51 protein-coding genes (1 of these 51 running past the window's edge) are annotated in these 56,864 nt (G+C 57.2%); 33 read left to right on the forward strand and 18 right to left on the reverse strand.

The annotated features are described in order from the left end of the window. Positions 1–214 precede the first annotated feature (214 nt). Together AC07W4_RS12320 and AC07W4_RS12325 are read left to right on the forward strand one after the other, a co-directional pair. On the forward strand, positions 215–1,141 hold the full coding sequence (locus AC07W4_RS12320) for a LysR substrate-binding domain-containing protein (RefSeq protein ID WP_495032590.1): 927 nt from the start codon (positions 215–217) through the stop codon (positions 1,139–1,141). 56 nt (positions 1,142–1,197) lie between these two features. Beyond that, the gene (locus AC07W4_RS12325; protein WP_495032591.1) at positions 1,198–1,563 is read left to right on the forward strand and encodes a 5-carboxymethyl-2-hydroxymuconate Delta-isomerase; all 366 of its coding nucleotides are present in this window, start codon (positions 1,198–1,200) and stop codon (positions 1,561–1,563) included. 3 nt (positions 1,564–1,566) lie between these two features. On the opposite strand, the gene AC07W4_RS12330 is transcribed toward AC07W4_RS12325, so the two are convergent. From AC07W4_RS12330 to AC07W4_RS12340, 3 genes are all read right to left on the reverse strand, one after another. Continuing rightward, positions 1,567–2,505, reverse strand: a complete 939-nt coding sequence (locus tag AC07W4_RS12330; RefSeq protein ID WP_495032592.1) for a LysR family transcriptional regulator — start codon at positions 2,503–2,505, stop codon at positions 1,567–1,569. Positions 2,506–2,619: 114 nt separating this feature from the next. Beyond that, positions 2,620–3,537 carry a DMT family transporter gene (locus tag AC07W4_RS12335; protein WP_495032593.1) on the reverse strand — a complete coding sequence of 306 codons (918 nt, stop codon included), beginning with the start codon at positions 3,535–3,537 and terminating at the stop codon, positions 2,620–2,622. Positions 3,538–3,550: 13 nt separating this feature from the next. Beyond that, entirely contained in the window at positions 3,551–4,735 is a 1,185-nt protein-coding gene (locus AC07W4_RS12340; protein ID WP_495032594.1) for a cyanate transporter, read from the reverse strand. A gap of 472 nt (positions 4,736–5,207) precedes the next feature. Between AC07W4_RS12340 and AC07W4_RS12345 the strand changes: the two genes are divergently transcribed. The 6 genes from AC07W4_RS12345 (at position 5,208) to AC07W4_RS12370 (ending at position 11,764) form a co-directional block, all read left to right on the forward strand. Next, the gene (locus AC07W4_RS12345; RefSeq protein ID WP_495032595.1) at positions 5,208–6,590 is read left to right on the forward strand and encodes a glutamine synthetase family protein; all 1,383 of its coding nucleotides are present in this window, start codon (positions 5,208–5,210) and stop codon (positions 6,588–6,590) included. A 190-nt stretch (positions 6,591–6,780) separates the two neighbouring features. Further along, positions 6,781–8,430, forward strand: coding sequence for a phosphoethanolamine transferase (locus AC07W4_RS12350; protein WP_495032596.1), 1,650 nt, complete (start codon positions 6,781–6,783; stop codon positions 8,428–8,430). Between the two features lie 72 nt (positions 8,431–8,502). Then, positions 8,503–9,165: a class I SAM-dependent methyltransferase gene (locus tag AC07W4_RS12355; protein ID WP_495032597.1), complete on the forward strand. Its 663-nt coding sequence runs from the start codon at positions 8,503–8,505 to the stop codon at positions 9,163–9,165. Between the two features lie 123 nt (positions 9,166–9,288). Further along, positions 9,289–10,422 carry a ribonuclease D gene (gene rnd / locus AC07W4_RS12360; protein ID WP_008049223.1) on the forward strand — a complete coding sequence of 378 codons (1,134 nt, stop codon included), beginning with the start codon at positions 9,289–9,291 and terminating at the stop codon, positions 10,420–10,422. Next, entirely contained in the window at positions 10,419–10,712 is a 294-nt protein-coding gene (locus AC07W4_RS12365; RefSeq protein WP_032829580.1) for a YcgL domain-containing protein, read from the forward strand. The genes rnd and AC07W4_RS12365 overlap by 4 nt, the downstream gene beginning before the upstream one ends. 119 nt (positions 10,713–10,831) lie before the next feature. Continuing rightward, entirely contained in the window at positions 10,832–11,764 is a 933-nt protein-coding gene (locus tag AC07W4_RS12370) for a D-2-hydroxyacid dehydrogenase (RefSeq protein ID WP_495032598.1), read from the forward strand. A 123-nt stretch (positions 11,765–11,887) separates the two neighbouring features. Here AC07W4_RS12370 and AC07W4_RS12375 read toward each other — a convergent pair whose 3' ends face one another. Continuing rightward, entirely contained in the window at positions 11,888–12,481 is a 594-nt protein-coding gene (locus tag AC07W4_RS12375) for a nitroreductase family protein (RefSeq protein WP_495032599.1), read from the reverse strand. A 164-nt stretch (positions 12,482–12,645) separates the two neighbouring features. Here AC07W4_RS12375 and AC07W4_RS12380 point away from each other — a divergent pair, with 164 nt between their 5' ends. Both AC07W4_RS12380 and AC07W4_RS12385 read left to right on the forward strand, forming a co-directional pair. Next, positions 12,646–13,095 (forward strand): YcgN family cysteine cluster protein, encoded by a 450-nt coding sequence (locus AC07W4_RS12380; RefSeq protein ID WP_008049216.1) that lies wholly within the window; start codon positions 12,646–12,648, stop codon positions 13,093–13,095. A gap of 35 nt (positions 13,096–13,130) precedes the next feature. Next, the gene (locus AC07W4_RS12385) at positions 13,131–14,360 is read left to right on the forward strand and encodes a hypothetical protein (RefSeq protein WP_495032600.1); all 1,230 of its coding nucleotides are present in this window, start codon (positions 13,131–13,133) and stop codon (positions 14,358–14,360) included. Positions 14,361–14,473: 113 nt separating this feature from the next. On the opposite strand, the gene AC07W4_RS12390 is transcribed toward AC07W4_RS12385, so the two are convergent. The 4 genes from AC07W4_RS12390 to AC07W4_RS12405 form a co-directional block, all read right to left on the reverse strand. After that, positions 14,474–14,839, reverse strand: coding sequence for a YgaP family membrane protein (locus AC07W4_RS12390; RefSeq protein WP_495032601.1), 366 nt, complete (start codon positions 14,837–14,839; stop codon positions 14,474–14,476). 80 nt (positions 14,840–14,919) lie between these two features. Next, on the reverse strand, positions 14,920–15,390 hold the full coding sequence (locus tag AC07W4_RS12395) for an RNA methyltransferase (protein ID WP_007993783.1): 471 nt from the start codon (positions 15,388–15,390) through the stop codon (positions 14,920–14,922). 191 nt (positions 15,391–15,581) lie between these two features. Then, positions 15,582–15,953: a YajD family HNH nuclease gene (locus AC07W4_RS12400; protein ID WP_007944009.1), complete on the reverse strand. Its 372-nt coding sequence runs from the start codon at positions 15,951–15,953 to the stop codon at positions 15,582–15,584. A gap of 50 nt (positions 15,954–16,003) precedes the next feature. Then, entirely contained in the window at positions 16,004–16,690 is a 687-nt protein-coding gene (locus AC07W4_RS12405) for a spermidine synthase (RefSeq protein WP_008049204.1), read from the reverse strand. A gap of 95 nt (positions 16,691–16,785) precedes the next feature. Here AC07W4_RS12405 and AC07W4_RS12410 point away from each other — a divergent pair, with 95 nt between their 5' ends. Further along, entirely contained in the window at positions 16,786–17,076 is a 291-nt protein-coding gene (locus AC07W4_RS12410; protein WP_495032602.1) for a hypothetical protein, read from the forward strand. Here AC07W4_RS12410 and AC07W4_RS12415 read toward each other — a convergent pair. Together AC07W4_RS12415 and AC07W4_RS12420 are read right to left on the reverse strand one after the other, a co-directional pair. Next, entirely contained in the window at positions 17,073–17,546 is a 474-nt protein-coding gene (locus tag AC07W4_RS12415; RefSeq protein ID WP_495032603.1) for a cyclic nucleotide-binding domain-containing protein, read from the reverse strand. The genes AC07W4_RS12410 and AC07W4_RS12415 overlap by 4 nt on opposite strands. A 251-nt stretch (positions 17,547–17,797) precedes the next feature. Then, positions 17,798–19,852, reverse strand: a complete 2,055-nt coding sequence (locus AC07W4_RS12420; protein ID WP_495032604.1) for a S9 family peptidase — start codon at positions 19,850–19,852, stop codon at positions 17,798–17,800. Positions 19,853–20,067: 215 nt separating this feature from the next. On the opposite strand from AC07W4_RS12420, the gene AC07W4_RS12425 reads away from it, so the two are divergent. The 3 genes from AC07W4_RS12425 to AC07W4_RS12435 are packed head-to-tail and all read left to right on the forward strand — an operon-like array spanning position 20,068 to position 21,930. Further along, positions 20,068–20,565, forward strand: coding sequence for an MFS transporter (locus AC07W4_RS12425; protein WP_495032605.1), 498 nt, complete (start codon positions 20,068–20,070; stop codon positions 20,563–20,565). Between the two features lie 32 nt (positions 20,566–20,597). Next, positions 20,598–21,374, forward strand: coding sequence for a class II glutamine amidotransferase (locus AC07W4_RS12430; protein WP_157712205.1), 777 nt, complete (start codon positions 20,598–20,600; stop codon positions 21,372–21,374). 13 nt (positions 21,375–21,387) lie between these two features. Next, positions 21,388–21,930 (forward strand): DUF2937 family protein, encoded by a 543-nt coding sequence (locus tag AC07W4_RS12435; protein WP_429487659.1) that lies wholly within the window; start codon positions 21,388–21,390, stop codon positions 21,928–21,930. 44 nt (positions 21,931–21,974) lie between these two features. Here the strand turns inward: AC07W4_RS12435 and AC07W4_RS12440 are convergent, their stop codons facing one another. The 4 genes from AC07W4_RS12440 to AC07W4_RS12455 form a co-directional block, all read right to left on the reverse strand. Continuing rightward, positions 21,975–24,086, reverse strand: coding sequence for a TonB-dependent receptor (locus AC07W4_RS12440; protein WP_495032606.1), 2,112 nt, complete (start codon positions 24,084–24,086; stop codon positions 21,975–21,977). A gap of 15 nt (positions 24,087–24,101) precedes the next feature. Next, the gene (locus tag AC07W4_RS12445; RefSeq protein ID WP_495032607.1) at positions 24,102–25,313 is read right to left on the reverse strand and encodes an MFS transporter; all 1,212 of its coding nucleotides are present in this window, start codon (positions 25,311–25,313) and stop codon (positions 24,102–24,104) included. Next, complete coding sequence (locus AC07W4_RS12450; RefSeq protein WP_495032608.1) at positions 25,303–27,225, reverse strand: IucA/IucC family protein; 1,923 nt, start codon at positions 27,223–27,225, stop codon at positions 25,303–25,305. The genes AC07W4_RS12445 and AC07W4_RS12450 overlap by 11 nt, the downstream gene beginning before the upstream one ends. A gap of 112 nt (positions 27,226–27,337) precedes the next feature. Continuing rightward, the gene (locus AC07W4_RS12455; RefSeq protein ID WP_495032609.1) at positions 27,338–28,267 is read right to left on the reverse strand and encodes a LysR family transcriptional regulator; all 930 of its coding nucleotides are present in this window, start codon (positions 28,265–28,267) and stop codon (positions 27,338–27,340) included. A gap of 146 nt (positions 28,268–28,413) precedes the next feature. On the opposite strand from AC07W4_RS12455, the gene AC07W4_RS12460 reads away from it, so the two are divergent. The 4 genes from AC07W4_RS12460 to AC07W4_RS12475 all read left to right on the forward strand — a co-directional run bounded on the left by AC07W4_RS12460 (position 28,414) and on the right by AC07W4_RS12475 (position 32,150). Then, positions 28,414–29,700: an MFS transporter gene (locus tag AC07W4_RS12460; protein ID WP_495032610.1), complete on the forward strand. Its 1,287-nt coding sequence runs from the start codon at positions 28,414–28,416 to the stop codon at positions 29,698–29,700. 73 nt (positions 29,701–29,773) lie between these two features. Next, on the forward strand, positions 29,774–30,526 hold the full coding sequence (locus tag AC07W4_RS12465) for a 5-oxoprolinase subunit PxpA (protein WP_495032611.1): 753 nt from the start codon (positions 29,774–29,776) through the stop codon (positions 30,524–30,526). Next, on the forward strand, positions 30,523–31,227 hold the full coding sequence (pxpB, locus tag AC07W4_RS12470; protein ID WP_495032612.1) for a 5-oxoprolinase subunit PxpB: 705 nt from the start codon (positions 30,523–30,525) through the stop codon (positions 31,225–31,227). Before AC07W4_RS12465 ends, pxpB begins: the two co-directional genes overlap by 4 nt. After that, on the forward strand, positions 31,224–32,150 hold the full coding sequence (locus AC07W4_RS12475; protein ID WP_495032613.1) for a 5-oxoprolinase subunit C family protein: 927 nt from the start codon (positions 31,224–31,226) through the stop codon (positions 32,148–32,150). The genes pxpB and AC07W4_RS12475 overlap by 4 nt, the downstream gene beginning before the upstream one ends. Positions 32,151–32,243: 93 nt before the next feature. Here AC07W4_RS12475 and AC07W4_RS12480 read toward each other — a convergent pair whose 3' ends face one another. The 3 genes from AC07W4_RS12480 to AC07W4_RS12490 form a co-directional block, all read right to left on the reverse strand. After that, positions 32,244–33,422 (reverse strand): vWA domain-containing protein, encoded by a 1,179-nt coding sequence (locus AC07W4_RS12480; protein WP_495032614.1) that lies wholly within the window; start codon positions 33,420–33,422, stop codon positions 32,244–32,246. Positions 33,423–33,434: 12 nt separating this feature from the next. Continuing rightward, positions 33,435–34,280 carry an AAA family ATPase gene (locus AC07W4_RS12485; protein ID WP_007911294.1) on the reverse strand — a complete coding sequence of 282 codons (846 nt, stop codon included), beginning with the start codon at positions 34,278–34,280 and terminating at the stop codon, positions 33,435–33,437. 146 nt (positions 34,281–34,426) lie between these two features. Then, the gene (locus AC07W4_RS12490; protein ID WP_495032615.1) at positions 34,427–35,503 is read right to left on the reverse strand and encodes a DUF748 domain-containing protein; all 1,077 of its coding nucleotides are present in this window, start codon (positions 35,501–35,503) and stop codon (positions 34,427–34,429) included. A 130-nt stretch (positions 35,504–35,633) separates the two neighbouring features. On the opposite strand from AC07W4_RS12490, the gene cysK reads away from it, so the two are divergent. The 15 genes from cysK (at position 35,634) to AC07W4_RS12565 (ending at position 54,918) form a co-directional block, all read left to right on the forward strand. Continuing rightward, positions 35,634–36,608 (forward strand): cysteine synthase A, encoded by a 975-nt coding sequence (cysK, locus tag AC07W4_RS12495; RefSeq protein WP_495032616.1) that lies wholly within the window; start codon positions 35,634–35,636, stop codon positions 36,606–36,608. Positions 36,609–36,872: 264 nt separating this feature from the next. After that, positions 36,873–37,811 (forward strand): aspartyl/asparaginyl beta-hydroxylase domain-containing protein, encoded by a 939-nt coding sequence (locus AC07W4_RS12500; protein WP_495032617.1) that lies wholly within the window; start codon positions 36,873–36,875, stop codon positions 37,809–37,811. A 484-nt stretch (positions 37,812–38,295) separates the two neighbouring features. After that, positions 38,296–39,279, forward strand: a complete 984-nt coding sequence (locus tag AC07W4_RS12505; RefSeq protein ID WP_495032618.1) for a glycosyltransferase family 2 protein — start codon at positions 38,296–38,298, stop codon at positions 39,277–39,279. Positions 39,280–39,283: 4 nt separating this feature from the next. Next, positions 39,284–40,354 carry a dTDP-glucose 4,6-dehydratase gene (rfbB, locus tag AC07W4_RS12510; protein ID WP_495032619.1) on the forward strand — a complete coding sequence of 357 codons (1,071 nt, stop codon included), beginning with the start codon at positions 39,284–39,286 and terminating at the stop codon, positions 40,352–40,354. Next, entirely contained in the window at positions 40,351–41,247 is an 897-nt protein-coding gene (rfbD, locus tag AC07W4_RS12515; RefSeq protein WP_008049167.1) for a dTDP-4-dehydrorhamnose reductase, read from the forward strand. The genes rfbB and rfbD overlap by 4 nt, the downstream gene beginning before the upstream one ends. A 2-nt stretch (positions 41,248–41,249) precedes the next feature. Further along, the gene (gene rfbA / locus AC07W4_RS12520) at positions 41,250–42,134 is read left to right on the forward strand and encodes a glucose-1-phosphate thymidylyltransferase RfbA (RefSeq protein ID WP_495032620.1); all 885 of its coding nucleotides are present in this window, start codon (positions 41,250–41,252) and stop codon (positions 42,132–42,134) included. Next, on the forward strand, positions 42,134–42,679 hold the full coding sequence (rfbC, locus tag AC07W4_RS12525) for a dTDP-4-dehydrorhamnose 3,5-epimerase (RefSeq protein WP_495032621.1): 546 nt from the start codon (positions 42,134–42,136) through the stop codon (positions 42,677–42,679). The genes rfbA and rfbC overlap by 1 nt, the downstream gene beginning before the upstream one ends. Further along, on the forward strand, positions 42,679–43,500 hold the full coding sequence (locus AC07W4_RS12530) for an ABC transporter permease (protein ID WP_008049161.1): 822 nt from the start codon (positions 42,679–42,681) through the stop codon (positions 43,498–43,500). The genes rfbC and AC07W4_RS12530 overlap by 1 nt, the downstream gene beginning before the upstream one ends. 52 nt (positions 43,501–43,552) lie before the next feature. Beyond that, positions 43,553–44,881, forward strand: a complete 1,329-nt coding sequence (locus AC07W4_RS12535) for an ABC transporter ATP-binding protein (RefSeq protein ID WP_495032657.1) — start codon at positions 43,553–43,555, stop codon at positions 44,879–44,881. Then, entirely contained in the window at positions 44,874–49,049 is a 4,176-nt protein-coding gene (locus AC07W4_RS12540; RefSeq protein ID WP_495032622.1) for a glycosyltransferase, read from the forward strand. Before AC07W4_RS12535 ends, AC07W4_RS12540 begins: the two co-directional genes overlap by 8 nt. Before the next feature lie 313 nt (positions 49,050–49,362). After that, positions 49,363–50,280, forward strand: a complete 918-nt coding sequence (locus tag AC07W4_RS12545; RefSeq protein ID WP_495032623.1) for a GDP-mannose 4,6-dehydratase — start codon at positions 49,363–49,365, stop codon at positions 50,278–50,280. Beyond that, entirely contained in the window at positions 50,273–51,244 is a 972-nt protein-coding gene (gmd, locus tag AC07W4_RS12550; protein ID WP_008049152.1) for a GDP-mannose 4,6-dehydratase, read from the forward strand. The genes AC07W4_RS12545 and gmd overlap by 8 nt, the downstream gene beginning before the upstream one ends. Before the next feature lie 5 nt (positions 51,245–51,249). Then, a complete protein-coding gene (locus tag AC07W4_RS12555) occupies positions 51,250–52,689 on the forward strand; it encodes a mannose-1-phosphate guanylyltransferase/mannose-6-phosphate isomerase (RefSeq protein WP_495032624.1) in 1,440 nt (479 codons plus the stop codon). 164 nt (positions 52,690–52,853) lie between these two features. Beyond that, positions 52,854–53,258, forward strand: coding sequence for a hypothetical protein (locus tag AC07W4_RS12560; protein WP_495032625.1), 405 nt, complete (start codon positions 52,854–52,856; stop codon positions 53,256–53,258). 325 nt (positions 53,259–53,583) lie between these two features. Further along, complete coding sequence (locus AC07W4_RS12565) at positions 53,584–54,918, forward strand: sulfotransferase family protein (RefSeq protein WP_495032626.1); 1,335 nt, start codon at positions 53,584–53,586, stop codon at positions 54,916–54,918. Positions 54,919–55,108: 190 nt separating this feature from the next. Here the strand turns inward: AC07W4_RS12565 and cysN are convergent, their stop codons facing one another. Then, positions 55,109–56,864 carry the 3' portion of a sulfate adenylyltransferase subunit CysN gene (gene cysN, locus AC07W4_RS12570; RefSeq protein WP_495032627.1) on the reverse strand. The gene runs 140 nt beyond the window's last position, so 1,756 of the gene's 1,896 nt are visible here — the last part of the coding sequence; its start codon lies off the right edge, out of view; it ends in the stop codon at positions 55,109–55,111.

Below are 56,864 nucleotides of genomic sequence, written 5' to 3' on the forward strand. Positions count from 1 at the left end.
TCGCCGATGGTAGTGTGGGGTTTCCCCATGTGAGAGTAGGTCATCGTCAAGATTAAATTCCGAAACCCCTATCTGCGCATGCAGGTAGGGGTTTTGTTTTTGTTCGCAGGAAGCTTCGTTTCACCCCGCGTCAGGCTGTTGGACTGAGTCGGATAGACGGCAGTCCCATCCGCTACCTAAACTGTCAGCAGATTTGGGGATCGGGGGGCAGTGGATGAATCGCAATGAACTTCGCAAAGCGGATATCAACCTGATGGTGGTATTCGAAACGCTGATGCTCGAGCGCAATGTCACTCGGGTGGCGGAGAAGCTGTTTCTCGGTCAGCCGACCATCAGTTCGGCGCTCAACCGCTTGCGTGCGATGTTCAATGATCCGCTGTTCATACGGGTTGGCCACCGCATGGAGCCGACAGCGAGGGCCGAGGAGATCATCAGGCATCTCTCACCGGCGCTGGATTCCTTGTCCGTGGCCTTGAGCCTGACCCATGATTTTGACCCGGCCAGCAGTACGATGTCGTTTCGCATCGGGTTGTCCGACGATGTCGAGTTCGGCTTGTTGCCGCCATTGCTGCGAGCGTTGCGCCAGGAAGCGCCCAACGTGGTGTTCGTTGTGCAGCATGTCGATTACTGGCGGATTCCCGACTTGCTGGCGTCCGGCGATATCACGGTGGGTATCAGCCAGACCCGTGGCTTGCCGGCCAATGCCAAGCGCAAATTGCTGCGGCACATCCAGCCCAGCATTTTGCGCGCCGATGCCTCCGAAACACCGCTGACCCTTGATGAATATTGCGCGCGACCGCACGTGCTGGTGTCCCATACGGCCAACGTCAGTGGCTACGCCGACGAGTGGCTGGCGGACATCGGTCGCACACGCCAGGTGGTGCTCTCGGTCCCGCAATACAGTTCTTTGCCGGCCCTGCTTGCCGGGACGGACCTGATTGCCAGCCTGCCGGACTACACCGCCGAAGCGATGGCGGCATCGGGAGTGCTGTTCAAGGAACCCTTTCCCATCCAGACACCTACCCTGGACCTGTCCATGGTCTGGCTCAGTCATGTCGATGCCGATCCTGCCGAGCGCTGGTTGCGCTCGCGCCTGGAAGCGTTCATGAGTGAGCGTGCCGTTTTGCCACTGCCCGAATGAACAGGGCGGTCTGTGCTATATGTACGACCTCTCCACCTACTTACAGGAACTGACTCATGCCTCACCTGCACATGGAATACACCGCTAACCTGACTGATCTGAATGCCGATGTGGCATTGATGCGGTTGAACAATACCTTGGTGGGTTCCGGTCAGTTTTCTGCCGAATTCGATATCAAGAGCCGCGCGGTCAAGGTCGATACGTTCAAGGTCGGTACTGCACTGGCTGAGCGGGCATTCGTGCATGTGAAACTGGCGCTGTTGAGTGGTCGTTCCGCAGAGATCAAGAAGCAGTTGTCTGAAAGCCTGCTGGCGGTGGTGCGGGAGCTGTGTGAATGGCCGAGCGGCATTGAGGTCCAGTTGTGCGTGGAAATTCTCGACATCGATCGCGACTCCTACAGCAAGACCGCCATCAACAACTGAACTTCAGGCTGACTCTTGCTCGATGCAGGCCTGGATCACTTGCGTTCGCAACCAGGTGCTGGCGCTGTCCTGATCGACACCCTGGTTCCACTGCATGTCGAGGGTAAAGCCCGGCAAGCCTTCGGGCGCTTCACAGTGATTGAAGGTGTCTGCGCTGGCCAGCAATCGCTGGATGCGCCGGGGCAGGGTCAGGACATAGTCGGTGCCGGTAATCAGCTTCAGTGCTGCACTGTAGCTGTTGGCGCGTGCGACGATCTGGCGCTTTTGCGCCTGCTGCGCAAGCCAGCCGTCGACCATGTTGGTGGCGGACGTCCAGGGTGTCGGGAACACGTGTCGACGTTCGACATAGGTTTTCAGGCTCAAGCGTGGTTCCGCCGGCGTGGCGCGTTTATCGAAAATACACACCAGATCATCTTCGAGCAGCGTCTGCGATTTGAAATCGACGTGACTGCGATGAAAGTTCGGGCCGAAACACATCACCAGGTCGAGGCTGCCTTCGCGCAATGCTTTGGCAGGGATATCGGCTTCGAGTTTGAACACATTGACCATCACCGGAAGATCGGCGAGGTCGAAGGTTTTCAACAAGCGCGGCAGGATCAGTTGCTCGAAATATTCCGGTGCGCAAATATTGAAGGTCACGGGTTGCAGGCCCGGGTCGAACGTCGGCAGGCCGGCGTGACACAGGTTGATGCTATCCAGGATTTTCAGCACGTGAGGGTACATCGCGCTGGCCTTACCGGTGGGCTGCATGCCGCCGGTACGGGTGTTAACGAAAAGTTCGTCCTCGAAACTGGTGCGCAGTTTTTTCAGGCAGTAACTCACTGTGGACTGGCTGACGCAGAGCGTCTCGGATACGACGCTGACGCTGTTCTGCTCATACACGGCGACGAACACCATGAGGTCCTGCATGTCGAGCTTTCTAAGCGAATTACTGTTGAGCATCCATTCCATCTCGCTACGTCCCTTGTACTGACCATGTGCAAGGGTAGGTGAATCATCCTAGCGGAATGAGCGAGCAGGGAGAATGCCTTGCAGGACGTTTCGCCCAAGACCCTGTCAGCCCTGGACGATCGCCGACACGGCGCGGCGGCTGGACATCAATAGCGCGAACATGCCGAGGCCTACCAGCACCGCGCCGGCCATTTCCAGCGGCAGCGGCATCTGGCGTCCCCAAAGCCAGTGAAACAAGGTGATGAACAGCGTGCTCAGGTAGATGTAGGAAATCACCGAGGACGGTGCGATCACGCCGATGGCCCGGTGCAGCAGCCAGAACGTCGCCAGTGTGGCGAACACGGCCAGATACATCAGCCAATAGAAATCGTTGAGCGTCAGTAATGATGCCGAACGCCAACCGCCACTCAATCCACAGAACACCAGCAGAAACAGCGCACCGAACAGCATGTTCCAGAACGTCATGGGCACCGGCCCGCGTCCATTGAGGCTATCGGCTTTCAGGCGTTGACTGAGGGGGGCGTAGAGCGCCATCGCCAGGCAACCGATGCCGTACACCGTCAATGCATAGGGCGATGGCAACTCGCCGGGGCCGGTGCCTTTCATGATCAGTAACACTGCCCCGGCAGCGGCGAGCAGCATCGGCACAATCCGTTGTTTCAGATGGCCATCAGGTGTTAGCACGGCTTCGAAACCCAGGGTCATCAGCGGCACCAGCGTGAACATCGTCCCGGTGTTGACGGCCGAGGTATAGCGCAATGCTTCGAACAGCGAACCGAAGTACAGCGCCAGCAGCAGGCCGAGCAGCGCGTGGCCGAGCAACGCGCGGGCGGTCATGACGGCATCGCCTTTTAGCAGCAACAGTGGCAGAAACACCAAGGCGCAAAACAGCAGGCGCAGACCGGTCAGCAGGATAGGGTTGATGGCCTGGCTGACTTGCGCCGCTGCGGAAAACGACGCGGCGATCAACAAGGCCCAAAGCAGCATGCTGGCGTGAGCGACGGCGAAACCGGTGGTTTTCATGGCTGGCTCCGGGTCAATGGATGTGGCGGGTGTAGTGCCTTGGGTTGAAGCGCAGAACCATCAGCATCATCAGCGCCATGACCGCCGTCAGCGACCACCAGGCCCATTCAAAGCTGCCGAGGCGGTCGCGGATGATCCCCGCCAGCAGAGGCGACAGGCCTGCGATCAAGTAGCCGATGCCTTGCACAAATGCGGTCAGGCCACCGGCACGTATTGGATTGTCAAGGTGATCCAGCGATACGATCAGGCTCATCGGGAACAGGCCGCCAATGCCCAGCCCCAGCAAGCATGGCCACATCAGGCTCAAATGCCGCGGGCTCAGAATCAGTCCGCAGAAACCGGCGATGATCAGTGTCAGCAGTACCATCAGCACGACGCGGCGATCGCGGCTGCGATTGGCGATGACTGGCGTCAGCAGGCCCGACAGCACTTCCATGGCGGTCAGAAACCCGAGCAGCAATCCAGCCTGCTGTTCGCTCCAGCCCTTTTCCACGTAGTACGGCGCCAGCCAGGCCAGAACACAGGTGTAGGACGCAGTGCCCAGGCCAAAGAAAATCGCGAGTAACCACGCGCGGGAATTGGCGAAGAACGAACCTTTGCCGGATGCTTTCGAATCCAGTGTTGGCATCCCCGCGCTTTGGCTGCGCCAGAAGAGCAATGCCAGTACGGCGAGCACAGCCCAGATCGCCAGGCCCATACGCCAGCTGCCGGTACGCTCCATCACCAGCGGCGCAAAGGAGGCACCCAAGGCGGCACCGCCCATGATCGACGTGACGTAGAGCCCCATGCACAGGGCAACGTGGTCGCTGAAGCGGGATTTGATAAGCGCTGGCATCAGGGCCTGAATCAATGCGATCCCGATACCTGCCAGCACGGCGCTGAGTAGCAACTGCGCGGCTGAATCAAGGAACAACCGCGAAAGCGTGGCCACGCCGATGATCAGCAACGAGAACACCACCGCGCGCTGACCGCCGAGTCGCTGGCTGACGCGCAGGCCGACAAACATCGCCAGCCCCATGGCCATCACCGGCAACATGGTCAGCAGTGAAGCCAGGCTGAAGCTCAGCGGGATGTCGTCGCGAATCGCCGAGAGCAGAGGGCCGACAGCGGCCATTGAAGGGCGCAGGTTCAGGGCAACCAGGACAATACTGAACATCAGCCAGAGGGCTGGGCGGGAAGTGGCTCGAGTGTTTTCCATGATCGGACCTTGAACAGAAGGGTTCCGATTAGGCGCGCGAGACCTGGAGGCGGCAAATCAGAAATTCCGGCGAAGTATTTAGAAATTAAATGCAAGTCGCAGCCAAATGTTTAGCCAGACGACACCCAAGGTTCTTCAAATCCTGATTTAACGACTTAAGCCATCGTGTGAGGCTGCGGGTCATCTGTTTTCTGCGGTTCTCTCTATGGACGGTTGGCCGGTCGCAATCCACCTCAAGGCATCCATCGACGCTCGGGCGTCGAGCCTTGGTTGTCGATTCACGCCCGCCACCGCGCCAAACCTCTCTGCACTTCCTTCTGAACTGGCTTTTTGGGCGCTGTGGCATTGCCGTCATGCGCGCCCGCCGGATCCCTGCTTTTTCCGCTGATTGTTCCTACATATTCCGCTCGATGGCGGGATTAAAGTGCGGGTGCTTTTGCGTACCCGTCTGACACGGAAAAAGAGAGTTCCCATGAGTAGTGCCACGACCTCGTTTGCCACCAGGCAAGAAGCGCTGACCTTTCTGGAGCAGAACCCGGATATTGAAATGTTCGAGCTGTTCATCCTCGACAACAACGGTGTGCCACGGGGCAAGTTGCTGCATCGTGACGAATTGCTGGCGGTGTATGAAAGCGGGCGGCCATTGCCGAGCACCATCCTCGGCCTGACCATCAACGGCGATGACGTGGAAAACTCCGGGCTGGTCTGGGACGTCGGTGATATCGACTGCCGGGCCTACCCGATCAGCGGCAGCCTCACGCGCATGCCGTGGCGTCTGATACCGACCGCAGCCGTGCAGGTCAGCATGCACCCGACGGAGGGAATGCCCGCCACCATTGCCGATCCTCGTCATTTGCTGGCCAACGTCATCGAAGGTTTGCAGGCTGACGGTTATTACCCGGTCATGGCGGCGGAACTGGAGTTCTACCTGCTGGATCAGCAACGCGACAGCAATGGCCGACCGCAGCCGGCACGGGATGTCGATGGCGGGCGTCCCCACGGCACTCAGGTCTATGGTTTGCGCGAGCTTGAACAGATCGAGCCGTTCCTGGCCGATCTCTACAGTGCCTGCAAACTCCAGGGGATTCCGGCGCGCACGGCCATTTCCGAATACGCGCCGGGGCAAGTGGAAATCACCCTCGAGCACCGCTGCGACGCACTACAGGCGATGGATGAAGCGGTGCGCTACAAGCGTCTGGTCAAGGGTGTGGCGCACAAGCACGGCATGACAGCCTGCTTCATGGCCAAGCCTTTCGATGACCTGGCCGGCACCGGGATGCACATGCACGTGAGCCTGGCGGACAAGGACGGCAACAACCTCTTCGCCAGCGAAGCCCCGGATGGAACACCACTGCTCAAGCAGGCCGTCGCCGGCATGCTCAGTACCTTGCTCGATTCGCTGTTGCTGTTCTGCCCCAACGCCAACTCCTACCGTCGATTCCAGGCCAACAGCTATGCGCCCCTGGCGGCCACCTGGGGCGTGGACAACCGCACCGTGAGCCTGCGCGTACCTGGCGGGCCGGCGTATTCCCGGCACATCGAACACCGAATCTGTGGCGCAGATGCCAACCCCTATCTGGCGGCTGCGGCGATACTGGCCGGTATTCATCGCGGTATCCGCGAACAACTCGACCCTGGTGCGCCGGTGGAAGGTAACGGCTACGCCCAGGCTACGAAACTGTTGCCGACAGACTGGCTGACCACCTTGCGATCGCTGGAAGGTTCAAGCTGGGCCAGGGAAGCCTTCGGCGGCGAATTCCTCGGCGTCTACCTGGCGGTGAAACGCGCTGAATATCGTCAATTCATGGGGGAGGTCGGTGAGCAGGACTGGCGCTGGTACTTGCATCAGGCCTGAGTCGGATCTGAATCAGGGCTGAACCATTCTCAAATGGTCTGAAAGTGTCTGGCAGGATAAATAAGCCAACTAATTGTTGGCTTCTTTTTCACAAAAAATTGATGGTTGGCTACCTAAAATTAGAGCTGTCTCGGTAAATGAAATTTTCACATTTGCCGAAGACACCTTTTTTCAGGACCCGCCGAAACTCATGTTGAAGATTAAAGCCGTGCGCCCCGAATGGGTGACATTGATTGCCAGCGCATTTTTGTTAGTTGGCTTCAATTTTGTACTCTGGCAACACCTGTTCGAAATCACCGCGTCCGATGGCAAGGGCATCGTCATGCGCGTGGCCTTTGGGGTGATGATTTTCGCGGCCTTCAACATTGTGCTGACCCTGCTGGCCTTCCGGCCGGTGCTCAAGCCGGTCCTGACCCTGCTGTTCATGACCAGTGCGGGCGTGGCGTATTTCATGAGCCAGTATGGTGTTCTGATCGACACCGGCATGTTGCGTAACTTCGCTGAAACCAATGCCACGGAAGTGCGTGACTTACTGTCGCTCAAGTTGTTTGTTTATATTTTACTGCTCGGCGTTTTACCGTCCTGGCTGTTGTGGAAGACCCCGATTAATTATCGTCGTTGGCACCGTGAACTACTCAGTAAAGTTCTGGTGACTTTTGCCTCGGCAGCGATCATTGGTGGTGTTGCACTGGTTAACTATCAAGGCCTGTCTTCGCTGTTTCGCAATCACCACGAGTTGCGCATGATGGTGGTGCCAAGCAACTACATTGGTGCCACATCCGGTTTTTTGCGCGAGAAAGTAGCGACTGCGCGGCAACCCTTTGTCAGGATCGGTGAAGACGCCCGGCGTAATCCGGCCTGGCAAACTCACGGACGCAAATCCCTGACGGTGCTTGTCGTGGGTGAAAGTGCCCGGGCGGAGAACTTCGGCATCCTTGGCTATAGCCGCGACACCACTCCGAAACTGAGTAAGGAAGATGGCCTGATCGCTTTCACCGATGTGCATTCCTGCGGTACTGAAACCGCCGTATCGGTGCCTTGCATGTTCTCCAACATGGGGCGCAAGGACTACAACGCCAGCATGGCCAAGAACGAAGAAGGCCTGCTGGACGTGCTCAAGCATGCGGGTATGGATGTGATTTGGCGTGATAACCAGTCAGGCTGCAAAGGTACCTGCGATCGCGTCACCGTTGAAGACGTCAGCAATCTGAAGGACCCGGTGCTGTGCGCCAACAGCGAATGCCGTGACGAAATTCTGTTGCAGGGGCTGCAGCATTTCATCGATACCCTGGACAAGGACACGGTACTGGTATTGCACCAGATGGGCAGTCACGGTCCGGAGTATTTCAAGCGTTATCCGAAAGAGTTCGAGCGCTTCACCCCGGTTTGCGAAAGTAACGCCCTGAACAATTGCAGTCGCGAAAGTATCGTCAATGGCTACGACAACACACTGGTCTATACCGACCATGTGCTGTCGACTCTGATCGATCTGCTGCGCAGCAACCAGGACAAAGTGGATACCGCGATGCTGTATCTGTCTGACCACGGCGAGTCTCTGGGTGAATACAACTTGTTCCTCCACGGCACGCCTTACATGCTGGCACCGGAGCAGCAAAAGCATGTAGCCATGTTTGCCTGGTTCTCCGACAGCTTTAAAAAGTCCTTTGCGGTAGATACCCACTGCCTGCAACAGGGCCGTGAAAAGCCCCTGAGCCAGGACAACCTGTTCCATTCGATGCTTGGGCTTCTGGAGGTCAACAGCAAGGTCTACAACCAGGATCTGGACATGTTTGCCGGATGTCGTGGTCCAGTGACCGACGGCGTGTTGGCCAAGGAATGAGTGCTCCGATTCTGTTTCACGTGGCGGCCGCCGACCTGCGGCCTGTAGAACCTTTACCAAGAGCCATTGCACATGTCCGCTCAACCTCCATCCGCCATCGAGCTTGAGATCGCCCGGCGCTACGACCAGGAGCACGCGCGCGTCTGCCTTCAGCCGCAAGCGCCGAGCCTGGCCGGGCGCCTGGCGCTCTGGCGTGAGGAGGGGCTGGTGCGCAATGCGCTCAAGGTCGCTGGCGAACCTGGTCTGATCCTTGATGTGGCCTGTGGTGTGGGACGCTTTTGGCCAGTGCTGGCCGAGCACGCGAATCGGGTGATCCTCGCGACGGATCCGTCCCAGGACATCCTCGATCATGCCCGGATACATCATTCGCAGAGCCTGTTGAAGCGGGTCAAGACCTTTCAAAGCTCTGCGTTCTCGATCGGCTTGTCGGAGAACGCGGTTGACTGCATTTTCTGCATGCAACTGTTCCAGCACCTTCATAACCCGGAACATCGTCTGGCGATGCTGGGCGAGTTTTACCGGGTCAGTCGCGATACGGTGATAGTCGCGGTAAGCCTCGATGGCCTTTTCAAGGGGGCGCATTCAGGTGTGGAGGGCGTTCGGGCCCGGCCGTTGCCGAGCAAGACCGAATTGGAAAGCGAGTTCAGGCAGGCGGGGTTTCGTTTGCTCAGCCATCAGGACTTTTTCCCCGGTTGCGCGCGGATGCGAATCTACGTGCTGGGCAAGACCAGCTAGCCCGACTTTGTCGGACTATTCTGTATGTCACGCAGTAAATTTCGCTAACGCTCTTGTTCAGTGGATGCGCGGAAATCGCCGGGGGCGATATATACTGCGCGCCATTCTTCAAGGGAGAGCCGTGTGGCCATCGATATTCACTGGATTCGCGACAACGATAGCCTCGGACGGTTGTGCGCCGAGTGGCAACAGTTGCCATTCGTTGCCCTCGATACCGAATTCATGCGGGTCGACACCTTCTACCCGATCGCCGGCCTGCTGCAGATCGGTGATGGTGTTCGCGCCTGTCTGATCGACCCGCTGACCATCGACAACTGGCAGCCATTGGCCACGTTGCTGGAAAACCCGGCGGTGCTCAAGGTTGTCCACGCGTGCAGCGAAGACCTCGAAGTCCTGCTGCGCCTGACTGGCAGCCTGCCGGCGCCGCTGTTCGATACGCAACTGGCTGCCGCTTACCTGAACCTTGGTTTTTCCATGGGCTATTCGCGACTGGTGCAGGAAGTACTCGGCATCGACCTGCCCAAGGGGGAAACCCGTTCCGACTGGCTGCAACGTCCGCTTTCCGAAACCCAGATCAGCTATGCGGCCGAAGACGCCGTGCATTTGGCTGAAGTCTTCGTAAAGCTGCGTCCAAAGCTGTCTGACGACAAATACGCCTGGGTCCTGGAAGATGGCGCCGAACTGGTGGCCAACCTGCGCCGCGAGATCGATCCGTACGAGGTCTATCGCGATGCCAAGCTGGCCTGGAAGCTGTCCCGCGCCCAACTTGCCGTTTTGCGTGAGCTCTGCGCCTGGCGCGAAAAGGAAGCCCGGGCCCGTGACTTGCCGCGCAACCGGATTATCCGCGAACATTCGTTGTGGCCGCTGGCGCGTACGCAACCGGATAACCTCGGCGCCCTGGCGAAAATCGAAGACATGCACCCGCGTACCGTGCGTCAGGACGGCGAGTTTCTGCTTGATCTGATCAAGCGCTCTGGCAGTGTGTCGCCTGATCAGTGGCCGCCAGCCGTGCCGGAGCCGTTGCCGGTGGATGCCGCTGCGCTGCTCAAACAAATGAAGGCCATAGGCCAGGCCGAAGCCGAGCGCCTGAACATCGCGCCGGAACTGATGCTGCGCAAGAAAACCCTGGAAGCGCTGCTCAAGAGCGGCTTCCCCAATGGTCCCTACCAATTGCCTGATTCGCTGCGTGGCTGGCGCCGCGAGTTGATGGGCCAGGCGCTGCTCGACAGCCTGGCCACCGCCGGAGAACAGCCTTGAAACGTATTTGTTCCATCTACCGCAGCTCGAAGAGAAACGAAATGTACCTGTATGTGCTCAAGAGCGATGCTCTGGAGCGCGTGCCGGATCCCCTGATGGCAGCCTTCGGCAAGGCCATCCACGCGTTCGATCTGGTGCTGACCCCCGAGCGCAAACTGTCGCGCGAGGACATCGCGGTCGTGCTGGAAAACCTTGAAAAACAGGGCTATCACCTGCAAATGCCACCTGCCGAAGACGAGTACATCGAGCACTTGCCGGAAGAGTTGTTGCGTCGCAACGATCCGGTGTGAGCGGCAGACAGGCTCTGTTCAGAGTGGTTATGAAACATTGATTGATTTTAGCGATGGCGGCATCGACGGAGCACTGCTCCGTCGGCGGCCGTCTGCACCGTTTTTGAAAGGTTTGAAGCATGCGCGTCCTGATTGCTGAACACGACCACCCGGTGTACGCCCAATTGTTGCGCGAGGCGGCACCGGATCTGGAGGTGCTGACCAGCGGTGATTCCGCCGAACTGGCCAGCCAGGCCGCGGATTGCCCGGTGTGGCTCGGCCAGCCTGATTTGCTGGCGACACTGTTACGCCAGGGCCATCAACCGCAATGGCTGCAATCGACCTGGGCCGGTATCACGCCGCTGCTGGCCGATGGCTTGCCGCGGCACTATCGACTGACCCGTGCGGTCGGAATCTTCGGCCAGGTCATGGCCGAGTACGTGCTCACGTACATGCTCGGTCACGAACGTGAAGTGCTGGCGCGACTGGTCAGCCAGGTCGAGCGCAAGTGGGACAGTCGCCATGGCCAGAGCCTGGCGGGGCGCAAGGTGTTGATCGTCGGCACAGGTGATATCGGTCAAAGTGTCGCGCAGTTCCTCCTACCGTTCGGCGTCGAGTTGTATGGCGTGGCCAGCAGCGCGCGGGAGCAGGCACCGTTTATCGAAGTCGGTTCACTGGCGGATCTGCCGCGGCTGGTCGGTGAAGTCGACTACGTGGTCAATCTGCTGCCGAACACCGTGGAAACCCACGATATCTACGACGCGGCGCTGTTCAGGCAATTCAAGCCGACCGGGTTGTTCATCAACGCCGGGCGCGGTGTGGCGGTGGTCGATGCGGATCTGGTGGATGCCTTGAAGGAAGGGCATCTGGCGGGCGCGGTGATCGATGTGTGCCGTCAGGAACCCTTGCCCCAGCGTCATCCGTTCTGGACGGCCTGGGGTCTGCTGCTGACGGGCCACAGCTCGGCACCGACTTCGCCTTCGATGATGGTGAAGCTGTTTGTCGAGAACCTGCGGGCGTATCAGGCGGGAGAGGCGTTACGCGGGGAAGTGGATTTCGATCGCGGGTACTGAAATCACCCTCAAAAACTGTGGGAGCGAGCTTGCTCGCGATGAGGCCGGCATATTCAACATCAATGTTGACTGTCCTGCCGCTATCGCGAGCAAGCTCGCTCCCACAGGGATTTTCAGTATGGCTTAGAGGGTGAAGTCACCCTCAGCCGCCAGCTCGCTCAACGGACGACGCGGGCTTGGTTCTTCACGGGCTTGCAGGTAATCCGCCAGGCTCGCTTTGTCCCCCAGCTTGCCCACGGCAACGGCGGCGTGCAGGTCGTAGCCTTCAGGAATGTTCAGCTCCTTGCGGGTCAGTTCCTGGTCGAAACCGGCCATGCCGTGGGTGTGCCAGCCGCTCAGGCTCGCTTGCAAGGCCAGGTGGCCCCAGGCGGAACCGGTGTCGAAGGTGTGCCACAGGGCCGGGGTTTCTTCGCTGGCGCCAGGCGCGGTGAAGGTGGTTTTCGAAATCACGATCACCAGGGCCGAGGCGTGTTGCGCCCAACTGCGGTTGAATTCGTTCAGCAGGCCCAGGTAACGCTCCCAGTTCGGCGTGTCGCGACGTGCGTAAAGAAAGCGCCAGGGTTGCGAGTTGTAGGCCGAGGGTGCCCAGCGGGCGGCTTCGAAGAAGCTCAACAGGGTTTGCTCTGGAATCGTTTCGCCAGTGAAGGCGCGGGGCGACCAGCGATCGGTGAACTGAGGGTGAATGGCGTAATCGGCAACGCGTGGGTTGGCACTCATCTAGAGATTCCTGGCTACGTTTGAAAGTGGGAGCAATGCAAAACCCTACTTGTCAGCGCAATAACTGACAAGCCCGTTCTACCGACAGTCGCCAATGCTTGGCCCGCGGGGCTACGGGCACTAGACTGGCGGCCTTTTCACCACCTGATGTCGATACTCGAACCATGGCCGCCAAAGTAGAACCGTTCTGGATACGCAAGACCCTCGATCAACTCGATCAGGAGGAATGGGAGTCGCTGTGCGACGGCTGTGGATTGTGCTGCCTGCAAAAGCTTGAAGACGAAGACGACAACAGCGTCTATTACACGCGCATCGCCTGCAAACTGCTGGACCTGAAAACCTGCCAGTGCAAAGACTATCCCAACCGTCGTGACTCCGTACCGGACTGTATCCAGCTCACGCCGGGCAAGGCCGACGAATTCAAATGGCTGCCGCCGACCTGCGGCTATCGCCTGGTCAGCGAAGGCAAGGACCTGCCGTTGTGGCATCACCTGGTGTGCGGTGATCGCGATGCCGTTCATCACGAGGGGATCTCGCAGTCCGGGCGCATGCTCGCCGAAGGCAGCGTGCCGGAAGATGATTGGGAAGATCACCTGATTTTCCGCGCGGGCTGATGGCCTGAGGTTCAACATTTCACGAAGGAGTGTGTATGGCTGTGGGATGGCGGCAGGCATGTGTCGTGGGATTACTGGCCGTGAATGCGCCCTCATGGGCTGCGAACAAGGTAAACCTGGATTATCACGTGCGCCTGTTGCCCCAGAGCGATCAGGCCGAAGTGCGCCTGACGCTCGCCCAGGGCTCGGCGGTACGCAGCCTGGATTTCAACCTCGGCGACGGCAGCCGCTACAGTGATTTCAAGGCTGACGGCCAATGGCAACTGACCCTCGGCAAAGCGGCGCGCGGTGTCTGGCATCCGACCGCCGACAAGGCCAGCCTGACCTACCGCGTGAACATCAGCCACGGGCGCAAGAGCGGCAGCGTCGACACGCGCATGACGCCAAACTGGGCGTTGATGCGCGGCGACGATCTGGTGCCGGCTGCCAGACTCGATCAACAGGACGGCATCGAACTGGTAGCACGCCTCGAATTCGAGCTGCCCGGTGGCTGGAAAAGCGTTGAAACCGCGTGGCCACGAATCGGCCCGAACAAATTCCGTATCGATAACCCTTCCCGACTGTTCGACCGGCCCACGGGCTGGATGCTCGCAGGCCAGCTCGGCAGCCGCCGTACTCGTCTGGGCGAGACCGAAGTCACCGTCGCTTCGCCGCTGGGGCAGGGCATGCGCCGCATGGATGTGCTGACGCTGCTGACCTTCGTCTGGCCGCAAGTGCAGGCTCTGTATCCGCGACACCCGGGCAAACTGCTGATCGTCGGGGCCAATGACCCAATGTGGCGCGGCAGCCAGTCGGCCCACGAGTCGATCTATCTCAACAGCCGTCTGCCGTTGGTCAGCGAAAGTGGCACCAGCGCCCTGGTCCGTGAGTTGGCCCAGGAGTTCGGGCGGATCAACGGCACCCGGCGCAGTGACTGGATCAGCGAAGGCTTTGCCGAGTATTACGCCATCGAGCTGGTGCGCCGGGCTGGCGGCATGAGCGATGAGCGCTTTGAGAACCTGCACGGCAAACTGGTCAAGAGCAGCCAGAAAGTCACCACGCTGCGCGGTGAGCAGGTCAGCCCGGCACAGGTGGCCAGGGCGGTGGTGTTGCTGCAGGAACTGGACCGCGAGATTCGCCTGAAAACACACAACAAGCGTTCGCTGGATGATGTATTGCGCGGGGCGATGCGGCTGGGGGATATCGATACCCAGGCGTTTGTTCAACTCAGCGAGAGCGTGATCGGTGGGTCTTCAAAAGTGCTCAGTACCGAGTTGATTCAGTAATACCGTCATTCGCGAGCAAGCCCGCTCCCACATTGGTTTTGTGTACGCCACAGATCAAATGTGGGAGCGGGCTTGCTCGCGAAGAGGCCATTAGCCTCACCGAAACTGTTGGATCAAGCCCCGGCTTTCGGCGACTTCAACGAATCATTGCCGGTAACGGTCGCCGCTTCGGCATTGGCCTTCAGCGTCTTCAGCTCTTCCCCCGCCCGCTGGATTTTCGCCCGCACGTTGTTCATGTCCTGACGGCTTTTCTCCAGCAGGCTTTTCGCCGAGCTGTGTCCGGTAATGCCACGGGCCAGGGCCACGCCGCCGATGGCCACCTGGATCAGGCCAAAGATCCCGCCACGCCGCAGGCCCTTGCCCACCATCACCACGCCGCCGGCCAGGGAGCCGACGCGTTCCCAGCCCTGCACGTTCTGTTCGGAAGGGCTCTGGAACGGGGTGGATTCGATACGCTCGACGGGTTTGAGTTCGCTCATGGTCTGTCTCCAGGCTTCAGGGGGCGATAGTCAAGCTGACTGCCTGGGCGGGCAGCTCGTTCAATCGGATGTGCGGCAATTCAGCGGAATTTTGGCCCGGAGCGGGTATTGAGCCCTTTGGACATGCGGTCGTAGAGCACGACGTTGACTGTGGCGGCCAGGTTCATGCAGCCGGTGGTCGGAATGTAGACCACGTCTTCGCACCAGTCGCGAATCTCTTTATCCAGCGATCCGTCTTCCGGGCCGAAGATGTAGAGCGCGCGATCCGGGTGGGTGTATTCCGGCAACGGGCGGGCGCCCTCGACCAGTTCCACGGCGACGGGCACACAATTGAGGGGCAGGATTTTCTTCAGGTCGTCGATGCCGATCAGCGGGATGTCGTAGTGCACGCGCTTGGTATCGGTGACGAAGTCGGCGGCGCGCTCATAGCGCTTGCCGGTGTAGAACACCGACGCCACGCCGTAACAGCCAGCGGCGCGCATCACCGAACCGACGTTCTCCGGTGATTTGGGGTTATACAAACCAATGCAGCTGTACCGTTTGTCTGCCACGAGCGGGGTGCCTTTCGGGAAAAAAGCGCGATTATACGGGGATTGGGGGAGGGCGGGCAGATTCAAGACTTGTGGTGTCTGAGCGATTGCTTTCGCGGGCAAGCCCGCTCCCACATTGGTTTTGTGTACGACGCAGATCAAATGTGGGAGCGGGCTTGCCCGCGAAGAGGCCAGTTCAGACGCTGAAGATTCTAATCTTCTTTCTTCATCAACCCAGCCAGCGCCGCAAACGGGTTGTGCGTGGCCTTGGCGATTTTCGGCGTGCTGAGGGAGCCTTCGCCGAAATACTGCTGGTCGGTATAACGCGAGTGCTCGTTATCGTGGCAGTACAGGCACAACAGCTCCCAGTTCGAGCCGTCCTGCGGGTTGTTGTCGTGGTTGTGGTCACGGTGGTGCACGGTCAGTTCGCTCAGGCGCTTGCCGGAGAACTCACGGGCGCAGCGGCCACAGACGTGCGGGTACATCTTCAGGGCCTTGTCGCGGTAGCCCATTTCCTTGTCACGCTGGTTGTCGGCGAGGATGCGATCCAGCTTCGAGGTGTTGGTCGGGGTGGACGAACTCATGGGTTCACCTTTGTAGAAAGACTAATGACGGTTATAGGGTGAAGTTTAGCCTAGCCCTTGAGCTTCTCGGCAATCCAGATGGTGTGGCGGGTGCCCTTGTTGCCGTGGGCGAAGACCTGCACTTCCTCGGCCTTGAAACCCGCTTTCTTCAGTTTGTCGGAAAAATGCCGGTCAGCGCTGGCCGACCAGACGGCCAGCACGCCTTTTGGTCTCAGGGCCTTGGCGCAGGCACTGAGGCCGCCGGCGGAGTACAGCCAGCTGTTGGCTTTCTGGGTCAGGCCTTCGGGGCCATTGTCGACGTCGAGCATGATGGCATCGAAACCCTGGGGCTCGGCCTGCAGGACTTTGGCCACGTCCTCCATGCGAATCACGGTCCGTGGGTCTTGAAGAGGGTTTCCGGCTTTCTCGCCGAGTGGCCCGCGATTCCATTCCACAACGCCAGGCACCAATTCAGCGACCACCACTTCGGCGGTCTTGCCCAGGTGCTTGAGCGCCGAAGCGAGGGTGAAGCCCATGCCCAGGCCGCCGATGAGCACCCGTGAATCCGCTCGACCGGCGACCTTGCGACACGGGATCTCGGCCAGGGCATCTTCGGAGCCGTGCATGCGTGTGTTCATCAGTTGTCCGCCATCGCCGCCCTGGATCTTGATGACAAAATCCTCGCCGTATTCGAACAGGCACAGGGCGCCGCCGTTTTCAGGGATGGGGGTGGTGTCCAGCAGAACGAAACGTTTCATGGGGCTCACTTGAAGAAAATTGGCAGAACTCGGGAGGGCAAACAGACGCAGTTGGGAGTAGCCTGTTTATGACGACAAGGCCAACGGAGCCATTGATGAAGCGCACCATTCTAACGGCCATTGCCCTGGCCGCGCTCTCGATAACTGCAGTGCAGGCTCAACAGCTGCAATCGATTCCCGTCAGCCCCGCGCCGATGCCCGGTTCGCCCGGCACCGCGACGCCCACGCCCTACCCGCAGATCAGCCCGGCACCTTTGCCTAAAGTCGGCCCCGGCAGTAGCGGTCCGCCGTTGGTGCCGATCGAAATGCCGAGCCCGCCAACCAAGGACCAGCCCGTGCCGGGGATTGAGCCCAATCCGCCGAAGGTCAAGTCGCCGGGCGGCTAGACCTGCTGGGAAAGCAGTTGGCCGTCGGCCATGCGCAGGCGTTTGGAAAGGGACACGGCGAGGGCGCGGATGATCTTGGCGGCGATTTTCGGTGCGTCGTTGAGCATCTTTTCCAGCGAGTCCTTGCCCAGGTTGAGCAACTGGCAGTTGCTCGCGGCCACGCAACTGGCCGAGCGCCGTTCGCCATCAAGCACGGCCATTTCGCCGAACGAGCGGCCGCTGCGCAGCGTGGCGATGGTAACTCGGTGCCCGTCAGCGTTGGTTTTCTGCACCGCCACCTGACCGGTGTGGATGATGCACATGAAACTGCCCGCATCGCCCTCGTGGAAGATCTCCTCGCCCTGGGCAATGGTGCTGATACTGAAGTAGCCCGAAGCCGCGGCGAAGTCCGCCGGCAGCAGTTGATTGAACAGGCCGCAATCCATCAGCCAGTCGCGAATTTCGTTGTTCAGAAAGGTTGGTTCAGACATGTCGTCACGGTCTTTTTTGTTGTGTCTGTTACGGGTTCGGGCGTCCACCATTTCTTGTAGCAGCTGGCGAAGCCTGCGCCCGGCTGCGTAGCAGACGTAAAAACATGCACCGCGGTATTGCGGTTAATCCGCGTCGTCCGGATAAACGACTGCTGCGCAGCCGGACGCAGGCTTTGCCAGCTGCTACAAGGGGAGTGTGAAGACAGGACCCGATGTGCTGGTCTTAAGACCAGCACATCGGCCCAGGTTCCTCAGGCAATACCCAGAACCTTGAACAAAAATGCATATTCGAGTGCTACGTCACGCAATCCCTGATATCGACCGCTCATCCCGCCATGCCCGGCACCCAGTTCAGTCTTGAGCAGCAGGGGATTGCTGTCGGTCTTGGTCGCACGCAATTTCGCCACCCACTTGGCCGCTTCCCAGTACTGCACGCGGCTGTCGTTGTAGCCGGCGATCACCAGAGTCGCCGGATAGGCTTGCGCGGTGACGTTTTCGTACGGGGCGTAGGCCTTGATCCGATCATGGACGTCCGGTTCTTCAGGGTTACCCCACTCGTCGTATTCCGTCACGGTCAATGGCAGGTCAGGGTCGAGCATGGTGTTGAGCACGTCGACGAACGGCACTTCGGCGATGGCGGCGCCAAACAGCTGCGGCCGTTGATTGAGCACCGCGCCGATCAGCAAGCCCCCGGCGCTGCCGCCACTGATCGCCAATTGCGGTGCAGTGGTGAAGCCTTGGGCGATCAGGTGTTCGGCGCAGGCTATAAAGTCGCTGAAGGTGTTGTGCTTGTGCTCCTGCTTGCCGGCGCGATACCAGGCTTCCCCCAGTTCGCCGCCGCCACGCACGTGGGCAATGGCAAACGCCATGCCGCGATCCAGCAGGCTCAGGCGCGCATGGGAAAACCACGGGTCGAGGCTTTCGCCGTAGGCACCATAGCCGTAGAGGTACAGCGGCACGGGTTTGCCCAGGTCTGCGCGTTTGATCACCAGGCTGATGGGCACTTGCGTGCCGTCCGGCGCGGTGGCCCACAGGCGTTGGCTGACATAGGCGTCGGCATCGAAGGGGCCGAGCACCGGGGTTTGCTTGAGGACTTTCTGCTCACCGGTCGCCAGTTCAAGTTGGCGGATTTGCGCCGGACGATTCAAGGCTTCGTAGCGCAGGCGAATCCGGTCGCTTTCGAACTCCAGGCTGTTTTGCACGTGCAGGCTGTAGGCCGCATCCGGCAGTTGCACGCGATAAGGCGCCAGGCCTTGTGGGTGAACTTCAATGACCGGCAAGCCGCCAACCCGCAGGCTCAGGGTCATGGCCCCGGTGTTCAGGCTGATGCCGTCGATCATCACCGTATCACTGTGGGGGATCAGGTTCTGCCAGTCGGCTTCGGTGGGAGCGGCGCCGTTATCGACGGCGGTGTACAAGGCGAAATTGATACCGTCACGGTTGCTGCGGATGAACCAGGTCCTTTGACCGTCGAGTACGCCGTGGTCGACGTCGTACTCATGATCCTCGACCCGTGGCGCGATGCAGGTAAAGGCTTGCTGCGGCTGGTTGGCGTCGAGGACCCAGACTTCGCTGGTGGTCTTGCTGCCCACGGACAGCAGCAATTGCTGCTCGGAGCTTGAACGGTAGCAATGCATGAAGAAGCGCCCGTCCGGCTCATGGAACACTTCTTCGGCCGCCGTGCCGTCCAGGCGATAGCGATACAGCTTGTGCGGGCGATGGGTGTCATCCAGTTCGCCAAAGAACAGCGTCAGGCTGTCGTTGGCCCAGGTCATGCTGCCGTCGCAGTCCTGGAATTCCAGTTCGCTGACACGGCCGTCGGACAATTCCTTCACGAACAGCGTGTAAATCTCATCGCCAATGGAGTCGATGCTGTAGGCCAGACGCTGATGGTCCGGGCTGATGCTGAACGCACCCAAGGAAAAGAAGCCACCGCCCGCCAGTTCGTTCGGGTCCAACAGCAACTGTTCGCGGCTTTCGTCGAGGGTCAGGCTGTCATCGGCCGGACGCGGGCAGCGGTAGTGCCGGGCGTACTCATCGCCCGCCGTGGTGCGGGTGTAATACAGATAGGGGCCCCACGGCGAGGGCAGGGACAGATCGGTCTCGAGAATCCGCCCCTTGATTTCCTCGAACAGGGTTTCACGCAGCTCGGCCTGGTCGGCGGTTTGCGCTTGCTGATAGCTGTTTTCAGCCTTCAGGTAGTCAAGCACTGCCTTGGTGTCGCGCTCTTGCAGCCAGGCATACGGGTCGGAGCCATCAGCCATGTGGGCAATCGGAGCGTCTTGAATGTTGGTGGATAGGGGCATGAAGGGCTCTCGAGCAGTGTACGAAATAGGGGCCTGGCAACCTGTGGGAGCGGGCTTGCTCGCGAAGGCGTTGGGTCAGTCAATATCATTGTTGAATGATAAGCCGCATTCGCGAGCAAGCCCGCTCCCACATGGATAGCGCTCAACAGTCAGGCATTGATGCAGCCTGATGGGCGAAAAGCCGTTATCATAAGCGCCTCTTTGCCTGCCTTGCCATGGACACCATGACCGAGAACGACTATCTGATCGCTTGGGGCCTCTACGCCTTCGCCGCTTTGGGCTGCCTGTTGGTGTGGATGCGCTTGACCCGCTGGATGTGGCGTTGGCTACGTGAGCCACTGCGGCTGGCGATGGCGGTGCTGTTGTTCAGCCCGACCATCATCGACCCGGTCAAGGATAAAGTCGCACCGGCTGTCGCCATTACCGCGCTCGACCTGCTGTTCAAGGTCGGCAACAACGCCTGGCGGGCGATTTCCGATCTGTTCATGTACGGCATGATCGCGTTCGGCCTCTATCTGGTGCTGGTGGCGATCCGCTTCCCCATCGAGCGAGCCTCCAACGCCCGCAAGGAACGTGAGGCCGTCACCAAAGCCGCCGTCCGTGCCGACGAGCCCGAGGACGATCAGCCGTTCGGCGGTGCCGGCGATGATCGTTACGGTCGTCCGCCCGTACCGAGCAGCCCTCAGCGGATGCGAGTCGAACCCCGTCTGTAACCTTGCCCCTGCGATTGAGCGAGAGTCCGAGCATGTGTGAGTTATTGGGCATGAGCGCCAATGTCCCGACCGATATCGTGTTCAGCTTCACCGGGCTGATGCAGCGCGGTGGACGCACCGGCCCGCACCGCGATGGCTGGGGCATTGCCTTCTACGAAGGCCGTGGGCTGCGGCTGTTCCAGGATCCGGCGGCAAGCTGCGAGTCGGAAGTCGCGAACCTGGTGCAGCGCTATCCGATCAAGAGCGAAGTGGTGATCGGGCACATCCGCCAGGCCAATGTTGGCAAGGTCTGCCTGTCCAACACGCATCCGTTCGTCCGTGAGCTGTGGGGACGCAACTGGTGTTTTGCCCACAACGGCCAGTTGGCGGATTTTCAGCCAACGGCCAGTTTCTATCGCCCCGTGGGTGATACCGACAGCGAAGCGGCGTTCTGCGATTTGCTCAACCGTGTGCGTGCGGCGTTCCCCGAACCGGTCGAGATCGAAGCGTTGCTGCCGGATCTGGTGGCCGCTTGTGCCGAGTACCGCAGCAAAGGTGTATTCAACTGCCTGCTCAGCGATGGCGACTGGCTGTTCTGCTATTGCTCGACCAAACTGGCGCAAATCACCCGTCGCGCACCGTTTGGCCCGGCACGCTTGAAAGATGTCGACGTGATCGTCGACTTTCAGGCCGAAACCACACCCAACGATGTGGTCACCGTCATCGCCACCGAACCCCTGACCGAAAACGAAACCTGGACCCGCTACGAACCGGGTCAATGGAGCCTGTGGCGACGCGGCGAATGCGTCAGTCAGGGCAAGACCGAATAAGGATCCGCTTTCCATGTTGCTCAGTTATCTACGGCTGGTGTTGTTTGCGGCGGGCCTGTTGATCGGTGTCCAGGTGCCGGGCTTCATCAACGATTACGCCAAGCGTGTCGAAGCCCATCTGATCGAGGCGCAAGCCGGGTTGAGCGGCTTTCAGAACACCGCCAATCAGTTCTTCAAGGGTGACATGCAGGCCCTGGTGGCCCATTACCGCGCCAGCGAGGACCCGATCTTCCGTAGCGACGCCGACAGCCTGAGCAACCTGTTGACCCGTCAACTGGCACTGGACAAGCAGTTCCAGGCGATGCAGGGGCCGTGGTACATCCGCTTCCTGCAAGTGGTGCTGGCTGCCGATCCGGACATCCGCAAGGAAACCTGGAATGGCTACAGCTACCAGATCCTGTTGACGCCCGAAGCGATGATCTGGGGCATGAGTGGCGCAATGCTGCTGTCGTTTGGCCTTGAGTGCCTGTATCGCTTGATCGACTGGGTGGTGCTGGGCGGTAAACGCCTGCGCCAGAGCCGGCCGATCGAAGAGCGGGATTTACGCGGTTTGTAACACCGTCGAACGTCAGGGAGCCGGCAAGCCGGCTCCCTGCCTGGTTACCAATCAATCGAATAGGTCATGCTCAAGGTACGGCCTTCGGCATTGGGGAATGGCGCTCTGGCGTTGGCCTGGGCGAACAGGTTGACGTACGTGCGGTTGGTCAGGTTGTACACCCCGCCTTCCAGGCGACCGACCGGCAGGTACACGGAGCCGAGCAGGTCCACCAGCGTATAGCCTTCGATGTCGCGTCCGTTGTTGTCCTTGGCGGCAGCGTCGTAGCTGGACAGGTGCATGCCTTGCAGGCGCAAGTTGTAGTCGTCTTCGGTGTAGCCGACGAACAGCGTGGTCTTGGCCGGTGAAATACGTGTCGCCGGCAGATCGATCCATTTCCCGTTCTGCTGGGTCTCGCCTTTGGCCCAGGCATAGGTGCCACCCACCGACCAGTGATCGGTCGCGAGGTAGGTCAGGCTGTTTTCGATGCCGCGAACCCGTTCCTTCTGGTTGATCAGACGCAAGACACGGTCATTGGCATCGTAGAACTGGGTCACGTCCGAGGTGTTTTCATAGACGGTGACGTCGGCCTGCCACTGGTCCCAGTTACCGCGCCAGCCCAGCTCGTAGCTGTCGACTTTGATGGCCTGGGCGTTGAGGCTCTGGATGTCGAAGGTGCTGTTCACGTCACGCAGGAAGCGCTGGATGTCCGGCAGCGAAAACCCCTGGCTGAAATTGGCGAAGACGTCCTGGTTTTCACTCAGGTGATAGACCGCGCCCAGGTTATAGAGCGTGGCGTCGTATTTGAGGGTGTCACCGGGCAGGACGGCGCGTACGCCGGTCTGGACGATTTGACCGTAAGCGATACTGTCGGAGACCTCGCTTTCGATCCATTCGCGGCGCACACCGCCACGCAAGGTCCAGTCACCGATGTCCCAGGACATCTGTCCGAACAGCGCCTTGGTGGTGGTTTCGATATCCGGGCCCATCTCGTAAGTGGTGCCAGTCTTGGTGTAGGTCAGCCCTTTGAGGGTGTATTGGTCTCCGCGCTGGCGGGAGCGTTCGTGATCGTAGTCGGCGCCCCAGACCAGGTTGCCCGTGGCGCTGCCGATGGCCGGCAGCGGCGTGTCGATGGCCGCACGCAGGCCGTACACATCCTGCACGCTGTTGTTGTCGGCGATCCCGGCCTTGCCCCGCGACAGGTCCGGGAAGAACAGCGCGTCGGCCCGGCGCCAGTAGCTTTCCAGTTGCAGGCCCTGGCCGTAGAAGTCGTTGTCGGTGTAGTTGAGGTTGGCTGCCTGGTTATGGGTGTAGGGCTGGTCGTCGAGTTTCAGTCCTTTGACCGCCACGGCCTCTTGCAGGTTTTTCGGGTTTTTTGTGTAGCCAGTGTCCTGCTGGTCCTTGTAGTCCTGCAGCGACAGGCTGAGTTTTTTGTCGGCATCCAGTTCGTAACCGAAACGACCTTGCAGGTCATAGGTTTCGGTGTCCATGTTGCTGCCCTGGGAGGTGTCCTGAGGGATGCGATTGCCGTTGCCGTCGTACTGGTCGTTGCGCTGGGTCAGGTCGGCGGACAGGTACCAGTCCAGGGCATCCTTGCGCCCGGTCGCACTCTGAAAGGCCTCGTAGGCGAAACCTTTGCTGTTGAGGTTGTTGCCGGTGGTCAGGCCCAGTTTGCTGCTGTAGGCAAGGTCCTGACCCTGGTTGCGCTTGGTGATGATGTTGATGATGCCGCCCGAAGCACCGGCACCATAAATGCTGCTGGCGCCGGAAACCACCTCGATGCGTTCGATGCTGGCCGGTGCAATGCTGTTGAGCTGGCGGAAGTTGTCACGGGTGGCGTTCTGCGACACGCCGTCGATCAACACCAGCATGTTGCGCCCGCGCAGGGTCTGGCCGAAGTTGCTCATCCCGCCGCTGGACGGCGCCAGGCCGGGAACCAGTTGCCCCAGGATGTCGGAGACCCGACGCCCGGCGCCACTCTGTTGGCTGATCTGTTGTTCGTCGATCACCTGGACCGAGCCTGGAATCGAGGCAATGGTCGCTTCGCTACGCGTCGCGGAAACGACAGTGGCCTGCATGTTCAATGTGCCGGGTTGCTGTTCGGTGTCCTCGGCCCAGGTCTGGGCGCTGACGGAGCCGAGCAGCGGAATCAGCAAGGAAAGTTTGGTTCGGGTCATGAGATGGTCTTTTTTTTAGTCGTGATAAGTGTGGGTAGATAAAACTGCGGGGGCAGGTGTGGAGGTGGATGAGCGCACCCAGCGGATCCCGATGGCGGCCAGTGCGTAGGTCAACGCCACCAGCCAGAAACTGTGGGCCAGCCCGACCAGCCCCATGCCGATCCCGCCGAGGACGGCACCGAGCAGGGCGCCAGCCTTGGCCGCGCTGTTGCCCAGGCCGAGGGCAAAACCCTGTTGGCTTGAAGACACGGTGTTGGCGATCAGTGCATAGGCGACGGGGAGCAGTGCGCCTTGCCAGATGCCCCAGACCAACCGGCTGACGAGAAAACCCAGCCATTCGTTGGCCAGTGCCGTGGCCGCTAGCGTCAGGGCGCAGAGCCAGGCAACGCCTTCGATGACGCGCAAGGTGTAAGCCGGCTGCCAGCGGTCGAACAGACGCCCCCACAGCGGTGCGCAAATGGCCAGGGTCGCGGCGCTCGCCGCGTAAGTAGCGCCGATCAGCCAGCCCGGCGCGTGCAGAATGTCGGCGACGTACAGCGCGTAGAAGGGTTGCGGCATCATCTTCGCGGCTTGAATCAACACGATCACCAACAGGATTCCACCGAGCCAGCCTTTAGGCAGGGCCACCGGCGCAACCGGTTTCTTCGTCGAGGCTCGCGCCTTGTCGGCCGGCAGGAAAAAGCTCCCCAGTGCACACAGCAGGCAAATCGCCGTCGCGCCATAACAGAGCAGGGCAAACCCCGATATGTCCATCAGCCAGCCGCCCAGTACCGGGCCGATCAACGAACCGACGGCGGTCGCCGATTGCAGACGGGCCAGGGTGTGACCGCGCCGGGAGCTGTCGCAGCAGGCCAGGGCATAGGCTTGCGCGGCGGCGAGAAACCCGGCCAATGCGCCTTGCATCACGCGAATGCCCACCAGCAGCCACGGGTCGAGGGTAATGGCCGCCAGCCCTTGGCACAGCGCAAGTGCCAGCAACGCCCGAACGATCATCGGCTTGTGCCCGGTGCGATCACCCAACCGCCCCCATGCGGGCGTCAGTAGCATGGCCGCCAGCATCGGGCCGGCATAGACCAGCGCCGACAGCAGCGAGGTGTAGCCGGCGCCCTCTGGCCCAAGCAGATGCTGGATCTGCAAGGGCCAGAACGGACCGCTCATTTCCATCGCACCCATGGAGACAAACTGGATGACGATCAGCAGTCGCAACGCACGACCATCAGCGAGCATCGGCGTTGGTTCGCAGCGGGTTGCTCAAGCGTCCGACGATGTCGGCGTGGCTGTCGTGCAAGCGCATGCGCATGAACGATTTGGCCGGCCAATCCTGTTCCAGCAGCGCCTGACGCTCGCTTTCCCAGCGCGCCGGTTCGACGTGCTCGCGCACGCTTTCGAAGCACTGCTCAACGTGCGTAGCCAAGCGCTCCCAAAGGATATTTTCCGGCACATTCCAGTGGCGGGCGCAGAGCAACGTCAACTCACCGAGGTGGCACATGAACGTGGTGTGCAGGAGCTTGTCGCGGACAAATCCGGCGTCGTCGTACAGGGTCATTTTCGGGTCGTGCAGCTGGATATCCAGACCCTTGGCGTGCAGGGTCTTGCGATCAATGCGAATGTCGCCGAAGTCACGCAGTAACAGCCGATTCAACTGCCCGTCCGCGCCCATTACCATGAAGCTGTTTTGCTGGTGCGCTTCGAACGCCACGCCATACATCAGGTAGATGCCCAGCAGGCTCGGGACGGCAATCGACAGGTAATCATCGAAGAACGCCAGCATGGCCTCGCTGTCGTCACGGCCCTGAGCCAGTTGCACCCAGTCACGCAGCAACGGTTGTTCGAATTCGTTGACGGCGAACAGGCTGCCGACCGGCACGGCCAGTTCGCCTTCCTGCAGCAGGGTCAGCGGGTTGTCGCGGTACAGCACAGCGGCATGCCGGGACCGTTCGTCATTGGCCGGTTGTGGCGCGTAATGCACGCCGATGCGTTCCGGCACGATGTTCAGCAGGCGCTGAATCTGCGGTTCATGATCGAGAATCTGCAGTATCAGTTGGCTGATGCGCGGTCCCATCCGGGCCGAGCGCGGCGACACGGTGCGCTGCACGCTGGTCAGACGCAAGGCTACTGGCAGTTTGACCATCGGCGCAACGCGGCTGGCCTCTGGTACGACCGTGCGGAAGGACATGGTCGGGTGGCCAGTGAAGGCAACGATGTCGGTGATGATCAGCAGGTTGTCGGCGATCTCGCCGGCGAACGAATTGGGCAGTTCTTCATTGGCTTGCCATGGGTGCGACGGCAGCGGGAGGTAGTCTGCTGCCTCCAGGCCCCGTTGCTGCAAATGGCGCTGCAATTGTTCGGCGGCCTGCGGGAAGTGGCCCTGCCACCAGTCCCAGTAATCGGCGGTGCCGGCCAGTGACTCGACGTGTGTGTACTGACGGTGCAGGGCGCACAGCACAATCGGAAAACTCGCTTCGAATTCCGGCGAGAAAGCGATGACCTGCGCGGCGCTCAAGCCCAGTTTGGTCTTGTAGTTCGGATGCCAGGGATGGCCGAGCGTGCCCCACTGTTCGAGCAGTGACGTCGGGTTCTGGTGGTCGGGGCTGGCTTTGAGCCAGGAGAGCAGATTGTTGTCGTGCCGGGTGTCGATCTGCTCTCGCAGGCGCTCGGTCCATCCATGGTGGAACGCCAGGCACAGGGTGTCGTTGCTGTAGCTATCGTCCAGCTCGCAGGCCAGGCGTTCCAGTACCTGCGGGGAGGCAGGCGGGTTGAGCTGAGTGCCGAGGTGAGCGAGCAGTTCGCTGGGCAACTGGATCTTGTGGGGCAGGCTGTCGGGGGTGTGCAGGACGATGCTGCCGCGCACGTCCCAGCTGTTCATTCTTCCGCCCGACAGGTGATCGAAGCAAAGGTGCGCACCGTCGCCAAGCGGCAGCCAGCAACGGCTGTTGTCGTCGTATTCGCAGGCGTCGGGGTTGATCAGACCTTCGCGGAACAGCGCCTGGATCAGGCGTTGGAAGCAGCGCTGGGCGGCGGGCTCCAGGGCATTGCTCAAATGGTCGAGGGTGATGCGGTGGGACTGGAAGGCCTGAGTGCCGAGGGCTTCGCTCCAGTGCGAGAGCAATTGCTGCTGTTTTTGCGTGTAAGCGCGCATCAAGTCCGACTCCTTCAGGACAGTGGTTTAGCTGAATGCGCGCAGAGAATACATTTTTCAAATTATAATGCAAATGATAGTAATTCCTACTTGTGGTGTGGAGAAGTCCTCTTCAGAGTCTGGCCTGGGGTTTGCTCAATACCATGTAGTGCTCGCCCACCTTCAGCGCATAGTGCTCCACCACGTTCTGACACAACGTCACGATCTCTTCGACCCACTCTGCGCCGACCCGCCATGACACCACTACTTGCAGGTTGGGCGGGCGTTGGTCGATTGCCAGCAAGGTCAATTCGCCGCGGGCCAGTTCTTCGCTGACCAGTACTGGCGGTAACGCACCGATACCGAAGCCGTCACGCAGCAATCGAGTAATCGCCGACACCGAGTTCACGCAGTTGAGCCGTGGTGCGAGCACGCCATTGGCCTGCATCAGGCTGAGCACGTCCTGATGAGGATGGGAGTTTTTCGAGTAGGTAATGATTCGCTCACGCGCCAGTTCGGCGACGTTCGTGTAATTGCGGTTGTAGATCGAATTGCTGGCGACGATCCAGCCAATCGGGTGGCTGGCCAGTTCCAGGCTGCGCACGCTTTCCTGGCGCAGCAGGTCGGTTTGCAGGATTACATCGAGAAAGCCTTTTTGCAGCTGATCGCAGAGGTTGAGCGAGGTATCGGCCACAAGCTCGATTTCCACCAGCGGGTAGTGATCGGTCATCTGCGCCACGAGCGGGCTGAGCCAGGTATGGATCACCGTGTCCATCACGCCGATGCGCACCCGTCCGGCCTTGCTTGAACGGGTCTCGATCGACTGCTTGAGTGCCTGCATGGTGTCCATCATCTGCTCGGCGTAATCGAGCACCTTGAGGCCTTCAGGCGTCAGGCTCACGCCGCGCGAATCCCGCAAAAACAGCTTTACCCCAAGCTCGCCTTCAAGCACTGCAATACGGCTGGAAATCGAGGCCTGGGTGGTGAAGAGCTTGTCTGCGGTCAGGCGAAAACTCTTGAGTCGGGCGACCCAGACGAAGGTCTCGAGAAACTTCAGGTTCATGGGATAAATATTTCTTATGTCTAAGGCGGGTTTTTATTAGTTGGACTCAGCAGGGGCGGGCATCCAAGAATCGACGCATCCGGTTCCCACGATAGGCGTCGTCGGGGCTCAGAACAATACCAATAAAATCAGCGCGGAGATTTGCCATGAGTGCGTCCGACACCACCGCCATTCCGAAAGCCTCGGCCCGCCCGGGACCTTTCGACTGGTATCGCAACATCAATCAGCAGGAACGCCGCACCTTCTGGAGCTGCAAGATCGGTTATGGCCTGGACGGCATGGACACCCAGATGCTCAGCTTCGTGGTGCCAACCCTGATTGCCATGTGGGGCATCACCACCGGCCAGGCCGGGCTGATTCATACCAGCACGCTGATCGCTTCGGCCATCGGCGGCTGGGTGGCGGGGATTCTCTCCGACCGCATTGGTCGTGTGCGCACCTTGCAGTTGACCGTACTGTGGTTTGCCTTCTTCACCTTCCTCTGCGGCTTTGCCCAGAGCTACGAGCAATTGCTGATTGCGCGGACCCTGATGGGCTTCGGTTTTGGTGGCGAGTGGACGGCCGGTGCGGTGCTGATTGGCGAGGTGATTCGTGCCCAGGATCGTGGCAAGGCGGTTGGCATGGTGCAATCCGGTTGGGCGCTGGGGTGGGGCCTGACGGCGATTCTGTATGCGCTATTGTTCTCGGTGTTGCCACCGGAAGACGCTTGGCGCGCGCTGTTCATTCTCGGCATCGTGCCGGCGATCTTCGTGATTTTTGTCCGCCGCCTGGTCAAGGACCCGGAAATCTATCGTGAGGCCAAAGCCAAGGAGGCGCCGAGCAATCCTTCGAAGTTCTACGAGATCTTCGCCCCCGGCATGCTCTTCACCACGATTCGCGCTTCGTTGCTGACCACCGGTGCGCTGGGCGGCTATTACGCGATCACGTCCTGGCTGCCGACGTTCCTGAAAAACGAGCGCGGTTTGAGCGTACTCGGCACTGGCGGTTATCTGGCAATGGTGATCATCGGTTCCTACGTCGGTTACGTCATCAGCGCCTATTTGACTGACATCCTCGGACGTAAAAAGAACTTCATCCTGTTTGCCGTCGGCTCCTTCACCATCGTCTTGCTGTACACCCAACTACCGGTCAGCAACGGCGTGATGCTGTGGCTGGGCTTTCCGCTGGGCTTCTTCGCCTCGGGGATCTTCAGTGGCATGGGCGCATTCCTGACCGAGTTGTTCCCCACACGCATTCGCGGTTCGGGCCAGGGTTTTTGCTACAACATCGGCCGGGCGCTGGCGGCGTTGTTCCCGTTGCTGATCGGCCTGCTCAGCCAGACCGTGCCGCTGAGCGTGGGCATCGGTGCCTTTGCGGCGGTTTCCTACGGTGTGGTGATCCTTGCGGCCCTGAGCCTGCCGGAAACCCGTGGCAAGCAACTCGACGCCCGGTAACTGATAATCTGCGGGGCTGTCATACAGATATGTCCCGCAGCTGAAAAGAATAAAGCCTACAGGAGTGTTCAGTGTGAGCCGCCTGCTATTGAACTGCGACATCGGCGAGAGTTTCGGCAGCTGGACCATGGGTCTGGACGCGGAAATCATGCCCTTCATCGATTGCGCCAACATCGCCTGCGGTTTTCACGCCGGCGACCCGAGCATCATGCGCAAGACCGTCAGCCTGGCCCTCAGCCACGGTGTACAAGTTGGCGCGCATCCGGCCTATCAGGACCTGGTGGGGTTCGGCCGCCGCTCCATGGCCTATGCCACCCAGGAACTGCAAGACATCCTGCATTACCAGATCGGCGCCCTCGACGGCATTTGCCGAGCCCAGGGCGGGCGGGTCAGCTACGTCAAACCCCATGGCGCGATGTACAACGACATGATGGCCAACCCGGCACAACTACGCGCCGTATTGCAAGCCGTGGCGTCCTACGACCGCACTCTGCCATTGATGCTGATGGCGACCCGCGACAACAGCGCTGCCCAACAAATGGGCGATGAATACGGCGTGACGCTGTGGTTCGAGGCTTTTGCCGATCGTGCCTACGACAGCGCCGGCAGGCTGGTGTCGCGACAACTGCCGGGCGCGGTGCATCACGACCCGGAAACAATCATCGAGCAGGCGCTGACCATCGCCCGTGGCGATCCGCTCACCGCCAGCGATGGCAGCGCCCTGCATTTGCAGGCCAACACCCTCTGCGTGCACGGCGACAACGCCGGTTCGGTCGCTGCCGTGCAACGCATCCGCGAAGCCTTGAACCGGCAGAGCGCGTCATGAAGCTGCGGGTAGAAGTGGTGGCGCTGGATTGCCTGATGGTGCGCCTGTTCGATGAAATTGCCGAAAGCAACATGCCGTGGATACTCGCTGCCAGTGAAAGTCTGCGCATGGCATTTGCCGGGCACCTGATCGATCTGGTGCCGTCCTACACCACACTGATGGTGCATTACGACCTGACGGCATTGAACCCGAGCCAGGCACGGGAACTGATCGCCCAGGCACTGATCGATCTGTCGCCCAATGCGCGTACTCGCGGTACCTGTCATGTGTTGCCGGTGTGGTACGACATGAGTGTCGGACCGGAACTGACGTTGTTGTCGCAGCGCAGCGGATTGGCGGTGGAGGAGGTGATCCGCCGCCACAGTGAGCGTGAATATCAGGTGTTCGCCCTGGGTTTTGCACCGGGTTTCGCCTTCATGGGGCTGGTGGAAGAAGTGCTCGCTGCGCCGCGTCTGAACACGCCACGCAAGAAAGTCGCGGCCGGCAGTGTCGGCATCGCCGAGCGGCAAACGGCGGCTTACCCGGTGGTGTCGCCGGGCGGCTGGAACCTGATCGGCCGCACGCCGGCCAAATTGTTCGATCGCAACCGTGACGGCTACAGCCTGATGCAACCCGGTGACACCGTACGGTTCGAAGCAGTCGGCCATGCCGAATTCATTAACCTGGGCGGAGACGATACGCCACTGGAGGCCCAGGCATGAGCCGTCTGATGATTGAAGCGAGTACGGCCCTGTGCCTGTTGCAGGATGCCGGTCGATTCGGCGTGCGGCATCTGGGCGTGACCCAGGGCGGAGCGGCCGATTGGCGTTCGATGTCGTGGGCCAACTGGCTGTTGGGCAACGGGCTGGATGCGTCGGTAATCGAAATCACCCTCGGCGGATTCACCGTCGTTGCTGAGGAGGACTGCGTGCTGGCCTTGGCCGGAGCGGATCTTGGCGCGCGGGTGGACGGCGAGGCTTTGACCCCGTGGCGCAGTTTCAGGCTGCACAAAGGTCAGCGTTTGCAATTCACTCAGCCGTTGCTCGGGGCCCGGGCCTATCTGGCGGCGCCGGGTGGGTTTGATGCACCGAAAGTGCTGGGCAGTAGCGCAACGGTGGTCCGTGAAGAACTCGGCGGCCTGGATGGAATGGGCCATGCGCTGGGTAAGGACGCCTCATTGAGCTACTCGGGGAACTCGCTGGTATTGCTGCGGGAGTTGCCGAGCGAATGGGTGCCGGATTTCACCGGCGAGCCATTGCTGGACCTGGTGCTTGGTGCGCAGATCGGCGAGTTCAGCGGGCAGAGCCTGTTCGACGCGTTCAACAGCGCATGGCACCTCGACAGCCGTGCCGACCGGATGGGTATTCGCCTGCTGGGTACGGCGCTGCAGTACCAGGGCAAGCCGATGATTTCCGAAGGTATTCCGTTGGGGGCCGTCCAGGTGCCGCCGGACGGACAGCCGATTGTGCTGCTCAATGATCGGCAGACCATCGGTGGTTATCCGCGTCTGGGGGCGTTGACGCCGTTGGCGCTGGCGCGGCTGGCGCAGTGCCTGCCGGGGGCGCAGGTGCGGTTGAGACCGGTGGTGCAGGATGTCGCTCATCGTGAGCATGTCGAGTATTTGCAGCGCTTCATAAGCCGCTAAAAGCTTCGCGAGCAAGCCCGCTCCCACAGTGAAATGCATTCCAAATGTGGGAGCGGGCTTGCTCGCGAAGAGGCCTTCACAGCCGACGAACTTCTACTTGGACAAAAACCGCATCCCTTCCTCCAACCCGCGAAGAGTCAGCGGATACATCTGGTCCTCAATCAAATCCCGCACGATGTTGGTCGACGAGGTATAGCTCCAGGTGTCCTTCGGATACGGGTTGATCCAGATGAGCTTCTTGTACTTCTCCTTGAAACGCTGCATCCACACGTAACCGGCTTCTTCGTTCCAGTGCTCGACGCTGCCGCCCGGCTGGGTGATTTCATAGGGCGCCATGGCGGCGTCGCCGATGAAGATCACTTTATAGTCGGCACCATACTTGTGCAGCAGGTCCATGGTCGAGGTGCGCTCGGAGGTACGGCGCATGTTGTTCTTCCACACCGATTCATAAATGAAGTTGTGGAAGTAGAAGTACTCCAGGTGCTTGAACTCGGTCTTGCAGGCCGAGAACAGTTCCTCGCAGATCTTCACATGGGCGTCCATCGAGCCGCCGATGTCGAACAACAGCAACAGCTTGACGGTGTTTCGCCGCTCCGGCCGCATCTGGATGTTCAGTAGCCCGGCATCCTTGGCGGTATGGTCGATGGTGCCATCGATGTCCAGCTCTTCCGCCGCGCCCTGACGGGCAAACTTGCGCAGGCGGCGCAGGGCGACCTTGATGTTGCGCGTGCCCAGTTCCACCGAATCGTCGAGGTTCTTGTATTCGCGCTGGTCCCAGACCTTGGCCGCCTTGCCCTGGCGCTTGCCAGCGTCGCCGACCCGGATGCCTTCCGGGTTGAAACCGCCGGAACCGAATGGGCTGGTGCCGCCGGTACCGATCCATTTATTACCGCCGGCGTGACGTTCCCTCTGTTCCTCGAGGCGTTTCTTGAACTCTTCGATCAGCTTGTCCAGGCCGCCGAGGGACTGGATCGCGGCCCGCTCTTCGTCGGTCAGCGAGCGTTCGAATTCCTTGCGCAGCCAGTCTTCGGGGATCAGTGCCTGAAGATGGTCGTCGAGCTTTTCCAGGCCATTGAAGTAGGCACCGAACGCCCGGTCGAACTTGTCGAAATGCTTTTCATCCTTCACCAGGATCGCCCGGGACAGGTAGTAGAACTCGTCCATGTCGGCGAAGGTCACGCGCTGTTTCAGCGCGTTGATCAGGTCCAGCAACTCGCGTACCGAAACCGGCACCTTGGCTGCGCGCATTTCATTGAACAGGTTGAGCAGCATGGCATCAGCCTCTTAGCGGGTGCCGCGACGGCTCATGAACGCCAGGCGCTCAAGCAGTTGCACGTCCTGTTCGTTCTTCACCAAGGCGCCGGCCAGCGGCGGGATGGCCTTGGTCGGGTCGCGTTCGCGCAGCACCGCTTCGCCGATGTTGTCGGCCATCAGCAGCTTCAGCCAGTCCACCAGTTCGGAGGTCGACGGCTTCTTCTTCAGGCCCGGCACCTTGCGCACGTCGAAGAACACATCCAGCGCTTCGCTGACCAGGTCTTTCTTGATGTCCGGGTAGTGCACGTCAACGATCTTTTGCAGGGTGGTGCGGTCGGGGAAGGCGATGTAGTGGAAGAAGCAGCGGCGCAGGAAGGCGTCCGGCAGCTCTTTCTCGTTGTTGGAGGTAATGATGATGATCGGACGCTTTTTCGCCTTGATGGTCTCGTCGATCTCGTAAACGTAGAACTCCATCTTGTCGAGTTCTTGCAGCAGGTCGTTGGGGAATTCGATGTCGGCCTTGTCGATTTCGTCGATCAGCAGGATGACCCGCTCTTCGGATTCGAAGGCTTCCCAGAGCTTGCCCTTTTTCAGGTAGTTACGAACGTCGTGGACTTTTTCGTTGCCCAGTTGCGAGTCGCGCAGGCGGCTGACCGCGTCGTACTCGTACAGGCCCTGGTGAGCCTTGGTGGTGGACTTGATGTGCCAGGTGATCAGCTTGGCGCCAAAGGATTCGGCCAGTTGCTCGGCGAGCATGGTCTTGCCGGTGCCCGGTTCGCCCTTGACCAGCAACGGCCGCTCCAGGGTGATGGCGGCGTTGACCGCCAGCTTCAGGTCATCGGTGGCGACGTAGGCCTGGGTGCCTTCGAACTTCATCTGCTAATCCTCGAACGGTAACGCCGACCTGAACGAGGCAGGGCGGGGGCGTAATAAAATGGTCAGCCCCGACTATAACGCGGTGCCCGGTCGACTGTGAACGCAGACGGCTTATTCAGTCTCTGAATGGGGCGTCACTTGGTGACTCAGCCTGCCTCCGGCTTGGGTCGCTCATAATGCGCATTGAACGCCTGGACGAATCCATTGCGTAAAATCTGCAAAAAAGCCTGGAATGCGCTGACATCTTTCTGATGCACGTTGCCCTTGAGTTCGACCCGTGTCGCAAACTGGTTTTTGCCCTGGTTTTTCAACACGGTCTCGGTACCGCCGACGAGGGCTTCCCAAATCGAGCGGAACAGTCCTTTGTCCTTGTTTTCCACATCCTGCTGCCAGTTGAACACGTCGACATCGCGTAGCAGCGGCTTGATGTAGCCGGTCAGTCGCCCCTTGCTGGCCGAGGCTTCGATCACCACGTCGCCATGGCCGGCATTGAAGTCGAACTTGCCGTAGGCCGCGGCGAAGTCGTTCAAGTGCCTTAGCTCGATATCCGTGGTGCGCAGGCGAAACTCGAAGTCTTCAAAGTCGCTCAAGGGATCGAAAGTGGCCGTGGTTTCCAGTGGCGCGTGCCCCAGCAGCAGGGCTTTGCCTTCGAAGCGCGCATCACGCTTGCCTTTGGTGTCGACCACGTTGGTCAGGTTATAGATGTAGGCATCCACTTTTGTGGCATTCATGTTTACGGGTGGTTTGGAGTTGAAGTTGCGAAAACTGATCTTGCCGTCGCTGATCCGCACTTCGTTCAGGGTAATTGGCAGCAACTTGCCTAATTGAGCACGCCAGTCGGTGCCTTCGCCGGTCTGGGAATTTTGCTTGTTGGCCCCGCCGTCGACGAAGTTGACCTCAGGATTGATGAACTGCACCTCGGCCACCACCGCATGGTCGTACCACAGCGAACGCCAACTGACCGATAGGTCGACCAGCGGCGCGTTGACGAAAGGTACTGGTACCTTGCCATCGATCTTGACGATTTTCAGTCCGTTGATTTTGTAGGCGCCGCGCCAAAGGGCCAGGTCCACGTCGGTGATCTGGCCGCGGTAGTCACCCATGTTCGCCAGCCGCTCATTGAGGTAGTCGCGCACCAGATAGGGCAAGGCGATGTGGAGCGCTATCAGCAACATGACGAGGCCGATGAGGGTCCCCAGGGGCCAACTGTATCGACGTTTCATGGCGGCAAATCTCTGGCGATCTAAAGCCATTGACTGCACTGATAAGCGGACGTTCGACCTGACTGGACGCCTGCGGGCAAGAGGGCTTACCTTGATGCCCTATTTCAATGCTGTCGTTAAGGACCCAGCCATGAGCCGCATTTTCGTTGACAACGCCCACTCCATCGGCAACACGCCGCTGGTGCAGATCAATCGCATTGCGCCGCGTGGTGTGACCATCCTGGCCAAGATCGAAGGACGCAATCCGGGTTACTCGGTCAAGTGCCGGATCGGCGCGAACATGATCTGGGATGCCGAGAGCAGCGGCAAACTCAAGCCGGGCATGACCATCGTCGAACCCACCTCCGGCAATACCGGCATCGGCCTGGCCTTCGTGGCCGCCGCCCGTGGCTACAAACTGATGCTGACCATGCCGGCGTCCATGAGTATCGAGCGCCGCAAGGTGCTCAAGGCTCTGGGCGCCGAACTGGTGTTGACCGAGCCGGCCAAGGGCATGAAGGGCGCGATCGAGAGGGCCGCTGAAATCGTTGCCGGCGACCCGTCGAAGTACTTCATGCCGGCGCAATTCGACAACCCGGCCAACCCGGCCATCCACGAAAAAACCACCGGCCCGGAAATCTGGAACGATACCGACGGTGCGGTCGACGTGCTGGTGGCAGGCGTCGGAACCGGTGGAACCATCACCGGGGTTTCACGGTATATCAAGAATACCCAGGGCAAACCGATACTCTCGGTGGCGGTGGAACCAGCGGTGTCGCCGGTGATCACCCAGGCCCTGGCCGGTGAAGAAATCAAGCCAAGCCCCCACAAGATCCAGGGCATCGGTGCCGGTTTCGTGCCGAAGAACCTCGATTTGTCAATCGTTGATCGGGTGGAGCTGGTCAGTGACGAAGAGTCCAAGGCCATGGCCTTGCGCTTGATGCAGGAGGAGGGGATCTTGTGCGGGATTTCCTGCGGCGCCGCCATGGCAGTGGCCGTTCGGCTGGCCGAGACCCCGGAAATGCAAGGCAAGACCATCGTCGTGATCCTGCCGGATTCCGGTGAGCGTTACCTGTCGAGCATGCTGTTCAGTGACCTGTTTACCGAACAGGAGAATCAGCAGTAAGCGCTGAACATTGGCGGGGCGTGGCTGGCGGAGATGGCTGAGGTGTTGTCGCTGGTTGCGATCCATTGATCGGGTCCGGCTGATTATGGATTTGCATCAGCCAGGGTTCAGGCACTTTATGTTAATGAGTGCTTTGTTGCACATTCATTAACATTGAATGTTGAAAAGTGCAGGTTTTCACCGGGGCGGTAGTCTTTATCATTCAGGTAGCCACGTCGGGCAATGGACGTGGTGCAGTGTCGTATATCTTCAAAGGAGTTGTTGATGACCTTATCGGTTGCCGCGAAGGCCTCGTTGTTGTTGCTGTTTTTCGGTAGCACCCTCTATGTGCATTTGCGCGGCAAGGCGCGCCTGCCGGTTTTGCGCCAGTTCGTTAACCATTCTGCACTTTTCGCCCCCTATAACGCCTTGATGTACCTGTTTTCCGGTGTGCCTTCGAAACCGTATCTGGATCGCAGCAAGTTCCCGGAGCTGGATGTTCTCAAGGACAACTGGGAGGTGATTCGCGACGAAGCGATGCATTTGTTCGACGAGGGGTATATCCGCGCGGCGGCAAAGAACAACGACGCCGGTTTTGGTTCGTTTTTCAAGAAGGGCTGGAAGCGTTTCTATCTCAAGTGGTATGACAAACCGCTGCCCTCTGCCGAAGCCTTGTGTCCGAAAACCGTGGAACTGGTCAACAGCATTCCCGGCGTCAAAGGCGCCATGTTCGCGCTGCTACCGGGCGGCAGCCACCTCAACCCGCATCGTGATCCGTTTGGCGGTTCCCTGCGTTATCACTTGGGCCTCTCCACCCCCAATTCTGATGATTGCCGCATCTTTGTCGACGGTCAGGTTTACGCCTGGCGCGATGGTGAAGATGTTATGTTCGACGAGACCTACGTGCACTGGGTCAAAAATGAAACGCAAAAGACCCGCGTCATCCTGTTCTGCGATATCGAACGTCCGCTGAGCAATCGCTTCATGACCCGCATCAATCGCAGTGTCAGCGCCTGGCTGGGCCGCGCCACCGCCCCTCAGAACCTGGACGACGAGCGTGTGGGCGGGATCAACCAGGTCTACGCCTGGAGCAAGAACTCCAGCGATAAATTCAGTGGCGTGGTCAAGCATTGGAAACGTCGTAACCCCAAGGCATATCGCGTTTTGCGGCCGGTTCTGGCCATAGCGGCACTTGGTTTGCTTGTCTATTGGCTGTTTGTCTGAGCTGTCCCGCCGGATAGGAAAAAAGATCGCCGAACGGCGATCTTTCTTTCGGTATTGTGGGAACTTTGTTACAGCTTTGTAGTACGATTCGTCCCCGTAAATGCCCTGAGACCACAGTGGTGACCCTGTGTCGGATTATGTCGTCTCAAGCTTCAGTGGCCTTGTTGGCCTGATTTTTGCCTTAAGGTTTGAGTTCTTTTTACATGGAGTTTGCATGCGGGATGTTCGAAACCTCACCTAAATCAGGCTGAAAGCCAAGAAGGTCGTGCTCAAGAACGCAGTTCAGGCCCAGTGGAGATACCGCTGATGGCCGGGTGGCAGCGTTGCTTGGGATGTTGTGTGGGAGTTCGGATGTGCGGTGCTGACTCCTCTTGCGCTGCCTGAATAATCAAGCTCTGAAAACGATTCGAATCCTTATCGTGTTGATTTTAATAAAGAAGTACTAATTGACATTACACCTGTCATGTACACGGAAGGAGATTTTGTGGGTATCTTGGGATCCAGCTTTCTTCATTCTTGCGCCGGTACCACGTTGAGTGATTGCCGAACTGAAAAAGTCGCAATACTGATGTGTTCCTACAATGGAGAGTCGTTTTTAGCCGAGCAGCTTGAGTCATTTCAGCAGCAGTCTCATTGTGACTGGACTGTCTACGTCTCGGACGATGGCTCCCAGGACCGGACGCTGGACATCCTTCAAGCCACAACGGCTCAGTGGGGGACGGGGCGTCTCCAGGTTATCGAGGGGCCTGGCAGAGGCTTCGTCGCAAACTTCCTTTCGCTCACTTGTCGAACAGACATTCACGCAGACTTCTATGCGTGGGCTGATCAGGACGATATCTGGAAGCAAGAAAAACTCGAGAAGGCAATAGCCTGGTTGAAGTCAGTCCCGGAAGGTGTGCCGGCCCTTTACTGTGGGCGTACCGAACTGATTTGTGAGTCAGGTTTTTCTTTTGGCTACTCTCCAAAATTTGCTCTTGCGCCGCATTTTTCCAATGCGCTCGTGCAAAATATCGGGGGGGGCAACACAATGGTATTTAACCAGGTCGCACGCGCGTTGCTGCAAGAAGCAGGCGACAATCTGAATGTGCCTTCGCATGACTGGTGGGCGTATCAGTTGATTTCCGGTGCGGGTGGCGCAGTGCACTACGACCCTGTACCAACGGTGCTATACCGTCAGCACAATGAAAACGTGGTAGGGACCAACTCCAGTTGGTTGGCACGCCTCAAACGCTTGCGCATGGCGTTCAGGGGGCTTTTTTACGAATGGAATACTCAAAATATTCATGCTTTGGAATCTATGCGTCATCGATTGAGCCAAGAGCATCGGGTGAAGCTTGATCAATTCAAGGTGGCGCGTAGCAAACCACTTTTACCAAGGATTCTGGGTTTCAAGCGTGCCGGTCTGTACCGGCAGACGGTCGCTGGAAACCTGGGGCTGATCCTCGCAACTTTACTGAAAAAGATCTAAATCAATGACTATCTTAGTAACTGGCGGTGCAGGTTTCATCGGCGCGAACTTCGTATTGGACTGGCTGGCTCAGTCTGATGAGACTGTGGTCAATCTGGACAAGCTGACCTATGCAGGCAACCTGGATAACCTCAGCAGCCTGGCCGGTAACGAGCGGCATGTATTTGTGCGTGGTGATATCGGTGACAGCGCCCTGGTGACTCGCCTTCTGGAAGAGCATCAACCTCGCGCGATCCTGAACTTCGCCGCCGAGTCGCACGTTGATCGCTCCATTCATGGTCCTGAAGACTTCATTGAGACCAACATCGTTGGTACGTTCCGCTTGCTGGAAGCCGTGCGCGCTTACTGGAAGGGCCTGGCATCCGATGCGCAGCAGTCGTTTCGCTTCCTGCATGTGTCTACCGACGAAGTCTATGGTTCGCTGGCCAAGGATGAAGCCGCGTTCAGCGAGAGCCACCAGTACGAGCCGAACAGCCCTTACTCGGCCAGCAAGGCCGCCAGTGACCATCTGGTACGTGCCTACCATCACACCTATGGTCTGCCGGTACTGACGACCAACTGCTCGAACAACTACGGGCCGTATCACTTCCCGGAAAAACTCATTCCGCTGATGATCGTCAACGCACTGGCTGGCAAGGCATTGCCTGTCTACGGTGATGGCCAGCAGATTCGCGACTGGCTGTATGTTAAAGACCACTGCAGCGCCATTCGTCGCGTGCTGGAAGCCGGTATCGTGGGTGAGGTCTATAACGTGGGCGGCTGGAACGAAAAGCCTAACCTGGACATCGTGCACACGGTCTGCGCCTTGCTCGACGAAATGCGTCCGCGCGCCGACGGCCAGCCTTACAACGCACAAATCACCTACGTGACCGATCGTCCCGGGCATGACCGCCGTTATGCCATCGACGCTCGCAAGCTTGAGCGCGAACTGGGCTGGAAACCGGCAGAAACCTTCGAAACCGGTATCCGTAAAACCGTCCAGTGGTACCTGGATAACCAGGATTGGGTCAACAATATCCAGTCGGGTGCTTATCTGCAGTGGGTGGAGAAAAACTACGCCGGACGTACTGCATGAAAATTCTATTGCTCGGTAAAAACGGCCAGGTCGGGTGGGAGTTGCAACGCAGTCTTGCCCCGCTGGGTGAGTTGCTCGCACTGGACTCCCGCAGCCCGGATTACTGTGGCGATCTGAATGACCTGGGGGGGCTCGCCGCCACCGTACAGCGCTTTGCGCCCGACGTTATTGTCAATGCCGCGGCGTATACCGCTGTCGACAAGGCTGAAAGCGAATCGCAGCAGGCGCATCGGGTGAATGCCGAAGCGCCGGCGGTACTGGCCCGGGAAGCGTTGGCTCTGAATGCCTTGCTGGTGCATTACTCCACGGACTATGTATTCGCCGGCGACGGTGAAACCCCTTGGCAGGAAAGTGATCCGGTCGCACCGTTGAGTGTCTATGGCTCCAGCAAACTCGCGGGCGAGCAGGCGATTCAGGCCAGTGGCTGCACGCACCTGATTTTCCGTACCAGTTGGGTGTATGCCGCGCGAGGCAACAACTTCGCCAGGACCATGCTGCGCCTGGCCCGTGAGCGCGAGAGCTTGAACGTCATCGACGATCAGTTCGGTGCACCGACCGGGGCAGAGCTGTTGGCCGACGTCACTGCCCATGCTGTGCGCAGCACCGTCGCAAGCCCTGAACTGAGCGGGCTCTACCATCTTGCGGCCTGCGGTGAAACCACCTGGTGTCGCTATGCGCGCTTTGTGCTCGAACGAGCGGAGCTTGCAGGCGTGGACTTGAAGGTCTCCCCGACGCAGGTCGGAGCGATTGGTACTGAAGCATACCCAACGCCAGCAAAACGCCCGTACAACTCCCGCCTCAATACTCATAAACTGCGAAACGCCTTCGCGCTGAGCCTGCCTGATTGGCGGGTCGGTGTGGCACGGATGCTTACAGAAATTCTAGAGAAGTGAATATGTTCAATCGTAAAGGAATCATCCTGGCCGGCGGCTCGGGAACTCGACTGCACCCTGCAACATTGGCGATCTCCAAGCAGTTGCTGCCGGTATACGACAAACCGATGATCTACTACCCGCTGAGCACCCTGATGCTGGCCGGTATCCGCGATATCCTGATCATTTCCACGCCGCAAGACACCCCGCGCTTCGAGCAGCTGCTAGGGGATGGCGCTCGTTGGGGCTTGAACATTTCCTATGCGGTGCAGGCGTCGCCGGATGGCCTGGCGCAGGCATTCATCATCGGTGAGGACTTCATCGGTAACAATCCGTCCGCCTTGGTGCTGGGCGACAACATCTATCACGGCCACCATTTCAACGAACTGTTGCAGAGCGCCATGGAACGGGTCGACGGGGCCAGTGTTTTTGCCTACCACGTCAACGACCCGGAACGTTACGGGGTGGTGGAGTTCGATGCTCAGGGCAAGGCGATCAGCCTGGAAGAGAAGCCGCTCAAGCCAAAATCGAACTACGCCGTGACCGGTCTGTACTTCTACGACAAGCAAGTTGTCGAGATTGCCAAAAGCATCAAGCCGTCGCCCCGTGGCGAACTGGAAATTACCGACCTTAACCGCATTTATCTGGAGCAAGGCAACCTGTCCGTGGAAATCATGGGCCGCGGTTACGCCTGGCTGGACACGGGCACCCACGACTCACTCCTGGAAGCCAGTCACTTCATTGCCACACTTGAGCATCGCCAGGGTCTCAAAGTCGCCTGCCCGGAGGAGATTGCCTTCCGCCAGAAGTGGATCGATGCCGAACAGCTCGAAAATCTCGCTGCTCCGCTTTCGAAAAACGGCTATGGCCAATATCTCAAGCGTCTCCTGCAGGAGACGATTTACTGATGAAAGCCACCCCGTTAGCCATCTCCGATGTTGTGCTGTTCGAACCTAAAGTGTTTGGTGACCCGCGCGGGTTCTTCTTTGAAAGTTTCAATCAGCGCGCTTTTGAAGAGGTAGCGGGGCGTTCCGTTCATTTCGTACAGGACAATCACTCTTGCTCAACCAGAGGTGTATTGCGCGGCCTGCACTATCAGGTACAACAGCCCCAAGGGAAACTCGTACGCGTCGTCCAGGGCGAAGTGTTTGATGTGGCCGTTGATATTCGTCGTGACTCCGCGACATTCGGGCAGTGGGTCGGCGCCTATTTGTCCGCGCAAAACAAGCATCAGCTATGGGTGCCCGAAGGTTTCGCCCATGGATTTGTCGTGCTCTCGGACACCGCGGAATTCCTTTACAAGACCACGGACTTCTACGCGCCATCCCATGAGCGGTGCATACGTTGGGATGACCCGGCACTGGGGATCGATTGGCCGATCAATGAGCCCCCGGCACTGTCTGCAAAAGATGCACAGGGTGCTTTGTTGGCGCAAGCTGAGGTGTTTGGTTAATGCAACATTTTTCGACTTCCCCTATAGAAATGGTTGCCAGTTTCTGGCGAAACCGCGCACTGATTGCCGCGCTTACCAAGCGAGAAATATTGGGTCGTTATCGGGGTTCCAGTCTTGGTTTGTTTTGGTCGTTGTTTAACCCGATATTAATGCTTGGGGTTTATACCTTTGTATTCAGCGTTGTCTTCAATGCAAGATGGGGAGGACACGAGGACGGATCTAAAACGGAATATGCCCTGGTGTTGTTTGCCGGTCTGATTGTTTTTAACGTGTTCTCGGAGTGCGTCGGGCGTGCTCCAAGCTTGATACTGTCGAATGTGAATTATGTGAAAAAAGTTGTTTTCCCATTAGAGGTTCTTCCTTGGGTGTCGATGGGCGCTGCACTGTTTCACAGTTTAATTAGTATTGTCGTGTGGCTGGTGTTTTATTCCGTGTTCTTCGGCGTGCCTCATTCAACTGCGTTGTTTATGCCTTTTGTCATGTTGCCTTTATTGATGTTTTCGATGGGGGTCTCTTGGGCTCTGGCTTCGCTGGGAGTGTATTTGCGTGATATTACGCAAGTCATCGGTGTCGTGATTACAATGCTGATGTTTCTCTCGGGAATATTTTATTCCGTTTCGTCATTGCCTGCCGAATATCAACAAATCATGCAGATGAATCCACTTGTGCCAATTATTGAGCAAGCACGGGCTGTGTTGATTTGGGGGCAAGGGCCGAATTACCTGGTATTGCTGAGCTATTCTGCTGGCGCATTGATCTTTTCATGGCTTGGCTTTGCCTGGTTCCAGAAAACGCGAAAGGGATTTGCCGATGTCCTCTGAAGAGAAAATGCAGGCCGGCGTCAGTCCTGATGAAACAGCACTGATTCCCGCTTTGGGCAATCAGGTAGCAATTCGGGTAAGCAACCTGAGCAAGTGCTTTCAAATTTATGAAAAGCCGAGCGACAGACTGTTGCAAATGTTAGCTCGAGGCTTCAAGAAATATTATCGTGAATTCTGGGCGTTGAAGGACGTTTCGTTCGAGGTCAGAAAGGGCGAGACCGTGGGTATCGTCGGCCGTAATGGCAGTGGTAAATCAACGCTGTTACAAATGATTTGCGGCACATTGAATCCCAGCGGTGGGGATATCAAGGTCAACGGTCGGATCGCAGCGCTTCTGGAGCTTGGTTCAGGTTTTAATCCTGAGTTCACCGGGCGTGAAAATGTTTATATGAACGCCGCTGTACTCGGCCTCACAAAAAAAGAGATTGATGCCCGTTACGCAGAAATCGAAGCGTTTGCCGATATAGGCCAGTTTATCGACCAGCCTGTAAAAACATACTCCAGCGGTATGTCCGTTCGGTTGGCATTTGCCGTGGCTATAAACTCGGATCCTGAAGTGCTTGTCGTTGATGAAGCACTGTCGGTAGGCGATGAATTGTTTCAGCGTAAATGCTATTCGCGGATTGAAAGTATCAAGGCGAAAGGCACGACCATTTTGTTTGTGTCGCACTCTGGCAATATTGTCGTGGAGCTTTGCGATAGGGCAATTCTGATGGACGCTGGAGAGTTGCTATTGGTGGGCGAGCCAAAAGAGATTATCGGTAAATATCAGCAGTTGCTCTATGCGTCACAGGAAAATCGGGCCGATATTCGCTCCAGTATCGCGTTGGCAGCAACTGTTCCTGTATTGAGTGTCGATACGCCTGTGCCTGTACCAGTGAAGGAACCTGAAGACTATTTCGATGCTGGATTGAAGTCCGATTGCATGATTGAAACGGACTCGCAAGGTGCCCTCATTCAGAATCCAGGGATAAAGACGCTGGACGGTCGTCCGGTCAATACGCTGGTGCGTGGTCGAAAATACAAATATGGCTATCAGGTACATTTTTCCAAATCAGCGACGTTGGTCAGGTTTGGTACGGTAATAAAGACAAAGTCAGGTTTCCGACTAGGTGGTGTTTTGTCGGTGCCGTCGCAAGATCTAACTATTCCCTATGTCCGCGCCGGCACAGTAATTGACGTGGAATTTGAGTTTGATTGTATCTTGAGTTCGGGAGTGTACTTCTTTAATGCCGGAACATTTGGTGCGCTGGGGCAGGATGAAACGGTATTGCATCGGTTGATCGATGCGGTGGCATTTCGCGTGCTGCCGATCAAGCAGGACATAGTGACGGAAATCATTGACTTTGGCTTTTCTCCTAGGATTTTGATAAATGAGTAACTTTTTCTCGGGGCTTCTGGTTTCCAGTCCTAATGAAGGCGGTTTGTTTTTAGTCAATGAAAATAAAGTTCATAAGCTGGATGGCACTAGTGCAACGGGCTTGGGGCGTTCCTCCAATCACTTTGTAAGAGGGCTGCAACCTGCCACGTTGTTGATTCACGGTGAGCAGACACGTGAGGTAACCGAGTCGACTGTAAAGTTTCATGATATTCACGACGCGCTTATCGTCGACAATCATATTTATATCGTTGCCACGACAGGGAATGAAATTGTCAAGTTGAACCTTGATGGTGTAGAAGAGCAGCGCTGGGTCTTTCCAGGTGAGAATGATTCGCTGCATATAAACTGTCTCGCTGTATGGGGTGGTGCTGTTGTATTTTCTGCGTTCGGAAAATTCGCCGAACATCGAGGCTACAAAGGCCATACCCGGAACTCGGGCTATGTACAAGATTTGAATACCGGGAAGCATTTGATCGCTGGGCTTTCACAACCCCACAGTCTCACTGCGTTTGGTGAGAACCTTCTGATCGCTAATTCTGAAGAGCAAGGGCTTTGTGAATACTCTCCGGCAGGTGAATTGCTCCGCTCCAAGGCGCTGGGAGGATATGCGCGAGGTATCTGCATAAGCGAAAAGTACATTTATGTCGGTCTAAGCAAGTCGAGAAATATCAGTACGAACGGTGTCGAAACGGCAACGCTCCTGTGCCTGGATGTTCACTCGTGGGAGGAGTTGGATCGTATACAGGTTCCTAGCGCCGAGATTTACTCAGTTGAACTGATCTCCGATCAGGCCGAGTTATTGAACCTCGTTGCTAAAATTTCGAGTAGTACTGCGTCAAGGTACTCAGCCACGATTACCCAGCAGGCAATCCAGATTGGGGACTTCGGCCAGATCCTCGGCGAAAAGGAACGGAATGTCGAGGGACTAGGTAGGATAGTCGCTGAGCGCGAAAAACATATTGAAATACTGAAAGAATCGGTACTGGCTTCTGAAAATCAAATACACCACCTTAGCCAATCCATTGGCGAGCGCGACCAGCTGTTGAGTGAGCGAGAGGCGCAGATTCGGACGATCGAGGCTTTGGTGCTGGAGCGAGATGCGAAAGTTATTCAACTGAATCAGCTCGTCGAAAGCCGGGAAGCCGAACTGTCGGATCAGAGCGAGATGCTGAAGCAACGCGATAGCAAGATTGCCGAGTTCAATGAGGCGCTACTCAAGCGTGATCTGCAAGTTGCCAGCCTTGAAGAAAGTCTTATCACTCGGGATAAAAATCTGTTCGACCTGAGTGCAGTCAGAGGTGAAGAGCAGGAACGACTAAGGGTCCTTGACCACCTGTTGCTCGAGAAGGAAAACCAGGTTGCGAGTCTTGATCAGAATCTGGTCGAGCGTGATATCAGGCTGACGGCGCTCAATCAGGCATTGAGCGATGCGCAGGAAAAACTGGCGGAACTTGATGAGTTACTGCTCCAGCAAGATCGGCAAATTGCTAGTCTGGATACCGCAAGAGACAAGAATCTGTCTGAGTCGAGTGAAGCTCTGATTGAGGAGCAATTGAAGCTCAAGGCGCTCGAAAAACTATTGCTTGAGCATGAAGAGCACACTGTAAATCTCATTCAAGCGTTGGCTGAACAAACTGAGCATCTTTCTACTTCAAATGAGGCTCGCTCTGTGCATGATGCCCAAGTCGCCAGCCTGAATAACCAGGTTTCTGCGAGTGCTGAAAAAATTGCGTACCTCGAACAGAGCGTAGCCGATTACGATAAGAGACTGCTTGATCTGAATATGAAACTGGTCGACCACGAAGCTCAAAAGGAAGAGGTCGTTCGTCGCGGACAGTGGGCACTCAGGTTGACCGAAGAGCTAAAAGAAGCTCGGGAGCGAATTGCAGAATTGGAAGGTAGCAGTTCTTGGCGTTTGACTATGCCACTCCGCGAAATTAGCCGTTGGGTGTTTTCACCGATCAAACAGACCAAGCGTTACATCAAGTTTTTGCTCAGGAACGCTAAGCGTGTATATCAGAAATTGCCGTTTAGCCCAAAAACCAAGGCGTCACATAGAAATTTATTGATTAATAAATTTCCGTCCGTAGTTTCGGCGGCAGATGTTCAGGTTGAATACAAACAGTTCTCGGTCGATCCTTCGACATTGAATGAAGATTTCGCCGAATGTGCAGAGAGTACGTTTGGCGAAATAAGCATCGAGACCTCGTCGCAGCCGCTCGTTTCTATCATTGTACCTATCTACGGGAAGTGTGATTACACGCTGCGCTGTCTGGCTTCCGTGGCTGAAAATACGACTGGAATTCCTTTTGAAGTCATCGTTGTCGACGATTGCTCGCCGGATAACTCCGTTGAGCTACTTAAGGCAGTGAACGGAATCCGCCTGGTTTGCAACGAAGTCAATCAGGGTTTCATTCGTTCTTGCAATAATGGTGCACTTGCAGCGAAAGGAAAGTATCTGTGTTTCCTGAACAACGATACAAAGGTGTTGCCTCGCTGGCTCGATGAGCTGCTCAGGACTTTCCAAGAGTTCCCAGGCACCGGACTTGCGGGTTCGAAGCTTATTTATCCAGATGGTACTCTGCAAGAAGCTGGCGGGATAATCTGGCAAGATGGCAGTGCGTGGAATTTTGGTAGAAACCAGAACCCGGACTTGCCTGTCTATAATTATGCACGTGAAGTTGATTACTGCTCAGGGGCTTCGATTCTAGTCCCGAAAGCTCTGTTCGAAGAGTTGGGTGGTTTTGATGAACATTATTTGCCAGCCTATTGTGAGGATGCCGATCTGGCTCTGAAGATCAGAGATCGGGGTTATCGCGTTATCTATCAACCGCTTTCAGTCGTAGTGCATTATGAGGGTGTGACTTCGGGGCGGGATGAAACCCAGGGAGCCAAGTCCTATCAGGTCGTGAACATGCAAAAAATGTTCGCTCGCTGGAAGGAACGTCTGCAGACCTATCAAAAGAACGGGCAAAACCTTGATCTTGCAAAGGATCGTATGGCCACTCGACGGGTTTTGATTCTGGATCACTGCACCCCAACACCCAATGAAGATGCTGGTTCGGTATTGGCTTTCAATACGTTCTTGCTGCTGCGTGAAATGGGCTTCCAGGTAACGTTTATTCCGGAAGATAACTTCCTGTATATGCCGGGCTACACTGAAGCTCTGCAACGAGTAGGCATCGAAGTGCTTTACAGGCCTTATGTTAAGACTGTTGAAGAGCATTTGCTGGAAGCCAAGGATCGTTATGATCTTGTTTACCTGTTGCGCCCTAAAGTAGTTGAACGAAATCTGGAACTGGTTCGCAAGCACTGCCCCCGTGCCAAGGTCTTGTATCATACGGTAGACCTGCATTTCCTGAGAATGGAGCGCGAGGCCAAGTTGCTTGATGATCCGGCAAAGGCCAGTGCAGCGAAAGACATGAAGGAAGTGGAGTTCTCGGCGATCAAGGGAGCGGATGCTGCAATTGTGGTCAGCACAAATGAACTTGAATTATTGCGCCCTCAACTGCCGAATGAAAAAATTCATCTGTTCCCTTTGATCATGGACGTCACAGGTACTGAGGTAGGCTACAAGTCTCGACGAGACATCCTGTTTGTTGGCGGTTACCAGCACACTCCGAACGTCGATGCCGTTCAGTATTTTGTTGCCGAGGTCATGCCGTATTTGCGAGAGCGATTGCCAGGTGTGCGTTTCTACGCGGTTGGCAGTAAGCCGCCGGCAGAAATTTTGGCGCTCGAAAGTGAAGACGTAGTCATCACCGGTTTTGTTGAAGATTTGCCACCACTGCTGGACAAGATGCGGGTGTCCGTCGCACCTCTGCGCTACGGTGCTGGCATCAAGGGCAAAATCGGTACATCAATGGCTCACGGTTTGCCAGTTGTAGCTACATCGTTGGCGGCTGAGGGAATGTTGCTGACGGCCGATAAAAATATTCTTGTGGCCGACGATGCTGAAGCTTTCGCCGAAGCAATTGTTCGGGTTTATGAAAATGAATCGCTTTGGAATGAGTTGAGTGAATCGGGGCAACGCTTCGCACTGCAGGAATGGGGAGTAGAAGCAGCGTGGGTATCACTAAGCAATATTCTTGATGATATCGGCTTCAGCACAACCCGCTCTCAGCTGCCACTGAGTTCGTACTCGTTTGCTGAGAAAAACTTGGCATAAAGTAGGTCTTAGTACGCCTATTGGTCGATGTTTGAGTTGTTAGAGCTTAACAGCTCAAATATTGAAGCCTGTGGTGAGCACTATAGAGGTGGCCTGTAGTGAAGTGCAGGTTTATTGGAAGGACGAGCTGTTGTTTGGTTTGTTGGCATTGGGTAGGGATTTATGCGTAGTTTAAACTCTATAAGTGATGTCTATCGGTCAGATATTGATGGTTTGCGAGCAATCGCTGTCTTGTCCGTAGTGCTCTATCATGCGGGGCCCGCATTGTGCCCCGTTCAAAGCGCATGAGGTCACTAAAATTGAAAATTCCAACATGAAAAAACTTCTTGTTACAGGTTTGACCGGCTTTGTCGGCGGGCATCTCCAAGCGCTGTTAGCGACAACTGAAGCTGGATCGTGGCAGGTACTTGCACCTAAGCCTTATAATCTGCTGGATAGTGCTTCTCTGGATGCCTGGCTGCAGGAAGAGTGTCCCGATGCTGTCGTTCACCTGGCCGGACAGACCTTCGTTCCTGAGGCTTTTCGTGATCCGCAGCGGACACTGCAGATTAATTTGCTGGGTACGTTGAACTTGCTGCAAGCGCTCAAGCGCCGCGGCTTTTGCGGCACGTTTTTATATGTGAGCTCGGGTGACGTTTATGGTCAGGTCGAGGAAAAGAATCTGCCGATCAGTGAGTGCCTGGCACCACGCCCGCGTAATCCCTATGCTGTGAGCAAGGTAGCTGCCGAACTGCTTTGCCAGCAGTGGAGTTATAGCGAACCTTGGCGAATTGTTATTGCCCGTCCGTTTAACCATATCGGTCCGGGGCAGAGTGAATCTTTCGTTATTCCAAGTATGGCACGCCAACTGATTCGTGTGCGCCAAGGCTTGCAGCCGGCCCAATTGGAGGTCGGTGATGTTGATGTAACCCGTGACTTTCTCGATGTTCGTGATGTGCTACAGGCCTATCTGGGGTTGTTGGAACATGGACGTAACGGTGAAATTTACAACGTCTGCTCGGGAGTGGAGTGGCGAGTGCGCGATCTGATCATGCAAATGGCTGGTTTGACCGAAGTTGAGGTTGAACTGGTACAGGATGCAAGTCGATTGCGTTTGTCTGAACAGCGCAGAGTAGTTGGCTGTTCAAACAAATTACAAAAAGAAACTGGGTGGAAGCCTGGAGTGTCAATCACGAAAACTCTTCAGAGTGTGCTCTCTGAATGGGAAGCAAGAGAACTTAAAAATGTCTAAATCTGCATTGATTACTGGTGTTACCGGACAGGACGGCGCTTACCTGGCCAAGATGTTGCTAGAAAAGGGTTACGAGGTTCACGGTCTCGTGGCAAGACGTAGTAGCGATACGCGCTGGCGGTTGCGTGAACTGGGCGTTGAGGATCAGATTCGTTATCACGAAGGCGATCTGGCCGACGCCTGTTCGATTCAGCGTGCCGTAATCAAATCCAAGCCAGACGAAATCTATAACCTTGGCGCTCAGAGCTTTGTCGGTAGCTCTTGGGACCAGCCGGTAACAACGGCTGTTGTAGATGGTCTGGGCGTTACGCATTTGCTTGAGGCCATTCGCCAGTTTTCACCGCAGACGCGTTTTTACCAGGCATCGACCAGCGAGATGTTTGGTTTGATTCAGGCCGAACGCCAGGACGAGAATACTCCGTTCTATCCGCGTAGCCCCTATGGCGTGGCCAAGCTTTATGGCCACTGGATTACCGTTAACTATCGTGAAAGCTTCGGCCTGCACGCGTCCAGCGGGATCCTGTTCAACCATGAGTCGCCGCTGCGCGGCATTGAATTTGTCACCCGAAAGGTTACTGATGCTGTCGCGCGGATCTCGCTGGGCAAGCAGAAAGAACTGCGACTGGGCAATATCGACGCTAAGCGTGACTGGGGCTTTGCCGGTGATTACGTCGAAGCCATGTGGTTGATGTTGCAACAAGAACAAGCCGACGATTACGTGGTAGCCACCGGTGTAACCACCACAGTACGTGATATGTGCAAACTGGCCTTCGAGCATGTTGGTTTGAACTATCAGGATTATGTTGTCATTGATCCGCAATTTTTCCGCCCTGCCGAGGTTGAAGTGTTGTTGGGCAATCCAGGCAAGGCCGAGCAGAAACTTGGCTGGGCACCAAAAACCAGTTTGAATACTTTGATCCAGATGATGGTTGAAGCTGACCTGCGCCGCGTTGGTAGGGAGTAAGTCCCATGATTATCCCCGTCATTCTTTCCGGTGGCGCCGGCACCCGTTTGTGGCCCGTGTCGCGCGAGGATCATCCGAAACCCTTTATGCGTTTACCGGGTGGCCAGACGCTGCTCGAGAAAACCTACCTGCGCGCCGCCAGTTTGATTGCCGAGGGTGGTGAGATAGTTACGGTGACCAACCGTGAACACTATTTCGAGAGCCGTGATCATTTCGCCAGTACCAAGCTTGGCCATCACCAGGCGCGTTTTCTGCTGGAGCCTCAAGGTCGCAATACCGCATCGGCACTTGCCGTGGCTGCTTTGGTACTGGCTGAAGAGCAGGGTGACGATGCGGTGATGGTGGTAATGGCCGCCGATCACCTGATCCATGATTTACCCGGGTTCAAGGTTGCTACCGAGCAAGCCGTAGCGTTGGCTCGACAAGGCTATCTGGTCACCTACGGAATTCGTCCTAGCGCACCAGAAACCGGCTTTGGTTACATCGAGGCTGGAGAAGGCCTCGATGAAAGTGGTGGTTGTCGAGTACTGCGTTTCGTCGAGAAGCCTGATCAGGTCACTGCGCAAGAGTATCTTGATAGTGGTTGTTTTCTCTGGAACTCGGGGATGTTCTGCTTCACTACCGGGGGCCTGATCAGCCAATTGCAAGAGCATGCGCCTGAGTTGCTCGAGCTGGCCCGTGCTTGTGTCGCGCAAAGCCCGCGTTCGACCGGAGCCAATTCGCAAATGCACGAGTTGCACGCGCAAAGTTTTGCGGCCATGCCTGATATTTCCATCGACTATGCGTTGATGGAGCGTTCAGCCAAGGTGGCGGTGGTTCCAGGGATATTCGACTGGAACGACATTGGCTCCTGGACGGCACTTCGCGATCTGGTGGAGTCTGACGCAGAGCAAAACCGTGCTCAATGCGATGCAATCTTTATCGATAGTCGCAACACTTTTGTGCAGAGCCAGGGGCGCCTGGTTGCAACTGTCGGTGTAGACAATCTGATCGTGGTGGAGACTGCTGACGCCGTGCTCGTTGCACATGCTGATCGGGTGCAAGAGGTAAGACAGGTTGCCAAGCGTCTGAAGTTGCAGAACCATCAGGCTTATCGCCTGCATCGTACAGTGTCTCGTCCCTGGGGTACTTATACCGTGCTCGAGGAGGGGCCGCGCTTCAAGATCAAGCGCATTGTGGTTAAGCCTGGCGCAGCACTGTCACTGCAAATGCATCACCACCGCAGTGAGCACTGGATCGTAGTGCAGGGCATGGCCAAGGTAGTCAATGGCGACGAAACTCGATTGATCAATACCAATGAGTCGACTTTTATTCCTGCGGGGCACCAACATCGCCTGGAAAACCCTGGCGTTATTGATCTGATGATGATCGAAGTGCAAAGCGGTGAATACCTGGGTGAAGACGATATTGTGCGTTTCGAAGACCAATACGGACGGGTTCAGTAATGGTGGATGGATTCTTGACTGCTCCTATGGCAATGAATCCGTCAACACCAACCCGGATGATTTCTCGGTTCTCGTGGGAAGTGCAAAACCGGGTAAAAAATTCTGGAAGTACTCGCAATAGTAAGTTTTATTGAAATTATTTTAATCAATTTAAGAGGTGATTTGTGCGCGCTAAAGTTTTTGTACTCTCAGTCCTGACGTTGGCTTTGGTTGCATGCGGCGGGGATAATGTCCCGAAAAAGACAGAGGTCGCCAGGGCCGAAATAAAAGCGGGTCAGAACTTTGGTATCATCAAAGTGACTCGTGATTCTTCTGTCGAACTGAGCTGTTCTGGCTCTGTTGTCAATGTCGAGTGGGATGCCAATAAGCTAGGTGTCGAGCAAAAAAACGCATTCATACAAATTTGGATTGAACCAATAACCGGAGAGCCGAAACTCTTCGTTGAAGGTGGCGTGACAGGTGAAGCCAAAACTGGCAATTGGGCGACTCCTGGGTTTAAGTTGATTGCTAAATTGAAGAAAGATAATTCAATTGTGGATGAGTTTGTTGTTGCAGGTAAGAAGTGCTAGTTTTGCGGTTTGATCACTTGGTAAGTTTTATGTTTTAGTTTAGGGGCTGCGCCTTTATGAAAGTAATCGGCGCAGCTACTGGGCTTTATATTTTGCATGAGCACTTTTTTGGTGATTAGCGCAAAAGATAGATAAGAAAAATGCGGTTTTGGCTATTGCGATGCCACGAAGAGGTCGCCATGGAAATGCCATAAGATGCTGTAAGGCGCATTGGATTTCCACTGGTTTAGTGACTTCGAGATGTTGACGGATTTTACATGGTGATATCGCAATTGCTGTTTGTAAGTTTAAAATTTCCCTGTTTTCAGGGGGTCGGGAGTAGTAGATGAGTGTTCAACCAATATTTGTTATCGGTAGTTATCGCTCCGCAACAAGTTTGATGGGGTGGGTGTTGGGGCAGCACACTAATATCTTTCCTTTGGAAGAGACTCATTATATTTATAAAATGAGTACTGATGCGGCAGCACAGTATGATCTCGGGACAAAAGGCCTGACTCGTTCGTTTCTTTTGTCGGCTAACATCTCGCGCAGGTCTTATTGTATTGCGGCCGGGGTTTCCTGCAATGATTTGATCCTCAAGTCCCGTAGCAATATTGTTGAAAATGCTGCACAACCGCAACATGCGGCGGACGCTTCCGAGTTTGTCAAGTTTTCCACCAGCCCCGACAAGAAGCGTTGGTTGGATGCGACACCAGAAAATGCGCATTTTGTGTACTCGTTGTTGCGTATGTTTCCCAATGCAAAATTCATACATGTATTGCGCAATCCGAAGTTGGTGGCGAGCTCTCTGATGAACTTCAGTGGTGTAGGCGCCAATGACTATGAAGAGGAAAATGCCTACAATACCTGGACGCGCCTGGTGACTGCATGCCAACTTGCAGAGAAGGCTTTCGGCGCCGACGTCGTAAAGCGAATTTATTATGATGATATTGTTGCGAATCCGGAACAGGTCGTCAGGGAGTGTCTCGAATTTGTTGGTGAAGACTATCAGGTCGATTGCCTGGGCCCATTTTCGGTCAAGGTGAACTCGTCCAGACATAAGCAGCCAATGGATATTTCCATCGAAGGCAACATTAACGATTCCAAGCCTTATGTTAGAAAGGCTTTTTCACTCTATCAGCAGTTACTGCAAGATAAAGATATTGCGCCCAATGGGGATCTGGGAGCGCTGCGTCTGTGCAAGTCTCAAGACGCTGAGTATATTTTTTCACGGAGTCAGCAGGGTATCGAAGTTTGCACGGGTAATGTAGCCCGCCTATATGCTGAAAACCAGCGGCTGAAAGCTGAAAGTGTACAACTTAAATCTGATTTGATGCGGGCGAGCCTGGAGGTTGTTGATTGGGGGCCAAAAGAGATCTATGCAGGGCAACCTTTCAATACTCAAGAGAATGGGGCTTCAGCTCTTTGGCTTAAGGTTCGTGGCATTTTAGATGATGTCCTGGTCGAGCTAGGTGGAAATGTATTGCCTGCGGTATTGTCCAAGGACTTCAGTGTAATCACTCTCGAAGTGCTCCCCAGCCTGACCAGTACGCCTTGCAGTATGCCGTTGGTATTGAAAAGTAAAGCAAGTGGCGACATTATCGGCGGTATTGAGTTATCAGTTTTGCCGGTTGCCGAAGATGAGGATCGTGCGTTCGAAAGCCTGGAAGTGGCGACGTGACAAGAGGGGGTTTCATGGGACTCCTCCCATAGAAATTACTGCGCGCTTTTCCTCGACAGTTGCGTCAAGTTTCCAAAGGAGTTTTTAAACCAGATGGAGTAGGTGCCATGGAAGGATACTACTGATCGAGTCAGGGGGGCTGCCTGCCGTCCCTGACTCGATTATCACTATTGAACAATGGGCTGCACGTTCATTTTTTTATAGTTTCTACGACTTTTGCAATCGTTTCTCTAACTGTCATTCCGTCTGAGCCCACTTCAATCTCTGCCGCAAGCGGCGCCTCGTACGGACTCCCCACCCCCGACAAGTTCGGCAGCTGTCCGGCCCGGGCCTTCTTGTACAACCCCTTCACATCCCGCTGTTCGCAGACCTCCAACGGTGTGCTGACGTAGACTTCGACAAAGTTCTCCTCCCCGATCAGTTCCCGTGCCATCTGCCGCTCTCTCCTGAACGGTGAAATGAATGCGGTCATGACCACCAGCCCGGCATCCATCATCAGCTTGGCCACTTCGGCGATTCGGCGGATGTTTTCGACACGGTCCGCGTCGGTAAATCCCAGATCCTTGTTGAGACCCTGGCGGACGTTGTCGCCGTCAAGCAGGTAGGTGCGATAACCATTGGCGTGCAGTTCGACTTCGAGGGCATTGGCCAGTGTCGATTTGCCCGAACCGGACAGGCCGGTGAACCAGATGACCTTGCCCTTGTGGCCGTTGAGTTTCTCGCGGTTTTCGCGGCTGATCGAGAGGGCCTGTTTATGCACGTTCTGCGCGCGTCGCAGGCTGTGGGTGATCATGCCGGCGGCAACCGTGACGTTGCTGATGCGATCGACCAGGATGAAGCTGCCAAGGGTCTTCGAGTGTTGATAGCTGTCGTAGACCATTGGTTTGCTGATGGCGAGCGTACACACGCTGATATCGTTCAGCAGTAGTTGGGTGCTGGCGTCGTGGGCCAGGGTGTTGATATCCACCCGGTATTTGATGGTGGTGATGGAGGCGCTGGCCCATTGCGAGGCAAGCTTGATGTCGTAGTTGCGGCCGTGCAGCCCGGCTTCTTCGTCCATCCACACCAGCGTTGCTTCAAACTGGTCGGTGGTTTCCAGCGGGTTCTTGCTCAGTGAAATGATGTCGCCGCGAGATGCATCGATTTCCCGGTCGAGCTTCAAGGTGACGGCATCGCCACGCTCGGCCTGTTGCATCGAGCCGTCCATGCTGACAATTTCCGCCACCGTTGCGGTTTGACCGGAGAGGGTCACGCGGATCTCGTCGCCGACTTTGACCGTGCCTTCGCCAACATAGCCGCTGAACCCGCGGAACGAGGCGTTCGGCCGATTCACCCACTGCACGGGAAACACCAGGCGTTCGGCCTCTGGTGCGGTGATTTGCGCGGTTTCCAGGTAACCCATCAACGTTGGGCCGCTGTACCACGGCGTGTGAGCCGAGCGCTGGGTGATGTTGTCGCCCTTGAGCGCACTGACAGGAATGGCCGTGACCTTCTCAAAGCCCAGTGTCTGGGTGAATGCCTGGAAGGTCTCGACGATACGCTGGAAGGTGTCCTGATCAAAGTTGACCAGATCCATCTTGTTCACGGCCAGCGCCACGTGACGGATACCCATCAATGAAGTCAGGTAGGCGTGACGCCGGGTCTGGGTCATTACGCCTTGCCGCGCATCCACCAGGATGATTGCCACGTCGGCAGTGGACGCACCGGTCACCATGTTACGCGTGTATTGCTCGTGGCCCGGCGTATCGGCGACGATGAATTTGCGTTTGGCAGTGGCGAAATACCGGTAGGCCACATCGATCGTGATGCCCTGTTCACGCTCCGCCGACAAGCCGTCGACCAGCAACGCAAAGTCGATGTCAGCACCTTGGGTGCCATATTTTTTCGATTCGTTCTTCAGGGTTGCCAGTTGATCGTCGGTCAGTTGCCGGGAGTCCCACAGCAGG

Source organism: Pseudomonas sp. GW821-FHT02A08, assembly GCF_059422045.1.

What these genes read in the sequence shown, in the direction of transcription:
- AC07W4_RS12320 (WP_495032590.1), top strand. Translation starts at nt 215, where the DNA reads ATGAATCGCAATGAACTTCGCAAAGCGGATATCAACCTGATGGTGGTA.
- AC07W4_RS12325 (WP_495032591.1), top strand. Translation starts at nt 1,198, where the DNA reads ATGCCTCACCTGCACATGGAATACACCGCTAACCTGACTGATCTGAAT.
- AC07W4_RS12330 (WP_495032592.1), bottom strand. Translation starts at nt 2,505, where the DNA reads ATGCTCAACAGTAATTCGCTTAGAAAGCTCGACATGCAGGACCTCATG.
- AC07W4_RS12335 (WP_495032593.1), bottom strand. Translation starts at nt 3,537, where the DNA reads ATGAAAACCACCGGTTTCGCCGTCGCTCACGCCAGCATGCTGCTTTGG.
- AC07W4_RS12340 (WP_495032594.1), bottom strand. Translation starts at nt 4,735, where the DNA reads ATGGAAAACACTCGAGCCACTTCCCGCCCAGCCCTCTGGCTGATGTTC.
- AC07W4_RS12345 (WP_495032595.1), top strand. Translation starts at nt 5,208, where the DNA reads ATGAGTAGTGCCACGACCTCGTTTGCCACCAGGCAAGAAGCGCTGACC.
- AC07W4_RS12350 (WP_495032596.1), top strand. Translation starts at nt 6,781, where the DNA reads ATGTTGAAGATTAAAGCCGTGCGCCCCGAATGGGTGACATTGATTGCC.
- AC07W4_RS12355 (WP_495032597.1), top strand. Translation starts at nt 8,503, where the DNA reads ATGTCCGCTCAACCTCCATCCGCCATCGAGCTTGAGATCGCCCGGCGC.
- AC07W4_RS12370 (WP_495032598.1), top strand. Translation starts at nt 10,832, where the DNA reads ATGCGCGTCCTGATTGCTGAACACGACCACCCGGTGTACGCCCAATTG.
- AC07W4_RS12375 (WP_495032599.1), bottom strand. Translation starts at nt 12,481, where the DNA reads ATGAGTGCCAACCCACGCGTTGCCGATTACGCCATTCACCCTCAGTTC.
- AC07W4_RS12380 (WP_008049216.1), top strand. Translation starts at nt 12,646, where the DNA reads ATGGCCGCCAAAGTAGAACCGTTCTGGATACGCAAGACCCTCGATCAA.
- AC07W4_RS12385 (WP_495032600.1), top strand. Translation starts at nt 13,131, where the DNA reads ATGGCTGTGGGATGGCGGCAGGCATGTGTCGTGGGATTACTGGCCGTG.
- AC07W4_RS12390 (WP_495032601.1), bottom strand. Translation starts at nt 14,839, where the DNA reads ATGAGCGAACTCAAACCCGTCGAGCGTATCGAATCCACCCCGTTCCAG.
- AC07W4_RS12400 (WP_007944009.1), bottom strand. Translation starts at nt 15,953, where the DNA reads ATGAGTTCGTCCACCCCGACCAACACCTCGAAGCTGGATCGCATCCTC.
- AC07W4_RS12405 (WP_008049204.1), bottom strand. Translation starts at nt 16,690, where the DNA reads ATGAAACGTTTCGTTCTGCTGGACACCACCCCCATCCCTGAAAACGGC.
- AC07W4_RS12410 (WP_495032602.1), top strand. Translation starts at nt 16,786, where the DNA reads ATGAAGCGCACCATTCTAACGGCCATTGCCCTGGCCGCGCTCTCGATA.
- AC07W4_RS12415 (WP_495032603.1), bottom strand. Translation starts at nt 17,546, where the DNA reads ATGTCTGAACCAACCTTTCTGAACAACGAAATTCGCGACTGGCTGATG.
- AC07W4_RS12420 (WP_495032604.1), bottom strand. Translation starts at nt 19,852, where the DNA reads ATGCCCCTATCCACCAACATTCAAGACGCTCCGATTGCCCACATGGCT.
- AC07W4_RS12425 (WP_495032605.1), top strand. Translation starts at nt 20,068, where the DNA reads ATGGACACCATGACCGAGAACGACTATCTGATCGCTTGGGGCCTCTAC.
- AC07W4_RS12430 (WP_157712205.1), top strand. Translation starts at nt 20,598, where the DNA reads ATGTGTGAGTTATTGGGCATGAGCGCCAATGTCCCGACCGATATCGTG.
- AC07W4_RS12435 (WP_429487659.1), top strand. Translation starts at nt 21,388, where the DNA reads ATGTTGCTCAGTTATCTACGGCTGGTGTTGTTTGCGGCGGGCCTGTTG.
- AC07W4_RS12440 (WP_495032606.1), bottom strand. Translation starts at nt 24,086, where the DNA reads ATGACCCGAACCAAACTTTCCTTGCTGATTCCGCTGCTCGGCTCCGTC.
- AC07W4_RS12445 (WP_495032607.1), bottom strand. Translation starts at nt 25,313, where the DNA reads ATGCTCGCTGATGGTCGTGCGTTGCGACTGCTGATCGTCATCCAGTTT.
- AC07W4_RS12450 (WP_495032608.1), bottom strand. Translation starts at nt 27,225, where the DNA reads ATGCGCGCTTACACGCAAAAACAGCAGCAATTGCTCTCGCACTGGAGC.
- AC07W4_RS12455 (WP_495032609.1), bottom strand. Translation starts at nt 28,267, where the DNA reads ATGAACCTGAAGTTTCTCGAGACCTTCGTCTGGGTCGCCCGACTCAAG.
- AC07W4_RS12460 (WP_495032610.1), top strand. Translation starts at nt 28,414, where the DNA reads ATGAGTGCGTCCGACACCACCGCCATTCCGAAAGCCTCGGCCCGCCCG.
- pxpB (WP_495032612.1), top strand. Translation starts at nt 30,523, where the DNA reads ATGAAGCTGCGGGTAGAAGTGGTGGCGCTGGATTGCCTGATGGTGCGC.
- AC07W4_RS12475 (WP_495032613.1), top strand. Translation starts at nt 31,224, where the DNA reads ATGAGCCGTCTGATGATTGAAGCGAGTACGGCCCTGTGCCTGTTGCAG.
- AC07W4_RS12480 (WP_495032614.1), bottom strand. Translation starts at nt 33,422, where the DNA reads ATGCTGCTCAACCTGTTCAATGAAATGCGCGCAGCCAAGGTGCCGGTT.
- AC07W4_RS12485 (WP_007911294.1), bottom strand. Translation starts at nt 34,280, where the DNA reads ATGAAGTTCGAAGGCACCCAGGCCTACGTCGCCACCGATGACCTGAAG.
- AC07W4_RS12490 (WP_495032615.1), bottom strand. Translation starts at nt 35,503, where the DNA reads ATGAAACGTCGATACAGTTGGCCCCTGGGGACCCTCATCGGCCTCGTC.
- cysK (WP_495032616.1), top strand. Translation starts at nt 35,634, where the DNA reads ATGAGCCGCATTTTCGTTGACAACGCCCACTCCATCGGCAACACGCCG.
- AC07W4_RS12500 (WP_495032617.1), top strand. Translation starts at nt 36,873, where the DNA reads ATGACCTTATCGGTTGCCGCGAAGGCCTCGTTGTTGTTGCTGTTTTTC.
- rfbB (WP_495032619.1), top strand. Translation starts at nt 39,284, where the DNA reads ATGACTATCTTAGTAACTGGCGGTGCAGGTTTCATCGGCGCGAACTTC.
- rfbD (WP_008049167.1), top strand. Translation starts at nt 40,351, where the DNA reads ATGAAAATTCTATTGCTCGGTAAAAACGGCCAGGTCGGGTGGGAGTTG.
- rfbA (WP_495032620.1), top strand. Translation starts at nt 41,250, where the DNA reads ATGTTCAATCGTAAAGGAATCATCCTGGCCGGCGGCTCGGGAACTCGA.
- rfbC (WP_495032621.1), top strand. Translation starts at nt 42,134, where the DNA reads ATGAAAGCCACCCCGTTAGCCATCTCCGATGTTGTGCTGTTCGAACCT.
- AC07W4_RS12530 (WP_008049161.1), top strand. Translation starts at nt 42,679, where the DNA reads ATGCAACATTTTTCGACTTCCCCTATAGAAATGGTTGCCAGTTTCTGG.
- AC07W4_RS12540 (WP_495032622.1), top strand. Translation starts at nt 44,874, where the DNA reads ATGAGTAACTTTTTCTCGGGGCTTCTGGTTTCCAGTCCTAATGAAGGC.
- AC07W4_RS12545 (WP_495032623.1), top strand. Translation starts at nt 49,363, where the DNA reads ATGAAAAAACTTCTTGTTACAGGTTTGACCGGCTTTGTCGGCGGGCAT.
- gmd (WP_008049152.1), top strand. Translation starts at nt 50,273, where the DNA reads ATGTCTAAATCTGCATTGATTACTGGTGTTACCGGACAGGACGGCGCT.
- AC07W4_RS12555 (WP_495032624.1), top strand. Translation starts at nt 51,250, where the DNA reads ATGATTATCCCCGTCATTCTTTCCGGTGGCGCCGGCACCCGTTTGTGG.
- AC07W4_RS12565 (WP_495032626.1), top strand. Translation starts at nt 53,584, where the DNA reads ATGAGTGTTCAACCAATATTTGTTATCGGTAGTTATCGCTCCGCAACA.